52 protein-coding genes and 1 pseudogene (2 of these 53 only partly in view) are annotated in these 56499 nt (G+C 62.3%); 22 read left to right on the top strand and 31 right to left on the bottom strand.

Going from position 1 to position 56499, the window contains the following annotated elements; all coding sequences use genetic code 11:
* The 7 genes from ABVN20_RS29465 to ABVN20_RS29435 form a co-directional block, all read left to right on the top strand.
* Positions 1-298, top strand: the end of a protein-coding gene (locus ABVN20_RS29465; RefSeq protein ID WP_368559307.1) for a DMT family transporter. It extends 734 nt beyond the left edge of the window; the window shows 298 of its 1032 coding nt (coding positions 735-1032); its start codon lies off the left edge, out of view; it ends in the stop codon at positions 296-298.
* A 254-nt stretch (positions 299-552) separates the two neighbouring features.
* The gene (locus ABVN20_RS29460) at positions 553-3471 is read left to right on the top strand and encodes a monovalent cation/H+ antiporter subunit A (RefSeq protein ID WP_368559306.1); all 2919 of its coding nucleotides are present in this window, start codon (positions 553-555) and stop codon (positions 3469-3471) included.
* Positions 3471-3815, top strand: coding sequence for a Na+/H+ antiporter subunit C (locus tag ABVN20_RS29455; protein ID WP_007986256.1), 345 nt, complete (start codon positions 3471-3473; stop codon positions 3813-3815). Before ABVN20_RS29460 ends, ABVN20_RS29455 begins: the two co-directional genes overlap by 1 nt.
* On the top strand, positions 3812-5497 hold the full coding sequence (locus tag ABVN20_RS29450) for a monovalent cation/H+ antiporter subunit D (RefSeq protein ID WP_368559305.1): 1686 nt from the start codon (positions 3812-3814) through the stop codon (positions 5495-5497). Before ABVN20_RS29455 ends, ABVN20_RS29450 begins: the two co-directional genes overlap by 4 nt.
* The gene (locus tag ABVN20_RS29445; protein ID WP_368559303.1) at positions 5494-5982 is read left to right on the top strand and encodes a Na+/H+ antiporter subunit E; all 489 of its coding nucleotides are present in this window, start codon (positions 5494-5496) and stop codon (positions 5980-5982) included. The genes ABVN20_RS29450 and ABVN20_RS29445 overlap by 4 nt, the downstream gene beginning before the upstream one ends.
* Complete coding sequence (locus ABVN20_RS29440) at positions 5979-6257, top strand: K+/H+ antiporter subunit F (protein ID WP_368559301.1); 279 nt, start codon at positions 5979-5981, stop codon at positions 6255-6257. The genes ABVN20_RS29445 and ABVN20_RS29440 overlap by 4 nt, the downstream gene beginning before the upstream one ends.
* Positions 6254-6616 carry a Na+/H+ antiporter subunit G gene (locus ABVN20_RS29435; protein ID WP_368559299.1) on the top strand — a complete coding sequence of 121 codons (363 nt, stop codon included), beginning with the start codon at positions 6254-6256 and terminating at the stop codon, positions 6614-6616. Before ABVN20_RS29440 ends, ABVN20_RS29435 begins: the two co-directional genes overlap by 4 nt.
* 708 nt (positions 6617-7324) lie before the next feature.
* Here the strand turns inward: ABVN20_RS29435 and ABVN20_RS29430 are convergent.
* From ABVN20_RS29430 to ABVN20_RS29415, 4 genes are all read right to left on the bottom strand, one after another.
* Positions 7325-7762: a DUF3995 domain-containing protein gene (locus ABVN20_RS29430; protein WP_368559298.1), complete on the bottom strand. Its 438-nt coding sequence runs from the start codon at positions 7760-7762 to the stop codon at positions 7325-7327.
* Between the two features lie 208 nt (positions 7763-7970).
* Positions 7971-8996, bottom strand: coding sequence for an ABC transporter substrate-binding protein (locus tag ABVN20_RS29425; RefSeq protein ID WP_368559297.1), 1026 nt, complete (start codon positions 8994-8996; stop codon positions 7971-7973).
* Between the two features lie 117 nt (positions 8997-9113).
* Entirely contained in the window at positions 9114-9311 is a 198-nt protein-coding gene (locus tag ABVN20_RS29420; RefSeq protein WP_368559296.1) for a hypothetical protein, read from the bottom strand.
* Positions 9308-9757: a hypothetical protein gene (locus ABVN20_RS29415; RefSeq protein ID WP_368559295.1), complete on the bottom strand. Its 450-nt coding sequence runs from the start codon at positions 9755-9757 to the stop codon at positions 9308-9310. Before ABVN20_RS29415 ends, ABVN20_RS29420 begins: the two co-directional genes overlap by 4 nt.
* A gap of 433 nt (positions 9758-10190) precedes the next feature.
* Here ABVN20_RS29415 and ABVN20_RS29410 point away from each other — a divergent pair, with 433 nt between their 5' ends.
* Together ABVN20_RS29410 and ABVN20_RS29405 are read left to right on the top strand one after the other, a co-directional pair.
* Positions 10191-10427 (top strand): hypothetical protein, encoded by a 237-nt coding sequence (locus ABVN20_RS29410; protein WP_368559294.1) that lies wholly within the window; start codon positions 10191-10193, stop codon positions 10425-10427.
* A 107-nt stretch (positions 10428-10534) separates the two neighbouring features.
* Positions 10535-10774, top strand: coding sequence for a DUF2789 domain-containing protein (locus tag ABVN20_RS29405; RefSeq protein WP_368559293.1), 240 nt, complete (start codon positions 10535-10537; stop codon positions 10772-10774).
* A gap of 194 nt (positions 10775-10968) precedes the next feature.
* On the opposite strand, the gene ABVN20_RS29400 is transcribed toward ABVN20_RS29405, so the two are convergent.
* From ABVN20_RS29400 to ABVN20_RS29385, 4 genes are all read right to left on the bottom strand, one after another.
* Positions 10969-12573 (bottom strand): methyl-accepting chemotaxis protein, encoded by a 1605-nt coding sequence (locus ABVN20_RS29400; RefSeq protein WP_368559292.1) that lies wholly within the window; start codon positions 12571-12573, stop codon positions 10969-10971.
* Positions 12574-12774: 201 nt separating this feature from the next.
* On the bottom strand, positions 12775-13179 hold the full coding sequence (locus tag ABVN20_RS29395; RefSeq protein ID WP_224536388.1) for a TraR/DksA family transcriptional regulator: 405 nt from the start codon (positions 13177-13179) through the stop codon (positions 12775-12777).
* 492 nt (positions 13180-13671) lie between these two features.
* A complete protein-coding gene (locus tag ABVN20_RS29390) occupies positions 13672-14601 on the bottom strand; it encodes a hypothetical protein (protein WP_368559290.1) in 930 nt (309 codons plus the stop codon).
* 180 nt (positions 14602-14781) lie between these two features.
* Positions 14782-15090, bottom strand: coding sequence for a hypothetical protein (locus ABVN20_RS29385; protein ID WP_368559436.1), 309 nt, complete (start codon positions 15088-15090; stop codon positions 14782-14784).
* 172 nt (positions 15091-15262) lie between these two features.
* Here ABVN20_RS29385 and ABVN20_RS29380 point away from each other — a divergent pair, with 172 nt between their 5' ends.
* A complete protein-coding gene (locus tag ABVN20_RS29380; RefSeq protein WP_368559289.1) occupies positions 15263-15946 on the top strand; it encodes a response regulator transcription factor in 684 nt (227 codons plus the stop codon).
* Positions 15924-17318, top strand: a complete 1395-nt coding sequence (locus tag ABVN20_RS29375; RefSeq protein WP_368559288.1) for a sensor histidine kinase — start codon at positions 15924-15926, stop codon at positions 17316-17318. The genes ABVN20_RS29380 and ABVN20_RS29375 overlap by 23 nt, the downstream gene beginning before the upstream one ends.
* 521 nt (positions 17319-17839) lie before the next feature.
* On the opposite strand, the gene ABVN20_RS29370 is transcribed toward ABVN20_RS29375, so the two are convergent.
* Genes ABVN20_RS29370 through ABVN20_RS29360 form a run of 3 tightly spaced genes read right to left on the bottom strand, consistent with a single transcriptional unit; the run spans position 17840 to position 20092 of the window.
* Positions 17840-18250 carry an SRPBCC family protein gene (locus tag ABVN20_RS29370; RefSeq protein WP_368559286.1) on the bottom strand — a complete coding sequence of 137 codons (411 nt, stop codon included), beginning with the start codon at positions 18248-18250 and terminating at the stop codon, positions 17840-17842.
* Between the two features lie 25 nt (positions 18251-18275).
* On the bottom strand, positions 18276-19073 hold the full coding sequence (locus ABVN20_RS29365; protein ID WP_368559285.1) for an SDR family NAD(P)-dependent oxidoreductase: 798 nt from the start codon (positions 19071-19073) through the stop codon (positions 18276-18278).
* 2 nt (positions 19074-19075) lie between these two features.
* Positions 19076-20092, bottom strand: a complete 1017-nt coding sequence (locus ABVN20_RS29360; RefSeq protein WP_368559283.1) for an aldo/keto reductase — start codon at positions 20090-20092, stop codon at positions 19076-19078.
* A 117-nt stretch (positions 20093-20209) separates the two neighbouring features.
* Between ABVN20_RS29360 and ABVN20_RS29355 the strand changes: the two genes are divergently transcribed.
* Entirely contained in the window at positions 20210-21130 is a 921-nt protein-coding gene (locus ABVN20_RS29355; RefSeq protein WP_368559282.1) for a LysR substrate-binding domain-containing protein, read from the top strand.
* A gap of 70 nt (positions 21131-21200) precedes the next feature.
* Positions 21201-22112, top strand: a complete 912-nt coding sequence (locus ABVN20_RS29350; RefSeq protein WP_368559281.1) for a LysR substrate-binding domain-containing protein — start codon at positions 21201-21203, stop codon at positions 22110-22112.
* Here ABVN20_RS29350 and ABVN20_RS29345 read toward each other — a convergent pair.
* From ABVN20_RS29345 to ABVN20_RS29330, 4 genes are all read right to left on the bottom strand, one after another.
* On the bottom strand, positions 22042-22635 hold the full coding sequence (locus ABVN20_RS29345; protein WP_368559280.1) for a DinB family protein: 594 nt from the start codon (positions 22633-22635) through the stop codon (positions 22042-22044). The genes ABVN20_RS29350 and ABVN20_RS29345 overlap by 71 nt on opposite strands.
* A gap of 118 nt (positions 22636-22753) precedes the next feature.
* On the bottom strand, positions 22754-25510 hold the full coding sequence (locus ABVN20_RS29340; RefSeq protein WP_368559279.1) for an RHS repeat-associated core domain-containing protein: 2757 nt from the start codon (positions 25508-25510) through the stop codon (positions 22754-22756).
* Positions 25511-25746: 236 nt separating this feature from the next.
* Positions 25747-28611, bottom strand: a complete 2865-nt coding sequence (locus ABVN20_RS29335; protein WP_368559278.1) for an RHS repeat-associated core domain-containing protein — start codon at positions 28609-28611, stop codon at positions 25747-25749.
* A gap of 54 nt (positions 28612-28665) precedes the next feature.
* The gene (locus tag ABVN20_RS29330; protein ID WP_368559277.1) at positions 28666-29454 is read right to left on the bottom strand and encodes an SDR family oxidoreductase; all 789 of its coding nucleotides are present in this window, start codon (positions 29452-29454) and stop codon (positions 28666-28668) included.
* A 251-nt stretch (positions 29455-29705) separates the two neighbouring features.
* On the opposite strand from ABVN20_RS29330, the gene ABVN20_RS29325 reads away from it, so the two are divergent.
* A complete protein-coding gene (locus tag ABVN20_RS29325; protein ID WP_368559276.1) occupies positions 29706-30023 on the top strand; it encodes a DUF2388 domain-containing protein in 318 nt (105 codons plus the stop codon).
* 77 nt (positions 30024-30100) lie between these two features.
* Here the strand turns inward: ABVN20_RS29325 and ABVN20_RS29320 are convergent, their stop codons facing one another.
* Together ABVN20_RS29320 and ABVN20_RS29315 are read right to left on the bottom strand one after the other, a co-directional pair.
* A complete protein-coding gene (locus ABVN20_RS29320) occupies positions 30101-31009 on the bottom strand; it encodes a pyridoxal-phosphate dependent enzyme (RefSeq protein WP_368559275.1) in 909 nt (302 codons plus the stop codon).
* A gap of 212 nt (positions 31010-31221) precedes the next feature.
* On the bottom strand, positions 31222-32013 hold the full coding sequence (locus ABVN20_RS29315) for an SDR family NAD(P)-dependent oxidoreductase (protein ID WP_368559274.1): 792 nt from the start codon (positions 32011-32013) through the stop codon (positions 31222-31224).
* A gap of 123 nt (positions 32014-32136) precedes the next feature.
* Between ABVN20_RS29315 and ABVN20_RS29310 the strand changes: the two genes are divergently transcribed.
* Positions 32137-33078 (top strand): GlxA family transcriptional regulator, encoded by a 942-nt coding sequence (locus ABVN20_RS29310; RefSeq protein WP_368559273.1) that lies wholly within the window; start codon positions 32137-32139, stop codon positions 33076-33078.
* Positions 33079-33348: 270 nt separating this feature from the next.
* Here the strand turns inward: ABVN20_RS29310 and ABVN20_RS29305 are convergent, their stop codons facing one another.
* The 7 genes from ABVN20_RS29305 to ABVN20_RS29275 form a co-directional block, all read right to left on the bottom strand.
* Complete coding sequence (locus ABVN20_RS29305) at positions 33349-34011, bottom strand: HAD-IA family hydrolase (RefSeq protein ID WP_368559272.1); 663 nt, start codon at positions 34009-34011, stop codon at positions 33349-33351.
* Positions 34012-34075: 64 nt separating this feature from the next.
* Positions 34076-34486 carry a response regulator gene (locus ABVN20_RS29300; protein ID WP_368559271.1) on the bottom strand — a complete coding sequence of 137 codons (411 nt, stop codon included), beginning with the start codon at positions 34484-34486 and terminating at the stop codon, positions 34076-34078.
* A 113-nt stretch (positions 34487-34599) separates the two neighbouring features.
* The gene (locus ABVN20_RS29295; protein ID WP_368559270.1) at positions 34600-36207 is read right to left on the bottom strand and encodes a GMC family oxidoreductase; all 1608 of its coding nucleotides are present in this window, start codon (positions 36205-36207) and stop codon (positions 34600-34602) included.
* A gap of 190 nt (positions 36208-36397) precedes the next feature.
* Positions 36398-37615, bottom strand: a complete 1218-nt coding sequence (locus ABVN20_RS29290; RefSeq protein WP_368559269.1) for a mandelate racemase/muconate lactonizing enzyme family protein — start codon at positions 37613-37615, stop codon at positions 36398-36400.
* Position 37616: 1 nt separating this feature from the next.
* Entirely contained in the window at positions 37617-38936 is a 1320-nt protein-coding gene (locus tag ABVN20_RS29285) for a nitrate/nitrite transporter (RefSeq protein WP_368559268.1), read from the bottom strand.
* A gap of 82 nt (positions 38937-39018) precedes the next feature.
* A complete protein-coding gene (gene aldA / locus ABVN20_RS29280; RefSeq protein ID WP_368559267.1) occupies positions 39019-40443 on the bottom strand; it encodes an aldehyde dehydrogenase in 1425 nt (474 codons plus the stop codon).
* Between the two features lie 206 nt (positions 40444-40649).
* A complete protein-coding gene (locus ABVN20_RS29275; protein WP_368559266.1) occupies positions 40650-41600 on the bottom strand; it encodes a LysR substrate-binding domain-containing protein in 951 nt (316 codons plus the stop codon).
* Between the two features lie 361 nt (positions 41601-41961).
* Here ABVN20_RS29275 and ABVN20_RS29270 point away from each other — a divergent pair, with 361 nt between their 5' ends.
* The 6 genes from ABVN20_RS29270 (at position 41962) to ABVN20_RS29245 (ending at position 49424) form a co-directional block, all read left to right on the top strand.
* A complete protein-coding gene (locus ABVN20_RS29270; RefSeq protein WP_368559265.1) occupies positions 41962-43605 on the top strand; it encodes an ABC transporter substrate-binding protein in 1644 nt (547 codons plus the stop codon).
* A gap of 75 nt (positions 43606-43680) precedes the next feature.
* The gene (locus ABVN20_RS29265) at positions 43681-44634 is read left to right on the top strand and encodes an ABC transporter permease (protein WP_368559264.1); all 954 of its coding nucleotides are present in this window, start codon (positions 43681-43683) and stop codon (positions 44632-44634) included.
* Entirely contained in the window at positions 44631-45467 is an 837-nt protein-coding gene (locus ABVN20_RS29260) for an ABC transporter permease (protein WP_368559263.1), read from the top strand. Before ABVN20_RS29265 ends, ABVN20_RS29260 begins: the two co-directional genes overlap by 4 nt.
* A 2-nt stretch (positions 45468-45469) precedes the next feature.
* Complete coding sequence (locus tag ABVN20_RS29255) at positions 45470-47119, top strand: dipeptide ABC transporter ATP-binding protein (RefSeq protein ID WP_368559262.1); 1650 nt, start codon at positions 45470-45472, stop codon at positions 47117-47119.
* A 99-nt stretch (positions 47120-47218) separates the two neighbouring features.
* Positions 47219-48397, top strand: coding sequence for a hypothetical protein (locus ABVN20_RS29250; protein WP_368559261.1), 1179 nt, complete (start codon positions 47219-47221; stop codon positions 48395-48397).
* Between the two features lie 151 nt (positions 48398-48548).
* Positions 48549-49424, top strand: a complete 876-nt coding sequence (locus tag ABVN20_RS29245) for a LysR substrate-binding domain-containing protein (RefSeq protein WP_368559260.1) — start codon at positions 48549-48551, stop codon at positions 49422-49424.
* A gap of 92 nt (positions 49425-49516) precedes the next feature.
* On the opposite strand, the pseudogene ABVN20_RS29240 reads toward ABVN20_RS29245, so the two are convergent.
* The 6 genes and pseudogenes from ABVN20_RS29240 to ABVN20_RS29215 all read right to left on the bottom strand — a co-directional run.
* Positions 49517-49606 (bottom strand): annotated as a pseudogene (locus ABVN20_RS29240) (metal ABC transporter ATP-binding protein); the annotation flags it as partial.
* Positions 49607-49625: 19 nt separating this feature from the next.
* On the bottom strand, positions 49626-50990 hold the full coding sequence (locus ABVN20_RS29235) for an MFS transporter (RefSeq protein WP_368559259.1): 1365 nt from the start codon (positions 50988-50990) through the stop codon (positions 49626-49628).
* Between the two features lie 182 nt (positions 50991-51172).
* Positions 51173-52606 (bottom strand): NAD-dependent succinate-semialdehyde dehydrogenase, encoded by a 1434-nt coding sequence (locus ABVN20_RS29230; RefSeq protein ID WP_368559258.1) that lies wholly within the window; start codon positions 52604-52606, stop codon positions 51173-51175.
* Positions 52603-53637 carry an aldo/keto reductase gene (locus ABVN20_RS29225; protein ID WP_368559257.1) on the bottom strand — a complete coding sequence of 345 codons (1035 nt, stop codon included), beginning with the start codon at positions 53635-53637 and terminating at the stop codon, positions 52603-52605. Before ABVN20_RS29225 ends, ABVN20_RS29230 begins: the two co-directional genes overlap by 4 nt.
* Positions 53638-53647: 10 nt before the next feature.
* On the bottom strand, positions 53648-54160 hold the full coding sequence (gene fae / locus ABVN20_RS29220) for a formaldehyde-activating enzyme (RefSeq protein WP_368559256.1): 513 nt from the start codon (positions 54158-54160) through the stop codon (positions 53648-53650).
* A 278-nt stretch (positions 54161-54438) separates the two neighbouring features.
* Positions 54439-54705: a pentapeptide MXKDX repeat protein gene (locus ABVN20_RS29215; RefSeq protein WP_368559255.1), complete on the bottom strand. Its 267-nt coding sequence runs from the start codon at positions 54703-54705 to the stop codon at positions 54439-54441.
* 386 nt (positions 54706-55091) lie between these two features.
* Between ABVN20_RS29215 and ABVN20_RS29210 the strand changes: the two genes are divergently transcribed.
* The gene (locus tag ABVN20_RS29210; protein ID WP_368559254.1) at positions 55092-56027 is read left to right on the top strand and encodes a class I SAM-dependent methyltransferase; all 936 of its coding nucleotides are present in this window, start codon (positions 55092-55094) and stop codon (positions 56025-56027) included.
* Positions 56028-56137: 110 nt separating this feature from the next.
* Here ABVN20_RS29210 and ABVN20_RS29205 read toward each other — a convergent pair whose 3' ends face one another.
* Positions 56138-56499: the 3' portion of a GNAT family N-acetyltransferase gene (locus ABVN20_RS29205; protein ID WP_368559253.1), read on the bottom strand. 319 nt of this gene lie beyond the right edge of the window; 362 of the gene's 681 nt are visible here — the last part of the coding sequence; its start codon lies off the right edge, out of view; its stop codon occupies positions 56138-56140.

Here is a 56499-nt window from a genome sequence, read left to right as displayed (position 1 = left end):
CTTCTCCTGGTTCCTGCTGGGCAGCGCCCTCGGGCTGGGCGCCGCCAGCGCGGCTATCCAGGTGGCGATGAACTGGGCGCAGAAGAGCGTCTCGCCGACCCGGGCCACGCTCATCTATGCCGGCGAACCGGTATGGGCCGGGATCGTCGGGCGCATCGCCGGGGAGCGGTTGCCGGCGATTGCACTGCTGGGGGCGGGGTTGATTGTGGCGGCGGTGATTGTCAGTGAACTGAAGACCAAGGGGAAAGCTGGGGTGGTGGATGAGGTTGAGCCGGGGGTGAACCCTCAGGATCTTTAACGCCTGATAGTCAGCCATCGCGAGCAGGCTCGCTCCCACATTGGATTTCCCACATTGGGTTTCCAGTGTTCACAAAACCCCTGTGGGAGCGAGCCTGCTCGCGATGAGGCCAGACCTGCCCCACACATCCCCCCTGAAACAATGCGAACCCTGACTTTTCCTACTACTTTGTAGGATTCTGCCACAGCTTGGCGTTTGGCGATCCGGGAACTGGCACGTATGATGCTTCACAAATCTCCGCAGATTAGAAGCCTATGTCCCTGATAGTTCTACTGCTTCTGCCCTTTGTCGGCAGTTGTCTGGCAGCCGTGCTGCCGCACAACGCGCGTAATACCGAATCGTTGCTCGCGGGCCTCGTGGCCCTGGTCGGCACGATCCAGGTCGCGCTCCTGTACCCGCAGATCGCCGACGGCGGGGTCATTCGCGAAGAATTCCTCTGGTTGCCCAGCCTGGGCCTGAACTTCGTCCTGCGCATGGACGGGTTCGCCTGGCTGTTCTCGATGCTGGTGCTGGGCATCGGCACGCTGGTGTCGCTGTACGCCCGTTACTACATGTCGCCGCAAGACCCGGTGCCGCGTTTCTTCGCCTTTTTCCTGGCGTTCATGGGCGCCATGCTCGGCCTGGTGATCTCCGGCAACCTGATTCAGATCGTGTTCTTCTGGGAGCTGACCAGCCTCTTCTCGTTCCTGTTGATCGGCTACTGGCACCACCGCGCTGATGCCCGGCGCGGCGCCTACATGGCGTTGATGGTCACCGGTGCCGGAGGTTTGTGCCTGCTGGCGGGGGTGATGCTGCTCGGCCATGTCGTCGGCAGCTATGACTTGGACAAGGTCCTGGCCGCCGGCGATCTGATTCGTGCCCATGCCCTCTACCCCATCTTGCTTCCCCTGATCCTCATCGGCGCCCTGAGCAAAAGCGCGCAGTTCCCCTTCCACTTCTGGCTGCCCCACGCCATGGCGGCGCCCACGCCGGTCTCGGCCTACCTGCACTCGGCGACCATGGTCAAGGCCGGGGTGTTCCTGCTGGCACGGCTGTGGCCATCGCTGTCGGGCAGTGAAGAATGGTTCTACATCGTCAGCGGGGCCGGCGCCGCCACCCTGCTGCTCGGCGCCTACTGCGCGATGTTCCAGAACGACCTCAAGGGCCTGCTGGCCTACTCGACCATCAGCCACCTGGGCCTGATCACCCTGCTGCTGGGCCTCAACAGCCCGCTGGCCGCCGTGGCCGCAGTGTTCCACATTCTCAACCACGCCACCTTCAAGGCCTCGCTGTTCATGGCCGCCGGCATCGTCGACCACGAAAGCGGCACCCGCGACATCCGCAAGCTCAGCGGCCTGTTCCGCCTGATCCCGTTCACCGCCACCCTGGCCATGGTCGCCAGCGCCTCGATGGCCGGCGTGCCGCTGCTCAACGGCTTCCTGTCCAAGGAAATGTTCTTCGCCGAAACCGTGTTCATCAACGCCACCGCCTGGGTCGAGATGACACTGCCGATCGTGGCCACCATCGCCGGGATGTTCAGCGTCGCCTACTCGCTGCGCTTCACCGTCGATGTGTTCTTCGGCCCCACCGCCACCGACCTGCCGCACACCCCGCACGAGCCGCCGCGCTGGATGCGTGCGCCGGTGGAACTGCTGGTGTTCACCTGCCTGATCGTGGGGATCTTCCCGGCCCAGGTGGTCGGCTCGATCCTCGCGGCCGCCGCCCTGCCGGTGGTCGGCGGCACCCTGCCCGAATACAGTCTGGCGATCTGGCACGGCCTGAACGCGCCGATGATCATGAGCCTGATCGCCATGTCCGGCGGTGTGGTGCTGTACCTGCTGCTGCGTAACCAGTTCCGCCACGGGCGCTTCAAATACCCGCCGATTGTGGGCCGGTTCAACGGCAAGCGCCTGTTCGAGCGCAGCCTGGTGGTGATGATGCGCCTGGCCCGCCGCCTGGAACGACGGATCAGCACCAAGCGCCTGCAAAGCCAATTGTTCCTGATGGTGCTCGCCGCCGTGCTGGCCGGGCTGATCCCGATGCTGCACAGCCACCTGAGCTGGGGCGACCGGCCGAAGATTCCCGGCTCCATCGTCTTCGTCACCCTGTGGCTACTGGCGATCGCCTGTGCCCTGGGCGCGGCGTGGCAGGCCAAGTATCACCGGCTGGCGGCCCTGACCATGGTCAGCGTCTGCGGGCTGATGACCTGCATCACCTTCGTCTGGTTCTCTGCCCCGGACCTGGCCCTTACGCAACTGGTGGTCGAAGTGGTGACCACGGTGCTGATCCTGCTGGGCCTGCGCTGGCTGCCGCGCCGGATCGAAGAGGTGTCGCCGCTGCCGAGCAGCCTGCGCAATGCGCGCATCCGCCGTCTGCGCGACCTGTTGCTGTCGATCGTCGTCGGTGGCGGCATGGCGCTGCTGTCCTACGCGATGCTGACCCGGCAGACGCCCAACGATATCTCGTCGTTCTACCTCAGCCGCGCCCTGCCCGAAGGCGGCGGCAGCAACGTGGTCAACGTCATGCTGGTGGACTTCCGTGGCTTCGATACCCTGGGTGAGATCACCGTGCTGGTGGCCGTGGCACTGACCGTGTTCGCCCTGCTGCGCCGCTTCCGCCCGCCGAAGGAAAGCCTGCAATTGCCGACCCAGCAACGCCTGCTGGCACCCGACGTGGTCACCGACCTGGTCAACCCGCGCCAGGCCAGCGACACCGCGCTGGGCTTCATGATGGTGCCGGCGGTGCTGGTGCGCCTGCTGCTGCCGATTGCCTTCGTGGTGTCGATCTACCTGTTCATGCGCGGCCACAACCAACCCGGCGGCGGCTTCGTCGCGGGGCTGGTGATGTCGGTGGCGTTCATCCTGCAATACATGGTCGCCGGCACCCAGTGGGTCGAGGCGCAAATGAGCCTGCGGCCACTGCGCTGGATGGGCACCGGGCTGCTGTTCGCCACGGTCACGGGCCTGGGCGCGATGGCGGTGGGTTACCCGTTCCTGACCACCCACACCTGGCACTTCTCGCTGCCGCTGCTGGGTGACCTGCACCTGGCCAGCGCGTTGTTCTTCGACATAGGCGTGTACTCGGTGGTGGTCGGCTCGACCCTGTTGATCCTCACCGCCCTCGCCCACCAATCGGTCCGCGGCCACAAGACCGCGGCCCTGCCCAGATCCGTCGCCAGCAAAGGAGCCGTCTGATGGAAGAAGTCATCGCAATCGCCATCGGCGTCCTGGCCGCGTCCGGCGTCTGGCTGATCCTGCGGCCGCGGACGTTTCAGGTGGTGATGGGCCTGTGCCTGCTGTCCTACGGGGTCAACCTGTTCATCTTCAGCATGGGCAGCCTGTTCATCGGCAAGGAACCGATCATCAAGGACGGCGTGCCCCAGGACCTGCTGCACTACACCGACCCGTTGCCCCAGGCGCTGGTCCTCACCGCCATCGTCATCAGCTTCGCCATGACCGCGCTGTTCCTCGTGGTGCTGCTGGCGTCGCGCGGCCTGACCGGCACCGACCATGTGGATGGCCGGGAGCCTAAAGAATGAATGTGATGACGCACCTGATCGCCGCGCCGATCCTGCTGCCGCTGCTGACGGCGGCGATCATGCTGATGCTGGGGGAAAAACACCGGCCATTGAAGGCACGCATCAACCTGTTCTCCAGCCTGTTGGGCCTGGGCATTTCCGTGCTGTTGCTGCAATGGACGCAAACCACCGGCGTACCCGGCTCCATCGGCGTGTACCTGCCGGGCAACTGGCAGGCGCCGTTCGGCATCGTGCTGGTGGTCGATCGCCTGTCGGCGCTGATGCTGGTACTGACCGGGATCATCGGCGTCAGCGCGCTGATCTTCGCCCTGGCGCGCTGGGACCGTGCCGGTTCGAGCTTCCACGCGCTGTTCCAGATCCAGTTGATGGGCCTGTATGGCGCCTTCCTGACCGCCGACCTGTTCAACCTGTTCGTGTTCTTCGAGGTGCTGCTGGCCGCTTCCTACGGCCTGCTGCTGCACGGCTCGGGGCGGGCGCGGGTGTCGTCGGGGCTGCATTACATCTCGATCAACCTGCTGGCCTCGTCGCTGTTCCTGATTGGCGCGGCCCTGATCTACGGCGTCACCGGCACCCTGAACATGGCTGACCTGGCGCTGAAGATCCCGCTGGTGCCGGAGGCCGACCGAGGCCTGTTGCATGCAGGCGCAGCGATCCTCGCGGTGGCTTTCCTGGCCAAGGCCGGCATGTGGCCGCTGAACTTCTGGCTGGTGCCGGCCTATTCCTCGGCGAGCGCGCCAGTGGCGGCGATGTTCGCGATCATGACCAAGGTCGGCGTCTACACCCTGCTGCGCCTGTGGACCCTGCTGTTCTCCGGTCAGGCCGGTGCGTCGGCCTACTTCGGTGGCGACTGGCTGATCTACGGCGGCATGGCGAGCATCGTCTGCGCGGGCGTGGCGATCATCGCCGCGCAACGCCTGGAGCGCATGGCCAGCCTGAGCATCCTGGTGTCGGCCGGCATCCTGCTGGCAGCCATCGGCTTTGGCCAACCGAGCCTGATCGCCGCCGCGTTGTTCTACCTGGTCAGCTCGACCCTGGCGTTGAGCGCGCTGTTCTTGCTCGCCGAGTTGATCGAGCGGTCGCGCTCAGCCAATGAAATGCCGCTGGACGACGGCGACGAGCTGATGCCGCGGCCGATGGAATCGCTGCAACCGCCCAAGGGCATCAACCTCGACGACGAGCAGAAAGCCGTGGTCGGCCAGGTGATCCCCTGGACCATGGCGTTCCTGGGCCTGAGCTTCATCGCCTGCGCGCTGCTGATCATCGGCATGCCGCCGCTGTCCGGGTTCATCGGCAAGCTGGGGTTGCTCAGTGCGCTGCTCAATCCGCAGGGCCTGGGCCAGGCCAGTGATGCGCCGGTGTCTGGCGCCGCGTGGGCCTTGCTGGTGTTGCTGATCCTGTCCGGGCTGGCGTCGCTGATCGCGTTCTCGCGCCTCGGCGTGCAGCGCTTCTGGAGCCCCGAGGAACGCCCCTCGCCCCTGCTGCGCCGCTTCGAGTGCATCCCGATCATCGCCCTGCTGGGCCTGAGCATTGCCCTGACCTTCAAGGCTGAACCACTGATGCGCTACACCCAGGCCGCTGCCGAGGCGCTGAACCATCCGCAGCAATACGTGATGGCGGTGCTCGGCACCCGCGCGGTGCCCAGCCCCGAAGCCCAGTCAGCGGTCGCGGAGGTGCAACCATGAGTCGTCTGTTTCCGGCACCCTGGCTGTCGCTGGCGTTGTGGTTGTTGTGGCTGGTGCTGAACCTGTCGATCAGCCCCGGCAACCTGCTGCTGGGCGCGGCCCTGGGGTTCTGCGCGCCGCTGATGATGCGCAAGCTGCGGCCACTGCCGATCCGTATCCGCAAACCCGGGGTGATCCTGCGCCTGTTCCTGATCGTCGGGCGCGACGTGCTGATCTCCAACCTGCTGGTCGCCTGGGGCGTCTTGACCATGGGCCGCCGCGCGCCGCGCTCAGGTTTCATCAAGGTGCCGCTGGACTTGCGCGACGCCAACGGCCTGGCGGCGCTGGCGATGATCTGCACCGTGGTGCCCGGCACCGTCTGGTCGGAACTGGCGCTGGATCGCAGCATCCTGCTGCTGCACGTGTTCGACTTGGATGACGAAGCGCTGTTCATCGAGCATTTCAAGACTACCTACGAGCAGCCCTTGATGGAGATCTTCGAATGAGTGCATTGCTGTCCAATGCGATTCTCTTGAGCCTGTTCCTGTTTTCCCTGGCGATGGTCCTGACCCTGACCCGCCTGTTCAAGGGCCCCTCGGCCCAGGACCGGGTACTGGCGCTGGATTACCTGTACATCACCGCGATGCTGATGATGCTCACCCTGGGAATTCGTTATGCCAGTGACACCTACTTCGAAGCAGCGCTGCTGATCGCACTGTTCGGCTTCGTCGGCTCGTTTGCCCTGGCCAAATTCCTCCTGCGTGGCGAGGTGATCGAATGAACGCTGAACTGTCTCTATGGGTGGAAATCCCAGTGGCGATCCTGCTGGTGCTCAGCGGCGTGTTTGCCCTGATCGGCGCCGTGGGCCTGGTGCGAATGAAAGATTACTTCCAACGCATGCACCCACCGGCCCTGGCCTCAACCCTGGGCGCGTGGTTCGTCGCACTGGCGTCGATCATCTACTTCTCGGCACTCAAATCCGGGCCCGTGCTGCATGCCTGGCTGATTCCAATCCTGCTCGCAATCACCGTACCCGTCACCACCCTGCTGCTGGCGCGGGTGGCACTGTTTCGCAAGCGCATGGCAGGGGATGATGTGCCGGCTGAGGTGAGTAGCCGCAGGACAGAAACCGGGGGTTGAATTCCCGCCGCCCCGATCCCTGTAGGAGCGAGCTCGCTCCTACAGAAACAGAACAGAAACAGAACCGCGATCCCACAGGCGCCACAGATTGCCCCGTCGGCAGGCCGAGTGGAGGTTCTGCGCAGTGGGCAACCCGGCAAGGATGCCGGGTTAGCCGCCCTCGGCCAAGGATGGCCGATGGCGGCGGGCCCACGGAGCAGGACCGGAGCGAGGGAACCCGGAGCGCCAGCGAAGGGCCGTACGTCAGGGGCGGGGCGTTTTGGTTACTTTGGCGCGACAAAGTAACCCGCCGTAAGGGCGGAACCTTAAGCAGCCGTTATCGCAGAAACGGATATGTACACCGGAAGGCCGCCATCGCGAGCAAGCTCGCTCCTACAGAGCCCCAAAGTCACCCGCCGTAAGGGCGGAACCTTGAGCGGCCGTTACCGCAGAAACGGATATGTACACCCGTAAGGCCGCCATCGCGGGCAAGCCCGCTCCCACAGAGTCACCCGCCGTAAGGGCGGAACCTTACGCGGCCGTGGCCGCAGCACCGGATATGTACACCGTAAGACCGCCATCGCGAGCAGGCTCGCTCCCACAGGAACCCCATCGTACCTGTAGGAGCGAGTTTACTCGCGATGGTGGTCAACGATAACGCAGGCAGCCTGATACCCCGCGGTGCCCCGACGTCCATCGCGAGCAAGCTCGCTCCTACAGGGATTGGCCTCAGACCCAGGCCACTGCCAACAGCCCTGAACCCAGCCCCACACACAAGGGCGAATACACCCAGGTATCGAGCCGGGCGAATTTCGAATCCTTGATTTCCTTGAAGAACCCCACCAACTCAGAATCACCGATCGCCCGGGCGAACAGCAGAATGGCGATGGCGCTGATCACCCACTGCAACGACCGATGATGCACCAGCGGCACCCACCAGCCCACCCGCATACACACCAGCAAAGCGATCATCAGCAGAGCGGCGGCCACCAGCAGGGTCACCCAGCCTTGCGGCTTGAAGGCCGGCCGCAAGCGACGGCTGCCCTCCTCCGGAACCTGGGGAACAACGGCCAACATCGCCCACTCGCCACCCAGCCCCCAATACACATGTACCAAACTGATCACTGCAAATATCGTCACCAGCCATTGAGCCAACGCAAGGGTCATGGTTGAAGATCCTTGAAAGAGATTTGGACAGAATCATCCTAGTTGGCATTTTTCGATGTGCATGACCGCTCGGCGCAGGGTTGGATTTTTGGGGGATGTTAAAAGCAAAAGCTCGCGAGCAGGCTCGCTCCCACAGGGGATCTCCAGTGTTGAAGAGATCCTTTGTGGGAGCGAGCCTGCTCGCGAGCTTTTGCTGTGGATCAGCACATCATTGAAGGCCAGCCACCACCTTGTCCGCCACCTCCTTCGGCACCCAGGCCTGCCACACCTCGGGGTGGGCCTTCATGAACTCCTGCGCTGCCTGGCGTGGCGGGGTGTGTTTTTCGCTCATGTCGGCCAGGGCCTTGTTCAACGGGTCGATGGGGAAATCGACCTTGCTGAAGAACTCGGCAATCTGCGGGTACTGTTTCTGGAACGGCGTTGACACGCCAATCGACAGCTTCGAAGCCAGCGAACGGGTGGGTTTCGGATTGGGGTTGTCGGCGTCGGTCAGGGTTTTCCAGGCCTCGGCGTCGAATGGGGGCTCTTCCAGCTGGATCAGCTTGAAGCGTCCGAGTAATGGCGTTGGCGACCAGTAATAGAACAGCACCGGCTTGCCGCGACGGATCGACGAACTGATCTCGGCATCCAGCGCCGCCCCCGAGCCGCTGCGGAAGTTGGTGTAGCTGTCTTCCAGGCCATAGGCCTTGAGCTTCTGTTTGTTCACCACCTCGGACGTCCAGCCGATCGGGCTGTTGAGGAAGCGGCCCTTGCCGGGGGCTTCCGGGTCGCTGAACACGCCTTTGTACTTGGGCAGGTCAGTGACGCTGCGCAGGTCCGGCGCCATGGGCTTGATGCCCTTCGCCGGGTCGCCCTTGATCACGTACTCCGGCACCCACCAGCCTTCGGTCGCGCCCTTGACCGTATCGCCGAGGCTGACCACCTTGCCTTCGGCCTCGGCCTTGACCCATACCGGGCTGCGCCCGGCCCACTCTTCGCCGATGACCTGAATGTCGTTGTTGGCCAGCGCGGTTTCCAGGGTGATGGTAGTGCCCGGCAGCGTATCGGTCGGCAGGCCGTAGCCTTTCTCGACGATGACCCGCAGGATGTCGGTGATCAGGCTGCCGCTCTCCCAGTTCAGATCGGCGAAGTGGATCGGCGCCTGTGCCGCAGATACCGCAGGGGACGAAACCAGACCGCAAGTAGCCGCCACAGTGACCAGGCCAGCAGCCAGTAACCGTCGAAATCCGTTCATGCTTTTGCACCTCGTGCTGTTCACAGCAATAGCAGGATGGCCTGATAAAAGACCGCGAGCCTCAAAGTACTCAGTCAACTGACTGTAGTAGAGGTTCCTGCTTTCGAGGGGGACGGGCTAATTTTCGGAAGTTTCCTGCAAACGTGCCAGCTCTCGCCTGACCATGCTCGCGTACTCCGCCGGGCGCAGCGTGTAGATCTGCGACGCCACCCAACCGAGCCAGGCGCCCTGCAACACGGCCTTCTGCTCGAACAGCCGAAGCGCCTCGGCCTGGGCGTCGGCCAGATGCTGTTCGTGGAACTCGGCGCGGCTCACTCGCTGGCCTTGAACGTCACCAGCTCACCCTTGCGCCACTTGGCGGCCTTGGCCGTCACGGCCTTGAGGGTCTTGGTCAGACCTTCCTGAAGCTGTTGATGGGCGGCAAACACGGTGACCGCGCTGTGACCTTCCCTGAACACGATGCCTTCCCCGTCGGCGGTGGTCACGAAGGCGTAGTCGCCAATGCCATAGACGGTCAGTTTGATTTCGCGAAACCTGATTTCCAGCTTGCCGCCTTCGCGGCTGGGCAGCACCGAAGCGCTGAAATGATCGCCGACCTTGAGCTTCAGGCCGGGCTTGTCATCCACCACCAGCGCCGATTCGGTATCGAGCTCGGCGACGTAGATGCCTTCAGCGTTCTGTTCAGTGATGTAGACGAAACGTGACTGGAACTGTTTAACCAACTTCGCGCGCAGGTCACCCAGCACGAATAAAGCATGCATATCGAGATTACTTACTGCCAAGGACACATCCCCACATTTGAAAATGATGCTGCACACACCAGGACAGCGCACAGCAGAAAAAAGCGGCAATGCCGAAAGTCGTAGCCAAAGGATCCAGGCGAAGTCCGAAAACGAGTAAAGGCTCATTCATCGCGAGCGGTGAAAAGACTAATGGAAGGCCACTCGCGTCGTCTTGCCAGGTATTCATCAGAAGCTGAAGGAAATCGCCCTTCTGATTGAAAGAAAAACGGGATTACTAACCTTAGGGAAAAAACGCTGCAAGAAAAGCACTTTTCCGACATATCGCCTGCAAAAAATTGCTTTAGATAATCGTCAATCACCCATCGGTGACCGTGATTCTAGAGCAGCGACGCTCACCGAGACCAGCCATAACGCCGTACACACGTCGGCAAACCCATGAAAAGGACTTCATATGTGCACCCTGACACACTTCGTAGCGCACACCCGAGACCCATCGACACTGCACTCCGCGCTGTTCCTGCCCCCTGAGTTCCCTGGGGACGAGCCTGCTTCACCGCGATTCCAGGTGGTACTGGCCGGTAATGCCTTCTTCCATATCAAGGAGATTTCGACGGGACACGTCAGAGGTTTCCGCAGTAATCACAATGAAGCCTGTGCGCTCGCCCGGGCACTTGAATCCGACACGTGAGATCCCTGAGCCGGCAGATCGTTTCGAACTCCTGAAGCGCGGCTGCCTCAGATGTCATGCAGCTGCACTTTCCACTTTGCAACCGAGCGATCAGCAAGGAGATAACGATGGACTCACCCACCCATGACCTCACCGGCCTGTTCGATCAACTGGGCCTGGACTCCAGCGAACGAGCCATCGACGGCTTCATCGCCAGCCATTCGCCGCTGCCCGATGATGTCAAACTCATCGACGCCGACTTCTGGACACCGCAGCAAGCCGCTTTCCTCAAGGAACAACTGCGCGTAGACGCCGACTGGGCGCGGGTGGTCGACGAACTCAACCTGCGAATGCATCAAGCCCGGTAATGTGATCTCTGTAGGAGCGAGCATGTCGAGGCGTCGAACCGTCGCGATGGTGGCCCAGGCACCGCAGCGTGTCAGATTACCCGCATCATCGTTGACGACCATCGCGAGCAGGCTCGCTCCCACAGGTGGGATCACACCGTACCCTGTGGGAGCGAGCCTGCTCGCGATGAATGCCCAGGCACCGCGAATTACGATCAACGCGGCCCTTCGGGCTTGTACCCCAGCCGCAACCCGCCCCAATGCCGCCCCTTGACCATGATCGGCACCGAAAGATCATGCATCAGTTCCCCGGTATCGCGGGTGTAGGTCTGCAACAGCACCGCCTGCTGGTGGCTGCCACAGCGAATTCCGGTGCGATCGGCGAACTTGCGTTTGGTGCGGTTCTGCAGGGTGTCGACCTGCACATCCCCCGTCAGCGGCTGGCTGAACACCTTGTTGTGCGTCGGCACGTAACCCTGCTGCGTGCAGGCAATGGCGAACACCAGGCCTTCATGGCGCGGCAACAGCGGTTCCTGGATCGCCGGCAATACCTGGTCGGTGTAGCGGTCGAAACGGGTCTGGTATTTGGCCGGGCTGGTGTTGGCGATCGCCTGGTAGTTGCGGTCGAACAAATCGTCCAGGCTGACACGCCCGGCGTCGATGTCGGCTTCGAACTGTGCTGCGATCTGACTGGCGCCTTCGCGGGCCAGGTCATAAATCCGCTGGTGATAGTCATCCAGTCCTACTTCGGAAAGGCGTTCGCTGATGGTCTCGGCCTGGCCTTCCATCTGCACCGCCGCCTGCGCCAGGCGCTGGGTCTGTTGATCGCTGACCGCCAGGTCGCTGCGCATTTGTTCGATGGCGTGGAACAGGCTGTCGAGTTGCTCGCGATTGGTTTCGGCGCCCTTGGCGATGTCGCCGACCTGACTTTCGACCCCGGCCGCCAGCCGTGCGATGTTCTCCAGGTGCTGCCCGGTGTGCTCGACCTGCTCGACCCCGGTGTCGAGGTCGCTGGACAACTGGCGAATCTGTTCCACCACCTGCGCGGTGCGCTGCTGGATGTCGGCGACCATCTCGCCGACTTCGCCGGTGGCCGTGGCCGTACGTGCCGCCAGGCCGCGGACCTCGTCGGCGACCACGGCAAACCCGCGCCCATGCTCGCCGGCCCGCGCCGCTTCGATGGCGGCGTTGAGGGCCAGCAGGTTGGTCTGGCTGGCGATGGACTGAATCACCAGCGTGACCCGCTGGATATCGTCGCTGCGCAGGCTCAAGGCCTCGATCAGCTCACGGCTGTTGCTGGCGCGCTGGCTGAGCTGATGCATGCGGCTGATCGACTCGATCAGCTCGGTGCGCCCGGCGGCGCTGCTCTGATGAGCTTCGCTGGCGGCACTGAGCGCGGCGCGACTCAAGGTCGAGGTGGCTTGCTCGGTGGCGATCATCACCTCGGCGTTGCTGACGATCTGCGCCGCAGAGCCCAACTGCGATTGCAGTTTGTCTGCCAGTTGTCGCACCGAGTAGGCCACGCCCGCCGCTGACAGGGCATTGTGGCTGGTGGTGTAGGAAAGGTCGCGAGTCAGCTCGGCCATCGCCCCAGCATGATCGACGGGCGCCGCCTCAGGCGCGGCGCGCGTACGCAGGCGCGGCAGCCAGATAACCAGCACGGCCAGCGGCAGGCCAAGGTAGAGCGACCAGCCACCCAGCGCCATGCCGCCCATCAACAGCATCAGGGCGATGCTTTGCAGGGTGGGTGTCAGCCAGAGGTTTTTCGGCAAACGTGCGGGCGCCTGCCCTGCCCGGACCACAGATCCATCGTGCGTCATCTTCGTCACCCCACACTTCTAATTGTTGTCCCCGCATTAAACGCCACTACAAGGCCATTATCCATGGTCCCTTAGTCGGGGGGCGTTGCGGCGGATCTCCAGCAGAAGTGGCCGAGGTTTTCGACAGGCGAAAAAAAGCATCGCGGGCCAGCCTTGCTCCTTCAGGAGTCGGGCTGCCCCGCGATGCGTGGCGCTACGAAATCAGGCCTGACGCTGGTGCTTGTCGATCTGTTCGTGACGCTCTTGAGCTTCGATGCAGTACTTGGTGGTCGGGCTGATCAGCAGGCGTTTCAGGCCGATGGCCTCGCCGCTGTCGTCGCACCAGCCGAAGCTGTCTTCTTTGATGCGTTCCAGCGCCTGTTCCAACTGAGGCAGCATGCGCTGGTCGCGATCAATCGCGTTCACCAGCCAGGTACGCTCTTCTTCGACGGAAGCCGCGTCTGCCGGATCGGCCGGGGAATCCAGGCTCTCGATGGCGATGCGGTTCTGCTCGATGCGCTCATGGGTTTCGACTTTCATGTTCTGCAACAGCTCAGAGAAAAAAGCATGTTGCTCGGCATTCATGTAGTCATCCGCCGGCATGGCCAGCAACTTGTCCTTTGTCATTGATATCTCTATAAAAAAACGTGCATTAAGGCGAATCAGGGAGCGTTGCGCGCGAACCGGTCGGCCAGCGCAACGGCGCCATTCATTCCAAGCGCCACCCGGCACTCAATTTACGAGGGGCGGCAGTCTAAGGCCGACTCGAGGCGCCAGCAACACAAAAGTCCACGAATTTGTCCGACAAAGCCCTGAAAATGCGCTGCGTCAGTCTTTGCGCCGGCTATCGGAGTGCGTTTATAACAAGAAATTCAACGCGGCGGCGGTATATAGAAGACAAACGGCCGAGACAGCAGACGTTATCGGCCGCTGCCCGCTATAGATGAGCCCGCGCCTGGCCAGTCATCTATAAACGAAAACACCGCTTCTGCTCAAGGCCGAAGCGGTGCCGGGTCGAACCCGCAGGGATCAGTGCACAAACAGCGCGATCAGGATGATGATCGGGATCGGTACACCAAGAAAGAACAACAGTAGTGAGCGCATGAGGTTTCTCCCGGGTTAGCGAACAGGGGCGGTGGTGACGTAGGTGTCGGTTTCCAGGTACACCACGGCATCCCGACGACGACCGCCGAAGGTGGCGGCGAGACTGGCGAAGAACGCACCGATCAGCAGTGCAATGAACATCCACAGCGACGTCCAGGCCGCGACTTTGGCAGCGGTGTCCGCGGCTTCCTGCGCAGCTTGCTTGGCGTCGGCCACGGCTTTCTGGGTGCGGGCGTAGACTTCATCGACCCGGCGCTCGGCATCGGCCTGGGTCAGGTTGGTGCGCTGGGCCACCAGTTGCGCCAGGTAGGTACGGTCTTCGGCGGACAGTTGGCCATCGCTCAAAGAGCGTACGAAGATGCGCGTCACGGTGCCCCGCGCGGCGTCATCACTGACGGCGGCCGGACGGTCATCGCGAAACAGGCTGTCAACGAAATAGCCATATTGGTCGCTGTCGGTGTTGGCGGCAGCGGTGCCGGCAGCTTGCGTCGCAACGCTGGCGGCGCCACCCACGGCATTGGCGCCGGCCTGCACGCCACTGCTGACGACGCCACTCACCGAACCGACCACCAGCGTAGCCGTTACCAATGTGGCGACGCACCAGGCGAGAAAACCGTGGGCGGTGTCGCGGAAATAGACCTCGTCACCGTGCATGTTCGCCCACTTAACCCGCAAGCGACCGGCGATGTAGCCGCCCATCCCCGAAGCGAGGATTTGAGTGACGGCCAGCCAGATGATCGTGGAAATGCCCAGCCCCTTGGCACTGACGCCTTCGTGGGCCCAAGGTGAAACGGCGGAAAAGCCCAGCCCGACACCGAGCAACACCAGGATCAGCGACAACGCCGCCGCTGCAGCGGCCCCGGCGAATATCGCCCCCCAGGAAACACCCGACAGGCTGCTCGACTCTTCGCCGGCAGGATAGAAACCAGCAGAGGATCTATTCATTATGATGTCGCTCCAGGCAGGAAAAATGGTGTTACAACTCTTCATCCGAAGAATTGCAGTCACCGTGCCAGTCGTCGACTTTGAATAAGTTCAGGATTTTCAATCAGTTATAAAGTTTGAACTTCTCGATCCGTTGCAATTTGCAAGGAGCGGCCGCTTGCGGCGGGTTTTCTGCATTGCCTACTTGCGCTTGTAGCTCTTGTTACCGCTGGGCGTCAGGCAATACACCCCACCCCGTGGACCCGTGCAGAAAGTACCGCTGCTACATGCGCAGCCGTCCGTGGTTTGCAACAGGGTTTGCGGGCGAGCCTGGGTTCTACCGCCATAGATCGCAGAACAGTCTTTCTTCGAGGCGCTGATGGAGCCGTCATTGCACAGGAACAACTCGCCTTCGCAGCGATCGACACCGCCCTTCTTTCCCGAACACGGTGTATTGCCCGACCAGGCGCTGGCACTGAACAAGCACATTAACAACAGCACAATCGGCATCCCGCCACGGCGAACAAATCTACTCACGCCTTAACTCCTGTCAGATTCATGGCCAGATGATATCAACGTTCCAGCTTGCCCCGGCAACCACATGAAAGTTAATTTAAAAAGTCACCGACATTTCTTGGCAAAATGCCCACACTTGCCTTGAACTGACTATCAGGTCCGCCTTATGACCCGCATCTTGACCATCGAAGACGACGCCGTGACCGCCCGGGAAATTGTCGCCGAATTGAGCAGCCACGGCCTTGAGGTGGATTGGGTCGACAACGGTCGCGAGGGCCTGGAGCGTGCGGTGAGCGGCAACTACGACCTGATCACCCTCGATCGCATGCTGCCCGAGCTCGATGGCCTGGCGATTGTCACCACGCTGCGCACCATGGGGGTGGCGACGCCTATCCTGATGATCAGCGCGCTGTCGGATGTCGATGAGCGCGTGCGCGGCTTGCGTGCCGGTGGCGACGACTACCTGACCAAGCCATTCGCCACCGACGAGATGGCCGCCCGGGTCGAGGTGCTGCTGCGTCGGCAGAACACCGTGACGGCCCAGGCCACCACCCTGCGCGTGGCGGACCTGGAGCTGAACCTGATCAGCCACGAGGCCAGCCGCGACGGGCAGTTGCTGACCCTGTTGCCCACCGAGTACAAGTTGCTGGAGTTCCTGATGCGCAACACCGGGCAGATCCTGTCGCGGATGATGATTTTCGAGGAAGTCTGGGGTTACCACTTCGACCCCGGCACCAACCTGATCGACGTGCACATCGGCCGCCTGCGCAAGAAAATCGACCCGCCTGGCAATGTCCCACTGATTCGGACCGTACGAGGCTCGGGTTATGTCATTGCCGAACCCGTCTAAGGGCTGGCGGTCTTCGAGCAGTCGCCTGCTTGCGCTCTACAGTTCGTTGTTCGTGCTCTGGAGCGGCATTCTCATGGGGGTCATGTACTTCGAGGTATCGGCGTACCTGGACAACCTGGCCAAGCACTCGCTGATGCAACGCCAGCACTTGTTCGCCCGGTTTTCCGGTGAACAATTGGTGGATGCCCTCGCCGTCAGCATGGCCTTCGACATTCGCGGCCTCGATGCCTATGGCCTGTTCGACGCCAACCATCGCTACTTGAGCGGCGCCCTGCGCCATATCCCCGAGGGCCTGCCGCTGGATGGCGGCATTCACATGCTCAGCGAATGCGCCGACTCCGACGACCCGACCCTGCCCAGCGACAGCTGCGACGCGGTGGCCACCCGCACCCGTGATGGCTGGTGGCTGATCCTGGTACGCGACAACGGCTCGCTGTTCGCCGTGACCCGGATCATCCTGCACGCACTGTTCTGGGGAGTGACCCTGACCATCGTGCCCGGCATCGCCGGCTGGCACCTGCTGCGCCGTCGTCCGTTGCAGCGTATCCGCGGGATCCAGGCCAGTGCCGAGGCCATTGTCGCCGGCGACCTGACCCGTCGCCTGCCACTGTCCAATCGCCGCGACGAACTGGACATGCTCGCCGCCATCGTCAACGTCATGCTCGAACGCATCGAGCATTTGATGAACGAGGTCAAAGGCGTGTGCGACAACATCGCCCATGACCTGCGCACACCGCTGACCCGCCTGCGCGCGCAGTTGTACCGCATGCAGCAACAGGCCGGCGAAGGCTCGCCGCAGGCCATGCAGCTGGATTCCGTGCTGGCTGAAGCGGACACGCTGATGGCGCGTTTTCGGGGTTTGCTGCGGATTTCCGAGCTGGAGGATCGTCAGCGCCGCTCCGGGTTCGTCCAGCTCGACCCGGTGAATCTGTTGCAGGAGCTGCACGATTTCTACCTGCCACTGGCCGAGGAAGGCGAACTGAATTTCAGCCTGCAATTGCCTGAGCATCTGCCGTTGTTGAATGGTGACCGGGCGTTGTTGTTCGAGGCCGTGGCCAATCTGCTCAGCAACTCGATCAAGTTCACACCGCCCGGTGGCCAGGTGATTTTGCGTGGGGTCAATGAGCAAGGGCATACCCGCATCGAAGTGCTCGACTCCGGTCCGGGCATTCCATTGGCTGAACGCGAGGCGGTGTTCCAGCGTTTCTATCGCGCAGAAGGCGGCAACCCGCAAAGCGGCTTCGGCCTGGGGCTGTCGATCGTCGCCGCGATTGTCAGCCTGCATGGCTTCGCCCTGGAAGTCGGCGACAGCGAACTGGGCGGCGCCCGGCTGGTGCTCGATTGCCGGCAGGATCTGATCCCGCATACCTGACAATGCAAAACCTGTAGGAGCGAGCTTGCTCGCGATGGCGGTGGGTCAGGTAACAGAGATGTGGCTGATGTACCGCCATCGCGAGCAAGCTCGCTCCTACAGGGGTCGGCAGTGTTCATATGATTTGTGTTCGATGCAGATCCTTTGTGGGAGCGGGCTTGCCCGCGATGGCGGTGAGTCAGGCAACAAGGATGTGGCTGATGTACCGCTATCGCGAGCATGCTCGCTCCTACAGGGTTCGTCATCGTTCACGTGATTTGTGTTCGACGCGGATCCTTTGTGGGAGCGGGCTTGCTCGCGATGGCGGTGGGTCAGTCAGCCAGGTGTGACTGATGTACCGCATCGCGAGCAAGCTCGCTCCTACAGGGGTCGGTGTTGTTCGTATGATTTGCGTTTGGCGCAAACCTTGTGGGAGCGAGCCTGCTCGCGATGGCGGTGTGTCAGGCAACAAGGATGTGACTGATCTACCGCTATCGCGAGCAGGCTCGCTCCCACAGTTGGCGATGTGTTCCAGGGAGTACTCAGGCCGGGTAATTGGCCCGCAGGGCTTGCAGGCCGCCTTCGTACACTCCGGTAAACAGCGCGGTCACTTCCTCGTCGCTCACCCCCACTGGTTCGAACCGTCCGGACCAGGTCACCCGGGCGCCCTGCCCTTGGGCTTCGACCTTGATTGTCGCCAGGTAATCGCGTGCCGGAAACGGTGCTTCCAGGATCGAATAGCTGTAGGTCATGCCGGCGTTATCGAACGTTTGCAGCCGCTCGACCACCACCGCGCCATCCACCGTTTGCAGGTGGCGCACACGCCCGCCGTCGCTCGCTTCGCTTTTGACAATGAACGGCAGCCAGTCCGGCAGTGCGTTGAAGCCGCCGATCAATTGCCAGACCTGCTCGGCCGAAGCCGGGATGTCGATGGTTGCTGATGCTGTTGCCATGTACTGCTTCTCCCGTGAGTAAAATTCAGATGGCCAGGCTGTCGACCACGCCGCCGTCGACGCGCAGTGCTGCGCCCGTGGTGGCCGAGGACAGCGGCGAGGCCAGGTAGGCCACCAGGTTGGCGACTTCCTCGACATCCGCCACGCGCTGGATGATCGAGGTCGGCCGCGCCCGGCGCACGAAGGCGTCGGCTTCTTCACGCACACTGCGTCCCGATTGGGCCGTGGCGTCCTTGAGCATTTCTTCCACGCCATCGGTCAGCGTCGGCCCCGGCAGTACCGCGTTCACCGTCACCCCCGTACCCGCCAGGCGTTTGGCCAGGCCATGGGACACGGCGAGGTTGGCGCTTTTGGTCACGCCGTAGTTGAGCATGTCGGCCGGAATCGCGATACCGGATTCCGAAGACAGGAAGATCACTCGCCCCCAGCCCTTCTCGACCATGCCCGGCACATAATGGCGGGACAGGCGCACCCCGGAAATCACGTTGATCTCGTAGAAACGCGTCCACTCGCTGTCCGGCGTATCGAAGAAATCCACTTCCTTGAAGATGCCCAGGTTATTCACCAGGATGTCCGCCCGTGGTTCGGCGGCGAACAATTGCTCGGCGCCTTCGGCGGTGCCCAGGTCCGCGGTCAGGCCACGCAGTTGCGCGCCCGGTACGCTCTGGCGAATGCTTGCCAGTGCCTGGTCGACCTTGGCCTTGTCGCGACCGATCACCACCACCGTCGCGCCGGACTCGGCCAGTGCCTTGCTGATGCCCAGACCAATGCCGGCCGTGCTGCCGCTGACAATGGCGAGTTTTCCTGTCAAGTCGATCTTCATGCTCAAACTCCTGCAATGGGTAATGGAGCGCGCTCGGACACCAGTTGCGCCTCGCGCATGGCTTGCCAGAACGCCGCTGGAATGACCGCCGACAAGGCCGCCACATCTTCGGCGATCCGGCCGGGACGGCTGGAACCTGGAATCACCGCCGCCACGGCCGGGTTCGCCAGGGAGAACTGCAAGGCCGCCGCCTTGATATCCACGCCGTGGGCCGCGGCAATGCGTTTGATCTGCTCGACCCTGGCGACGATCGCCGGGCTGGCCTGCTGGTACTCGAAGTGCGAGCCACCGGCGAGGATGCCCGAGCTGTAGGGCCCACCGACCACGATCTCGACATTCTGCGCCAATGCCGCGTCCATCAGGCGCTGCAAGGCGCGATCATGGTCGAGCAGCGTGTAGCGCCCTGCCAGCAGGAAGCCGTCCGGTTGTGCCTCGCTCAAGTCCAGGGTCAGTTCACACGGCTCGACCTTGTTCACGCCCAGACCCCAGCCCTTGATCACGCCTTCTTCGCGCAGACGGGTGAGCACCTTGAAGGCACCGGTGCGGGCCTGATTGAAGTACTCCAGCCACTGATCGCCGTAGAAGTCCTGGGCGATGTCGTGCACCCAGACGATGTCGAGGCGGTCGGTCTGCAAGCGCTTGAGGCTGTCTTCGATCGAGCGCAGGGTGGCATCGGCGCTGTAGTCATTGACGATCCTGTTCGGGCGGCCGTGTTCGAACACCCCGCTCTTCTCGCCCAGGTCACGGGCGGCAGCGTCTTCGACTTCATCGAGAATCACCCGGCCGACCTTGCTGCTGAGCACATAGTCGTCACGGTTGTAACGGGCCAATGCGGCACCCAGGCGAATCTCCGACAGGCCCGAGCCGTAGAACGGCGCCGTATCGAAGTAACGCACACCCGCATCCCAGGCCGCCTGCACGGTGGCCTGCGCCTCTTCTTCAGGAATAGCGCGGAACATGTTGCCCAATGGCGCGGTACCGAAACCCAGCGCGCCGGGCAGTTTATCTTTCAAGCTCATGAAGGCTTCCTCTTGAGGTCAGTGGTCGGTTCAAGCGACCGATGGAGCCATCCTAGGTTGTCGAAATCGGACCGTCCAAGACATAATTGGCAGCACTTGAGTCCCTTGAGGTCTGACATGATCGACATTCGCCAATTGCGTTATTTCGTCGCCGTCGCCGAAGAAGAACACGTCGGCCGCGCCGCCGAGCGCCTGCACATTTCCCAGTCGCCGCTAAGCCGGCAGATCGCCCAGCTCGAAGAACACCTGGGCCTGACCCTGTTCGAACGCAGCCAGCAGCGCATCCGCCTGACCCGCGACGGCCAGACGTTCCTCGCCGAAACCCGCGCCCTGCTGACCCACGCCAATCGCCTGGAATCCCTGGGCAAACGCCTGGGTCGCGGTGAAGAAGGCGGCCTGTGCATCGGCTACAGCGAAAACGCCATGCACGCCGGCGTGCTGCCCAATGCCCTGCGCGTGTTGCGGGTCGAGCGGCCGAACGTGCATGTGGCGCTGTACAACCTGAGTTCGGCAGAACAACTCGAAGGCCTGCGACAGCGTAGTCTCGATATCGCCCTGGTCAGTGAACCGCCCGTCGCCGACGATCCGGACCTGCTGGCCTTCCAGGTGCTGGACGACCCGATGTTGCTGGCCTTGCCTGAACATCATCCCCTGGCCCGCCAGCCGACCCTGACCCCGGCCGACCTGGCCGATCAGGAGTGGATCGGCGTGCAACACCGCCAGCACTGCGCCAGCCGCGAGGACTTCATCAGCGCCTGTATCCGCGCCGGCTTCACCCCGGACATCCGCATGGAAGCCACCGAACCGTTCACCGCGTTGGGCCTGGTGGCCTCGGGGCTGGGCATCGCCATGATCCAGAAAGGCCTGAGCCGCAATGCACCGCCCGGCGTGGTGCTGCGCGAAGTGCCGTGGATCAGCTTCACCACACCACTGTGGGCGGCGTGGCACCGGATCAACCTGCGACCGCTGGTGGAGGCGTTCCGCAAGGTGCTCACCGATCCCGCGCCCGCCGCCGTGACGCTGGCTGCCACCGGCTGAGTGAGGGCGGCCGGCAGGCCCGGGGTTTGCTGCTTTACTGAGAGGATCCTGAACCCTGCGAGCACCCGCCATGAATCGAAACGACCTGCGCCGCGTGGACATGAACCTGCTGGTGATTTTCGAAGCCCTGATGTTCGAAAGAAACCTGACCCGGGCCGGGGAAAAACTGTTTCTCGGCCAGCCCGCCGTCAGTGCCTCGCTGGCCAAGTTGCGCGACCTGTTCGATGACCCACTGCTGGTGCGCAATGGCCGGGTGCTGGAGCCCACGCAGCGTGCCCTGGCGATTCTCAAGGAGTTGCAACCGGCGATGGACACCATCTCCGGCGCGGTCAGCCGGGCCAAGGACTTCGACCCCTCCACCAGCCGCGACGTGTTTCGCATCGGCCTGTCGGACGACGCCGAATTCGGTCTGTTTCCGCCGTTGCTCAAGCAGATCCGCGAAGAAGCGCAGAACGTTGTAGTGGTGGTACGGCGAGTGAATTTCCTGTTGATGTCGTCGATGCTCGCCAGTGGCGAGATCTCCGTCGGCATCAGCTACACCACGGAGTTACCGGCCAACGCCAAGCGCAAGAAACTGCGCGATTTGAGCGTGAAGATCCTGCGCGGCGACAGCCGTCCCGGCCCGCTCACGCTGGATGACTACTGCGATCGACCCCACGCGCTGGTGTCGTTCTCCGGCGACCTGACCGGTGCCATCGACAACGACCTGGCGCGCATCGGTCGCTCGCGGCGCGTGGTCCTGGCGGTGCCGCAGTTCGCCGGCCTGCGCGCCCTGCTGGCCGGCACCGACCTGCTCGCCACCGTGCCCGACTACGCCGCCGACGCGCTGATCGAAGGCAGCAGCCAGTTGCGCGCCGACGACCCGCCGTTCGACATCGTGCTGTCCGAGCTGTCGATGGTCTGGAACGGCGTCAACGATAACGATCCGGCAGAACGTTGGTTGCGCTCGAGAATTGCGCAACACATGTCGGCTGAGTGGTAGCGACGCTGACCGCATTGAAGCCCGGATCGGTTTCCCGCAGGTAAATCGGCAGATCGGTCATCGGCGGCATGGCCGGAATGCCAAAATAGATCTGGATGATCCAGCCGCGGTGATAACTGGCGTGATTGACCACGTGCATCAGCATCGCGCCGGCACTCATCTTGCCGCTGTCACCCGAAACGAAGGTGAACTCGACGGTCTTGTCCAGCGAGTCCTCGGTCTGCCGCTCGCTCCATTGGCAATACCAGTCATCAATGTCCTGCTGCGCCCTGTGCAGATCGCCGAGTTCAGGATGCAGCAAGTCATGGGACGTCTTGAAACCGTGCCCGCGGCCTTCGAGATGAGCTTTCCAGATGCAATCCACGACGTAGATGTGATTGAGGATGCCGATGATGTTGGGGAACACCGACACCCGCTCCTTGTTGACCTCGCCCGGCGGCAAGGCTGCCAGACTGTCGAAGAGCCGCTGGTTGGCCCAGCGTTTGTAGTCGGCGAGCATTCGGGCGGTGCGCAGGTTGATCATCTGAGGTCTCCCACTGCGATGGGGTGCACTGCTTAGTTTAGTGGGTGTGGCGATGGGTGGTGTGGGGGGCGATTATCGGTAGGTTTCGGCCCATGCCGAGTCTGTTGGCATTGCCTAACTAACTGCTCCCATGTTTTTTTTGGTAATGCAGCTTCATATCAAATTTTTTCCTGTAAGCCTTGCTACAAGCAGGACAGGCAAATCGTTTGATTCCCGCGTGAAAGTCAAGATGGGACCGTAGATCATCTTTCTTCTTATAGCTTTTCGGACATTGATCGCACTTATAAGGATGTTCGCCTTCATGAGTGAGCAGATGTGCTTTCAAACTGGACTTGTATGAAAAAAATTTATTGCAGCGAGTGCAGTTAAAACGATAAGGATCTTTATGAGTTCGTTCGTGATCAACCAAGGTATATTCTTGCGAAAAAGTTACGCCGCAAAACTGGCACAAAAATCTAACTGCATCATGGATTTTGTGGTGCTTCCGCAAATTCAGTCTGGTCTTGAATTTGTCGCCGCAGTCCTCACAGACGAAGTACTTTTGCCCTACCGATATTACGATAGTTTCGTTGTTCTCGTTAGTCGATGGGTTTGAGGGTCCGGGAATTTGTGCAGCGGTATTCTCGGTAGACTGAGACGACTCGGAAAACGCCCGGGTCCAAGCTAATGTCAAGATATCACCGGATTGGCTCGCGATAAGCCCAGTTCGCTCAAGCGACTCGGCAAGTTCGCGCTCCAGAGGTGTTTCAATCCTTGCGTCGCTGTCTATCGTTTCTAACAACTGGTCCAGCGAGTCCATCGGCTGCACTTGGGGAGACCGCGTCGCGACGGGTTGTTCACTTTGAACCGGCTGCTCAACGACGTCCTGGGCGACTCCACCATCTGAATCGGCCCCTTCCAGGTAACGTTCCAGAAAATCTGCCATTTCGTTTTGCTCTTCCTCTGTCAACTTCCCATCCCCGTCGAAATACCGCACCGGTGAGTTGCGTACGAAACGGAACAGATTCAAGCCATCCACTTCCCCGGCCGGATCAGGGTTGATCCAGCGCAGTAGCCAGGGTGCGTAGTAGCGGAAACCGTAATAAATCAATCCGGTGGCATCGCGCTGTTTGCCCGAGTAGCCGCGTGTTTTGTACGACGCTTTGGCACCTTGATGGGTGATCCACCACGCTCGCTCACCGTACGGTCGATAACCTTCGTCACTGATCAAAGCGCCCTGTTCGTCCAGTTCCAGCAGGCCGGAGCGCAGGTGATCGTTCACGCTGTAGACCAGGTAATCGTTGTCGATACCCACTGGCGGACTACCGACCCAATGCTCAAGCCGCACGCTGTTACGCCCCGCCTCGACTTCGAGTACGTGACGTTCTTCGCCATTGACTGTGAGATGAATTTCCAGTCCTGGCAGGTAACGCACCTCGGCGATCAGGTTGCGACCGGAGGCCAGCGACCGGCGCACTTTGCGCAGGCGTTTGCCGCCACCACCGTACCGGTAGAGTTCGGTGTCGTCTTCGCTGTCGTCGCGGGTGACTGGGGACACTTCGCTGAGCTGGTTGCGGGTGTCCCAGGTCAATGTTTGTCCGCGTAGCAGGTTTCTCTGGTTGCCGTTGCCGTCGAAGGCTTGAGCGAAGTCTGGCGGGGGATCACCGTCGTTGAGGACGATGCTGCGGTTGCTGAACTCGTCTACGGCCCAGCGGCGGGTGAATGGCTGGACACCGAGATGACGCAGTTCAAGGGTATTGCCGCCCATGTCGTAGTCATATTCTTCGCTGTAATTGACCTGCGCGTGGGGATCGTTGGCGGCGTGGTAGACCTCACGGCCGGTGGCAGCGATGAGTCGGTAGAGGCTGTCATAGGTGTAGGTGTTGACCGGATCGACTTGTTGATTTTTGAAGTAGGTGACGGTTTTCGACTGATCTTCGATCCGCAGCGGATTTCCTACTGCATCGTATTCGTAATGCAAATCCTGCAACAACGGTTGGCTGGGAAGCCCGGCGCTCAGGCGTTCGAGGCGCGCATCCTCGGGACGAAATATCGCACGGGTAATCACGCCATTACCGGCCCGCTCCTGCTCGACCAGGCCTCCGGCGTTGTAGTGAATTTCACTGACAAGGGTCACTTCGGCGGCGCCCGGCTGCTGCAAGTGCACCGCACTGATCTGGCCCGCGCAGGTCAGACTGAAGCGTCGGCGGTTGTGCTTGGCGTCGGTCTGCGTTGCCACCCCGCCCAGAGCATCATAGGTCAAACGGCTGTCGAGACCTGGCCCGTTCTCCAGCAAATCATCGCGTGCATTGACTTCCTCAGGCCAGTTGACCGGATCGAACGACTCCAGAAAGTGACTGGTCTCCAGCAACGGCAAGCCATGCAGATCGAAATCAGGCATGTGCCGCGTGGTGGCAGGGTCATCGTGGCGGATCAACTGGCCGCACTGATTGCGGGTACTGCCGTCGGGTTTACCGTACTGGAAACGCTCGACGACCCGTGCTGGCTCGCCGTGAATCTGCTCGGTGATCGCGACGGGACGCAGCAAGTCGTCGTACGTACTTTGCTGACTGCTACGACTGTCCCAACGCTGCACCAGTTGCCCCGCCTCCCCCACCAGCGCCACGACCCATCCTGCATCGGCACGGATGGTCAGCCGCTCAACCGCCGATAACCCATGAATGGACGTCAGATTGGGAACCTGCCCGAGGACCGAAAACCGCGGATCAAAATGCGCCACATCACGCCCCAGCGTATCAAGCACCTGCCGGGTGATGTGCGCTTGAGGCGCCTCATCCTCGTCCGTCCGACAGTAAGTCACCGAGCGCACTCCTAACCCTCGCTGATCAATGACCGCAAGACCGGGCGTATGGGCATCCACACTGATTCTGTTCATGTAGATGTGAATATCACGTTCAGCGTGAGGCGCCTACTGACACAAATGACAGGGCTTGCTTTCGACACAACCCCTCGACCGTGTTGAATACGCTGCCACGATTTCACATTTGTTTGACCGTGGCGGCAATACGACCAGAATGGCAAACGCCCCTGATCGGATCGGTACTTTGATAATCGACGAACATTCGGATGATGGAGCAACAAAAAATCAACTGAAAATTATGTAGCCGAACATCAGGCACCTCGATGAATTCTTTTTTGGTGTTTAATTAAATTAGCCTTTCGGGTAAAGCTCGCATTACAGTCTGTGCAAACAAAGGACTTTACACCGGAATGGCCAAGAAAATGCCTTTGCCGATTGATTGCGTTAGAGAAAGCGGCAGGGCAAAAAGCACATTTGAATGGTCTTTCTCCGGTATGAGTATTGATATGATTTTGCAAATGTAATGCTGTAAAAAAAAGTTTTCCGCAAAACGAACAACGGTGTCGAAAATCTTTCATATGCACTCGCTGCACATGTTCGTTCAATCTATCTGGCCGATCAAAAACTTCGTCACAATTGCTGCACGAAAATACTTTCCCAGAGTGTTTTGATAAGTGTCTATTCAGACTACTTGTTGTAGAAAAAGATTTATCACAAAAATCACATGTAGCTCTGCTTAGGGTTACTGATTTTCTTGGGCGGCCCCTGCCAGTTTTCGCACGCTTAGTTGGACGCGCGCGAGTGTCAGCCTGCGCCACAAACGATCTGTTAGCGTCGCGAGAGGTTGATGGCTGCGGTGAAATAGCTGTGGGTGTCGACCGTGCATCATGCTGATGATCTGACGATGGAACGCGTGTAGCCGCTACCGTAGGTTCCTCCATCAGGTTTAGATAGTCCGGGTCGAGAAGATCAGCCCCCGGCGCAATAGTCGCTACCGCGTGTGCCACCATCTGGCTCAGATAGACGGGGTCAAAGGGATTAGCTGGCACCGGATTCGGTACTGGAGCGGTCGGCGCAGAAGATGAAACTGCCGGCTCGGAAGATGAGGCCATCGGTTCGGGAGACGGTGGCGTGCCCGGCGCGTCCTCGTGAGCCGGTGATTCGATGTCACGAAAAATGTCTGGATCATCCAGCACGTCCTGAATCAAAAGTTGGAAATTGTCATCATCTTCGCTTTCATCGTCTGTCAGCCTGCCGTCTCCATCAAAATAACGTACCGGCGAATTGTGCACGAAACGGAACAGATTCAACCCGTCCACTTCCCCGGCCGGGTCTGGGTTGATCCAGCGCAGTAGCCAAGGCGCGTAGTAGCGGAAACCGTAGTAAATCAATCCGGTGGCATCGCGCTGTTTGCCTGAGTAGCCGCGTGTTTTGTACGAAGCCTTGGTGCCTTGATGGGTGATCCACCACGCTCGCTCACCGTATGGTCGATAACCTTCGTCACTGATCAAAGCGCCCTGTTCGTCCAGTTCCAGCAGGCTGGAGCGCAGGTGATCGCTCACGCTGTAGACCAGGTAATCGTTGTCGATACCCACTGGCGGACTACCGATCCAGTGCTCAAGTCGTACGCTGTTGCGGCCCGCCTCGACTTCGAGCACGTGACGTTCTTCGCCGTTGGGCGTGAGATGAATTTCCAGTCCTGGCAGGTAACGCACCTCGGCGATCAGGTTACGACCGGATGCCAGCGAACGGCGCACTTTGCGCAGGCGTTTGCCACCGCCGCCGTAGCGGTAGAGTTCGATGTCGTCTTCGCCGTCATCGCGAGTGACCGGCGAGACTTCGCTGAGCTGGTTGCGGGTGTCCCAGGCCAGTGTTTGCCCGCGCAGCAAATGCCGCTGGTTACCGTTGCCATCGAAGGCTTGGACAAAATCTGGCGGGGGATCACCGTCGTTGAGGACGATGCTGCGGTTGCTCAATTCGTCTACTGTCCAGCGCCGTGTGAAGGGCTGCGTGCCGAGATGGCGCAGTTCAAGGGTGTTGCCGCCCGCGTCGTAGTCGTATTCCTCGCTGTAATTGATTAGCGCGTTGGGATCGTTGGCGGCGTGGAAAACCTCACGGCCGGTGGCAGCGACGAGTCGGTAAAGGCTGTCGTAGGTGTACGTGCTAACCGGATCGACCTGCTGGTTTTTGAAGTAGGTTACGGATTTCGACCGATCTTCGATCCGCAGCGGATTACCCACCGCGTCGTATTCGTAATGCAAATCCTGCAATAACGGTTGGCCGGGGAGCCCGGCGCTCAGGCGTTCGAGGCGGGCATCCTCGGGTCTAAATTCTGCACGGGTAATCACCCCATTCCCGGCCCGCTCCTGCTCGACCAGGCCTCCGGCGTTGTAGTGGATGTCACTGACAAGAGTGACTGCGGCGGCGCCCGTCGGCTGCATGTGCACCGCACTGATCTGCCCCGCGCAGGTCAGGCTGAAGCGTCGGCGATTAAGCTTGGCGTCAGTCTGCGTTGCCACTTCGCCCAGGGCGTCATAGGTCCAACGACTGTCGAGACCTGGCCCGCTCTCCAGCAAATCATCGCGTGCATTGACTTCCTCAGGCCAGTTGACCGGATCGAACGACTCCAGAAAGTGACTGGCCTCCAGCAACGGCAAGCCATGCAGATCGAAATCAGGCATGTGCCGCGTGGTGGCAGGGTCATCATGGCGGATCAACTGACCGCACTGGTTGCGCGAATTACCATTGGATGTGCCGTACTCGAAGCGCTCAACGACCCGTGCTGATTCTCCGTGAATCTGCTCGGTTATCGCGATAGGACGCAGCAAGTCGTCGTACGTACTTTGCTGGCTGCTGCGACTGTCCCAACGCTGCACCAGTTGCCCCGCCTCGCCCATCAGGGCCACGACCCATCCAGCATCGGCACGGCTGGTCAACCGCTCAACCGCCGACAACCCATGAATGGACGTCAAATTGGGGATCTGTCCATTCACCGAAAACCGCGGATCAAAATGTGCGACATCACGCCCCAGCGTATCGAACACCTGCCGGGTGATGCGAACTTGCGCAGATTCATCCTCGCCCGCCCGGCAGTAAGCCACCGCCCGCACCCCCAACCCTCGCGGATCAATGACCCCGAGACCAGGCGTATGGGCATCCACGCTGACTGTGTTCATGTCGCGTTGAATATCACGTTGAGCGTGATGCGCCTACTGACACAAATGACAGGTTCAAAACGTTCCCGGGTAGCTGCCGCCGTCGAGCAACAGGTTCTGCCCGGTGATGAAGCCGGCATGGGCGCTACAGAGGAATGCGCAATAGGCGCCGAATTCATCAGGCTGGCCGAAGCGTTGCGCGGGCACATTGCGCCGGCGCTGCTGGCTGATTTGCTCGAGGCTGGCGCCATTGGCATCGGCGGCGGCGCTCAAGGTCTTGTGCAGGCGTTCGGTTTCGAACGGGCCGGGCAACAGGTTGTTGATGGTGACGTTATTGCCGGCCAGACGTGACTGGCGGGCGAGCCCGGCGATGAAGCCGGTGAGGCCGCTGCGGGCGCCGTTGGACAGGCCCAGCACGTCGATCGGCGCCTTCACTGCGCCGGAGGTGATGTTGACCACTCGTCCGAAACCGCGCTCGGCCATGCCATCGACGCAGGCCTTGATCAGCTCGATGGGGGTGAGCATGTTGGCGTCCAGCGCCTTCAACCAGTCTTCGCGCTGCCAGTCGCGGAAGTCGCCGGGCGGTGGGCCGCCGGCGTTGTTGACCAGGATGTCGACCCGTGGACAGGCCGCCAGCACCTGATCGCGCACGGCAGGTTCGCTGATATCACCGGCCACGGTGCGCACGGCGATGTCAGGGGCCAGCGTGCGGATTTGTGCGGCGGCGGCTTGCAGGGTTTCCTCGCCCCGGGCGTTGATCACCAGGTTGACGCCCTCTTTCGCCAGCGCCTTCGCGCAGGCCAGGCCCAAGCCTTTGCTGGCGGCGCAGACGATTGCCCAGCGTCCGGAAATGCCCAAATCCATGAGTGTGCTCCTAAGGTTTGAATGCCTGAATTTACCACCGGGGCGCTTGTTGCGGGGAGTCAGGTTTTGTCGTGTCATCGTTCAAGACCCTCGCGAGCAGGCTCGCTCGCACAGGTTTGACGCATGCCCGCAATAGCGACGGACCAGACAAACCGACCGGGTCCGAAGGAACTCTCGGCAACCACCGGGCATCCTAGATTATGTGGTACTTCCCTTATGCAGTACGTTCCACGCTTTCGGAGGACACCGTCATGCGCCGTCTGATCATTCTCTCTTCCCTTGTGTTGTGCTTACCCTTTGGCTCGGCTTTCGCGAAAGTGGATGCGGGCGATGTCGCCACATCGGCCGGGGTTTCCGCTTCGCTGTACTCGACCTTCAAGGACCATAAACTGATGATCCCCGCCCGGGACGACGCGTCCAGCTTCGTGGCCAGTGGCGGTGCGATTCGTGGTGTGTACCTGGAGTCGGTCATGCAGCAGATTCGCCAGGACAATCCCGGCCTCAATGCCAGCGATGAAGACCTGGCCCGGGCCATCCTCATCCAGGACGGCACGGCTGCCGGACAATAACGCCTGGTCAATCGCGGTGGGGCTTGTGACACCTGGATAGCATTTGCGGCCCAGCTTCGCTTCTGTGCCGCCAGCGGTCAACGAGCCCAGCCGGCCACCAGTTGTGCGCTGATGCTGACGCCGCCGCACACCACAATCACTACGTCGTGCGCATCGGCGATGGCCGGGTGGTCCAGGTAGGCGATGGCCAGCGAGACCCCGCACGCTGGCTCGACCAACTGCCGCATATCACTGGCATAGCGCACCACGCCCATGATCGCTTCGTCATCGCCGAGCACCACGCAGCGATGAGGAAAGTCGAGGATGTGCTGCACCGGCCACGCCGCCACCTGCGCTGCGCCCAACGACGTTGCCACCGTGTCGATGCGCGGGAGCCTGACCGGGTGCCCGGCCTTGATCGCGGCCGAGAAAGAGGCCGCTCCCAGGGTTTCACAGGCGACGATGCGGCAATCCATGCGGTCATGGCGAATCAGCCCCGTGAGCAAACCGGCGAGCAGTCCGCCACCGCCGACGGAGGTCACCAGCGCATCGACCTGCGGGCAGTCTTCGAGGATTTCATCGACCATCGTGCTGTGGCCCTCCCACAACACCGGGTGGTCGAAGGCCGGCACGTATTCGGTGGCGGCGTCCTGGCAAAGCTCCTTGGCTCGCAGGTTGGCGTCATCCCAGACCTTGCCGTGGACAATCACTTCGGCACCGGTGGCGCGAATTCGCGTGCGGGTGGTTTCCGGGGTGGTGTGCGGCACGACGATGCAGGCCTGCAACCCCAGGCGGGCCGCCGCCACCGCTGTGGCGAAACCGGCATTGCCGCCCGACGGGCACACCACCTTGCGCTTGCCCGCCGCCTTGGCCTGGCTGCACAACAGGCCCATGCCGCGCAGCTTGAATGAACCGCTGGGTTGCAGGTTTTCCAGCTTTAGCCAGATCCGCCGGGTGGCCGTGGACAGGATCGGGTGCTGGATCAGGGGTGTGCGGATGTGCAGCATGGTGAGGCTCCAGAAGCACCTCATCCAAGTCTAGTTCAACCTGATACGACGCTGATCGAACTGTGGGAATCTAACTGTGGGAGCGGGCTTGCTCGCGAAAGCGGTGTGTCAGTCGAAACATCCTTTGCTGACACACCGCATTCGCGAGCAAGTCGAATCGTCGCACCGCCGCCCCCACAGGGGTTCGGTGTCAGCCCAAAACTCTGCGTGTTTCAGCGATACCGAGGTGCCGCCGTCGAATGCCCGAACAACCCCGACAACTTCCGGCGCTGCGCCTCGTAAAGGTCCCACTCCTGCCCTTCATGCAAGCCGGGAATGGTCACCACCTCGCCACTGGCGAACCCGGCCAGCGCGGCGTCGACCATGTCTTCGGCGGACATGACGATTTCCTGCGGCAGGTTTTCCACCGGGTTGCCCGCCTCGCTCCAGAAATCAGTGGCGGTGGCGCTTGGCAGCACGGCCTGAACGCGAATGCCCTTGTCGGCCAGCTCATGCTGCATGGATTGGCTCAGGCTCAGCACGAATGCCTTGGTGCCACCGTACACGCCGTTGAGGATTTCCGGAGCGATCGCGACGATCGAGGCGATGTTGATCACCGCTCCCGTGCCACGGGCGACGAACCCCGGCACCACCGCGTAGGCCAGGCGCATCAGCGCGGTGACGTTGAGGGTGATCATGTCCTCCATGTCATCCACCGGGCTTCCCAGCAATGGCATGACGCCGCCCACCCCGGCATTGTTGACCAGCAAGGTGATGCTGGCGTCGGTGCGCAAGATGTCTTCGACCCGGCGCAGGTCGGTGGGATCTTTCAGATCGGCGGCGACCACTTCCACGGCGCGCCCGGTTTCATCGCTCAGGCGCTCGGCCAGGGCGTTCAGTCGGGCGCGGCTGCGGGCGACCAGGATCAGATCGTAGCCCTGACGGGCGAGACGGTCGGCGTACACTGCACCAATGCCGGAAGAAGCGCCGGTGATCAGGGCGGTACCTTTGGTTGAAAGCGTCATGGTCAATTTCCTTCACGGTAAGGCGATCGTTCGCCGGATGTGAACGTTATAAAACCAATGACGCTCGTCTCAAATGACGTTTAAAGTACGTTTTTCGGACATGACTGTTTTGAGGACACCGAGATGATCTCCGTGGCGTTCGTGGTATTTGACGGTTTCCAGTCCATGGCGCTGGCGGCGATGCCGGTATTCGAATACGCCAACTTCAGCGCCGGCGAAACGCTGTACGACGTGAGCGTCGTGTCCGAGGATGGCCGCGTGCTGCGCGCCTCCGGCGGGTTGAGCGTCGGCACCCAGGCATTCGATGAGCGCGTGTTCGACACGGTGATCGTGGTCGGTGGCGACGCCATTCTCCAGCAGGCGCCCGAGGGTGTTCTGAATTACCTGCGCGCCAGCGTGAAAACCGCCCGGCGCACCGCATCCATCTGCTCCGGCGCTTTCGTGCTGGCCCAGGCCGGGCTGCTCGACGGACGGCGGGCGACCACGCACTGGGCCTATGCGCGGGAATTGCAGGTGCGGTTTCCGTCGATCAAAGTCGAGGAAGACCGCATCTACGTGGTGGATGGCGCGATCTGGACGTCGGCCGGCATGACCGCTGGCATCGACCTGGCGCTGGCCATGGTCGAGAAGGACCACGGCGCCGAACTGGCCCGCTCGGTGGCGCAGAAGCTGGTGATGTACCACCGCCGCGCCGGCGGCCAGTCCCAGCATTCGGCGTTGCTGGCGCTGGAGGCGAAATCCGACCGTATACAGACCGTGCTCGGCTATGCCCGCGAACATCTGGACCAGGCGTTGTCAGTGGAGCAACTGGCGGACGTGGCGCGGCTGAGCCCACGCCAGTTCAGCCGCGCGTTCCGCGCCGAAACCGGCCAGTCGCCCGCCAAGGCCATCGAGAACCTGCGCCTGGAAGCGGCGCGGCAGATGCTGGAACGCGGGCGCCTGACCCTCGACCAGATTGCCTCGGAAACCGGTTTCAGCGATCGAAGGCGCATGCGCGAGGCGTTCCTCCGGGCCTTCGGCCAACCCCCGCAAGTCATCCGCCGCAGCGCCCGCCTCCCCCTGTAGGAGCGAGCTTGCTCGCGATGGCAGCAGGCCAGCCACCACCAATGTGTTTGACCCACCGCATCGCGAGCAGGCTCGCTCCCACAGGGGATTGTCGGATGTTCACAAAATGCGGGGTGTCAGGGACATTGGGGGGTGTTGTTCACAAAACACCGACATGCCCGGAACATTGTGGGAGCGAGCCTGCTCGCGATAGCGGTGTATCAGTCAGCATCAATGTGCCAGATCTATCGCCATCGCGAGTAAGCCCGCTCCCACAGCGTGCAATGGGATTCAGCGGGCAATGGCGGTCAGCACCAGCCGCCCCGTGTCATCCCGCTGCACACCCACCCCCTCATAGCTCGCCATGGTCGCATGCGCCGTTTCCAGCGGGTGTTCATGGGTCGAGGTGATGATCAGCAAATCGGCCCCTGCCGCTTCGGCGGCCTGTATCCCCACCGTCGCATCTTCGAAGATCAGGCATTCGGTCACCGCAACACCCAGGCGCTGCGCCGCCAGGCGATAGCCTGCCGGGTCGGGCTTGCCGGCGCTGACGTCTTCTGCCGTGACCATCACCAAAGGTTCGGGAATGCCGGCAGCCGCCATGCGCCGCAACGCCAGGGCTCTGGGGGCGGACGTGACGATGGCCCACTGCTCGGCGGGCAGGGATTTGAGGAAATCAGCCGCGCTGGCCACTTCGACGATCCCTTCGACATCCTCGATTTCCGCCTGGGTGATCCACGCCGCTTCAGCCTCGGCGTCGATGCCGGGCAGGCCCTGGCGGTTGATGGTGTCGATGGCGCGGGCACCGTGGATGGTCGGCAGGAACGTGGCGACATCGACCCCATGGCGCTGGGCCCAGACGGTCCAGATGCGCTCGGCGGCGGCGATGGAATTGAGGACGGTGCCGTCCATGTCGAACAGAAAGGCGTGGTAAGGCGTATTGAAGACTGGCAAGGATGAACTTCCTCAAGGCCGGGCAATGGATACCCGGCAATGTAGCACTTGCCCGGGGTGCCACTCACCTTCTGAGCGGTTTGGACTTCAAGGCGCCCTCGACGCAGTCGAGCATCTGCCCCAGCGCCCAGGGTTTCTTGATGAACGAAACATCGTGGCGCACCCCAGAGGACTCCGGGGTCTCGTAGCCGGACATGATCATGATCGGCTTCTCGGGCCAGCGGTCGCCGAACTGATTGGCCAGGTCCGCGCCGTTGAGCGTGCCCGGCATGGTGATGTCGGTCAGCAGCAAGGCCACCCGGTTCGCGTGCTGTTCCAGGTAGCCGGCCGCGTCGTCGGCGCTGATCTGCGGTTCGACCGCAAAACCTTCCTCCTGAAGAATTTCGCAGAGAAACTCCAGAATCAACGGATCGTCCTCGACGACCAGAATCAACCCGTCCGGAAGGTTCTCGTTCGCCTTCGATACTGGACTCATGATTTTGCCACTCCCTGAATACCTGATGATTTCGCGGGCTCGAAACCGCTGCTTACAAGTATGAGCAACGGGCTTCGCGGAAATTCATTTTTGATCCAGGGCGAGGTGAAAAATCAAGCGTCCTGCAAAATCAGGTCGGCGCCCTTCTCCGCCACCATCAGCACCGCGGCATGGGTATTACCCGACGTGACGTTGGGGAAAATCGACGCATCGACAATCCGCAGCCCTTGCAGGCCGTGCACTTTCAGGCGCTTGTCGACCACCGAACGCTGCTCGTCGGCGCCCATCGCGCAGGAACCGCACAGGTGGTAGATCGAACCGCTGTTCTCGCGGAAATACTGCAACATCTGCTCGTCGGTCTCGACCACCGGCCCTGGCAGCACTTCCTCCACGGTGATGCCCTTGAGCGCCGGCGCCTGCATGATCTTGCGCATCAGGCGGCTGCCCTGGATCACTTCGTCGATGTCCTTTTGCGTGCTCAGGTAGTTCGGGTCGATCAGCGCTGCGTCGCGCGGGTTTTTCGAGGCGATCTCGATGTGCCCGCGGCTGGTCGGCCGGCACGGGTTGAAGCACAACAGGAAGCCGGAGTACGGCTCGGGCTTGAGGCTGGCCTTGTTGTTCTTCGGAATCTGGTACGACAGCGGGTTGAAGTACAGCTGCAGGTTGGGATGACTCTGCTGCTCGTTGCCGCGGAAGAAGCCGCCGGCCTGATTGACACTCATCGCCAGCGCGCCCTTGCGGGTGAACAGGTACTTGAGGCCGAGCTTGAACTGGCCGAACAGCGAGCCCAGCTCGTCGTTGAGCGTGGGGATGTTGGCCTTGTAGTAATAGCTGGCGCACAAATGGTCTTGCAGGTTCTGCCCCACCGCCGGCAGGTGCTTGACCATCGGGATGCTGTGTTTGGCCAGCAGCGCCTGGTCGGCGACACCGGACAGTTGCAGGATTTTCGGCGTGTCGACGGCACCGGCGCACAGGATCACTTCCTTTTTCGCGCTGAAGGTGCGCACCACGCCGTGCTGGGTGATGCTGATGCCGGTGGCACGCTCGCCGTCGAACAACACGCGGTCCACCAGCGCGTAGTGCTCGACCGACAGGTTCGGCCGGCTCAATGCCGGGTGCAGGTGGGCGAAGCTGCTGGAGCTGCGCTGGCCATTGCGGGTGTTGACGTCGTAGATCCCCGAGCCTTCGAATTTCGGCCCGTTGAAATCATCGCTGCGCGGGTAGCCCAGTTCATCGCAACCTTCGAGGAACACATCGCAGATGGCGTGGGTCTGGCCCTTCATCGGGGTGATGCTGATCGGGCCGCTGCCGCCGTGGTATTCGCTGTCGCCCAGCGGATGGTTTTCCAGCTTGCGAAAGTACGGCAGGACATCCTTGAAGCCCCAGCCGTCGTTGCCGTTGGCTGCCCAGTCGTCGAAGTCATGGGCCTGGCCACGCACGTAGATCATCGCGTTGATCGAGCCCGAACCGCCCTGCACCTTGCCGCGCGGGGCGTAGATGGCGCGGTTGTTCAGTTGTTTCTGTGGCTGGCTGTAGTACATCCAGTTGAAGGTCGGGTTGTAATACATTTTGGCGAAGCCGACCGGAATCTTGAACCACGGCGAACTGTCCTTGCCGCCCGCTTCCAGCAGCAGCACCGTGTGTTTGCCGGATGCCGACAGGCGATTGGCCAGGACGCAGCCTGCGGCGCCAGCGCCAGCGATGATGTAGTCGTATGTCATGCACGGTTACCGCGTAAGTCGTTGTACAGATGAACCGGAAGCGACCCTGCACCGCCCCTGTAGGAGCGAGCTTGCTCGCGATGGCGGAGTGTCAGTCGACACATTCGTTACTGATGGTCCGCTATCGCGAGCAAGCTCGCTCCTACAGGGGGCTTGTGTGGATGCCTGATCTCCGGTGAAAAAAATCCCTTCAGCCCTTGGCCGGCGAAGTGTCCTTGACGTCCGCCGGGGTCGGCGCCATTTGCAGGTGCAGGCGCTCGCCGGTGTACGGCGAATGCCGGCGCACCACGTCCATGTTCAGCTCCACGCCCAGGCCCGGCTCGGTGGACGGGATGATGTAGCCGTCCTCCCACTGCAATGGCTTGGTCAGGACTTCGGCATGGAAGCCGCCCCAGGTCATGATGCTTTCCTGGATCAGGAAGTTCGGCGTGCAGGTGGCCAGCTGGAAGCTCGCGGCGGCACCAATCGGCCCGTTGTACAGGTGCGGGGCGATCTGTGCGTAATACGCCTCGGCCATGCTGGCGATTTTCTTGGCTTCCAGCAGGCCACCGCAGCGGGCGACGTTCATTTGCAGGATCGACGCACCGCCGGCCTGCAACAGCTTGAAGAACTCGTACTTGGTGGTCAGCCGCTCGCCAGTGGCAATCGGGATGCTGGTCTTGGCCGCGACTTGCGCCATGGCATCTTCCTGGCCTGGCGGCACCGGCTCTTCGAACCACAGCGGGTCGTACTTCTCCAGGCGCTTGGCCAGGCGGATCGCCGAGGACGGCACCATCTGCCCGTGGGTGCCGAACAGCAGGTCGCACTTGTCGCCCACCGCTTCGCGGATCTTGCGGCAGAAGGTCTCGCAGCGCTCCAGCACTTCCAGCGAAATCTGGTGCCCGGAATACGCGGTGTACGGCCCGGCCGGGTCGAACTTCACGGCGGTGAAGCCCTTGTTCATGTTCTCGATGGCGCACTCGGCGGCCAGGTCCGGGTCGTCGTAGTCGTACTCGCCCTTGCTGTTGACCGGGTAGAGGTAGGTGTAGGAACGCAGGCGCTCGTTGACCTTGCCGCCGAGCAGCTCGTAGACCGGCTTGTTCGCGGCCTTGCCGATGATGTCCCAGCAGGCCATTTCCAGGCCGCTGACCACGCCCATCATGGTCAGGTCCGGGCGCTGGGTGAAGCCGCTCGAATAGGCCTGGCGGAAGAAGCGCTCGATGTGGTGCGGGTCCTGGTTGAGCAGGTAGCGCTCGAACACGTCTTCGATGATCGGCAGCATGGCCTTGGGGCCGAAGGTCGCGGCGTAGATTTCGCCGACGCCTTCAATGCCGCAAGCGGTCTTCAGTTTGACGAACAGCCAGTACATGCCGCCGATGTGCGGTGGCGGAACAGCGACGATATGGGTTTCGAGGGCGACGATTTTCATCTCAGGCACCTGCCTTGTTCAAGTTTGGACGGTTGACGCGAGCGCGCAGTGCCAGGGCCGCGAGGGTCCCGACCAGGCCGACGCTGGCGATGTAGCCGAAATACAGTTGGTAACCCAGGGCACCGGGGTAATGTTCGGTGAGGTAACCGTTGATCAACGGGATGAAGGTGTCCGGCAGGTAACCCACCACCGAGACGATGCCGATGGCCAGGCCGGTGATGCGCAGCGGGATGGCGCAGGTGTCGAGGATCGCCCAGTACAGGCCGCGAATGGCATAGGTCATCAGGCCGATGAAGATCACTGTGGCGATCAGCAGGCCCATGCTGCCCAGCGCCGGGAACACGATCAGGCCGACCATCGCCAGAGTCGCGAGGAACAGCGCGACCACCAGCACCGAGATGTTGGAGAACTTGTCACCCAGCCAGCCGCCGCCGATACCACCGATGGGGCGCATCCACAGTTTGATGGTGGTGATGGTGCCGGCCATGACTGCGGTCATGCCGCCGCCCTGCAGGTAATCGGAGAAGCTGTAGGTGGCCCAGAAGATGTGATAACCGCAGAACACGATGGCGGTGACCAGCCACAGCTCGGGGATTTTCACCAGGGTGGCGAGGTCGGCGAGCAGGTTGAACTTGCCCTGCTCCACCGGCGCGGTGTCCTGCATCGACTTGGGGTCCTTGATCAGCACCAGCACGCAGCCGATGGCGATGCAGGTGAAGGCGTACAGGTAGACCACATGGCGGAAACCTTCGGCCGTCGACTCGCCACGGGTTTCGGTGGCGTAGGCGAACAGCGCCAGGGCGACGGTGGCCAGCAGCGCCTCGACCAGGCCGCGGCCGCCATCGAGAATACCGAAGAACCTCCCCTGCTCGGAGTGGTGGGCGATCATCTTCACGCGCTTGAGCACCGAGGCCCAGAACGTCAGGCCGGTGGTCAGGCCCCAGCAACCGAAGATGATCATGAGGCTGGTCATCGACGGCGCCGTGGAGTACCACAGGCCCAGGGCGCCGGTGGCCACCAGCGAGAAGAAAATCAGGAAACGCGGGGCGATGCGGTCGGCCAGCCAGCCGCTCGGCAGGTAGGACAACAGGAAGATCGTGCCGAGCATCGAGTACAGGTAACCCAGCTCGCTGTGGTTGATCTGGAACACTTCGAGCATGGTGGTCTGATAGACCTGGCGCAGGTACAGGATCGGGTAGATTGCGCCAGCGGCCAGGACCAGCAGCATCAGTTGCAGGTAACGACTTCCCTTGTCGCTGTGGCTTTTGGAACCGGCGTTCGAACCCTGAACAGCGGCAGCGGTGGAGGCATGCTTGGACATCTGGGGAACCTCAGGGCACCCGGCGTCCGGGTGCCCCTGATAATTGTTTTTATGGGTGCAGCGTGTAACGTTCAGCGGCGGATCAGTACTTCATGACCACCAGGCGGGTCTGGGTGAATTCGAGCATGCCGTGCTTGCCGTCATCGCCGCCCAACCCCGAGCGTTTCCAGCCGGCGTGGAAGCCCTGGTACGGGTCCGCCGGGGTGCGATTGACGTACAGCTCGCCGGCCTCGATGGCGTTGGCGACCTTCATCGTGGTGCGGTAGTTCTCGGTGTACAGCACCGAGGACAGGCCGAACTGATGGTCGTTGGCCATGGCCAGCGCTTCGTCGATGTCGCGGTACTTGAGCACCGGCAACACCGGGCCGAAGATTTCTTCCTGGATGATTTCCATGTCCTGGCGGCAGCCGCTGAGCAGCGTTGGCGGATAGAAATGACCGTTGCCCGGCGGGATGAAACCACCCGTTTCCAGTACAGCACCGTCGGCGACGGCGCGCTCGACCATGGCGTGAATGTTCTGCTGCGAGCTGGCATTGACCAGCGGCCCCATCAGGCTGGCATCGCTGGCACGGTCGCCGAACTTCACCGCGCTGATTTTCTGTTTCAGCAGGCCGAGGAATTGCTCGTAGACGCTTTCCTGCACATAGACCCGCTCCACCGCCGTGCACAGCTGGCCACAGTGGGTGGTCTTGGAGGCGACGATGGCGCTTGCGGCGGCTTCCAGGTCGGCATCGGCCTCGATGATCGCCGGGGTCTTGCCGCCCAGCTCCAGCGACGGCTTGGCGATGTTGGCCTTGCAGTATTCGAGCACGATGCGTCCGGCGTTGACGCTGCCGGTCAGGGTGATCAGGCCGACAGCCGGGTGCGTGCACACCGTGGCGGCGGTGCCGTGGTCCATGGTCAGGATGTTCACCACCCCGGCCGGCAGACCGGCCTGCTGCACGGCCTTGGCGATTTCGAACGCCGAGGTCGGGGTGTTGTTGCTCGGGCGCACCACCACCGTGTTGCCGGCGATCAGCGCCGGGGCGATCTTGCGCAGCAGGGTGTAGACCGGGTAGTTGAACGGGATCAGGCAGGCGACCACGCCAATCGGCTCGCGGTGCAGCAGCAGGCTTTCGTTGGGAGTGTCGCTGGGGATGATCTCGCCTTCGATCCGCCGCGCCCACTCGGCGTGGTAGCGGGTGATCTGCGCGGCGTAACGGGCTTCGTTGCTGGCATCGGCAACGCTCTTGCCGGATTCAGCGGCCAGGGCGGCGCCGATGTCTTCGGCGCAGGCGTCCAGGGCATCAGCGAAGGCGCGCAGGTGTTCGGCGCGTTCGATGCTGGTCAGCTTGCCCCAGGTTTTCTGTGCGGCGCTGGCGGCTTCGACCGCAGCCGTGGCTTCATCGGCCGAGGCTGCCGAGACGTGGCCCACCAGCGCTTCGGTCGCCGGGTTGTAGACCGCGATCAGCGCATCGCTGGCCGGTTCGATGAAGTGGCCGTTAACAAAATTTCGCTCGAGTCGCATGTGAATCGCCCATCGTTGTTTTTATCCAGTGGGGGCAGTTTTGGCATCCGACGGGGTTTGAACAAACGATTTATTGAGCGGGGTAACATGCGAAAAATGCAGGTTACCCATTTAGCCACACCTGTAGGAGCGAGCTTGCTCGCGATGGCGGTGGGTCAGTCGAGATTTTTTTAGCTGATACAGTGCTATCGCGAGCAAGCTCGCTCCTACAGGAAGGCGGTGCTGGGGGTGGTGGCGGTTGAAGGCTCCAGTTGCCTCTGCGCCAGCCAGATTTCTTCCTGCAGCCATTGGCTGAACACCTGCAATTGCGGCATCTGGGTTTGCTCGGGGCGGGTCACCAGCCAGTAGGATTGATGGCCGTCGACGTGCACGTTGAGCACCTGGGTCAACTGCCCGCTGGCCAGTTCGTGGGTGACCATGTGCCAGTCGGCGATGGTGATGCCCAGGCCATCGGTGGCCGCGCGGATCGCCAGGTCGAGCAGGTCGAACTCGTAACCGCCCTGGGTATCGACGCCGGTGATCTTCGCCGCGTCCAGCCAGTGCTTCCAGGTCAGGTAGCGCTGGTCTTCCCGGGCAAGCACGTGCAGCAGGGTCAGGCGATTGAGGTCGATGCCCTCCTCGTTCCACTCCCGCGCGTAAAGGGACGGCGCGCACACCGCGATGTGCCGTTCCTGGATCAGCAGTGAACTGTCCAGGCCATCCCATTCGCCGTTGCCAAAACGAATGGCGCAATCGAGCGTGCTGGTTTCCGCCAGGCTGTCCTGCAAGCGGGTGGTGATGCTCAGTTCGAGGTCCGGGTGCTGCTCGCGCAGGCGACTCAGGCGCGGCATCAACCAGCGGTGGGTGAAGGTCGGCGGCGCGTTGATGTGCAGGCGATTGGAATGGGTTTTCTGCTGGATGCTGCGCACCGTCAACTCGATCTTGTCGAACGACTGGTGCAAGGCCCGCAGCAACACCCGCCCGGCGCTGGTCAGGTCGAGGTGATGATGACGCCGCTCCAGCAGGTTCTCCCCCAGCTGTTCTTCGAGCTGGCGCACCTGGCGGCTGACCGCGCTCTGGGTGACGTTGAGCAACTCGGCGGCCCGGGTGAAGCTGCCGGTGCTGCCGGCCACTTCGAAGGCCTTGAGCGCATTGAGCGCGGGCATTTTGCGTTTCATGAAAAAGGCACTCGTGGAAGGCTGAGCAGGTGTAAAGCATCCCACGTCTTGTAGGAGATTTCCTGAGTAACGTGCATTTTTGTGTTGTGTCGGACAATCCTTGCTCCAGGTTCATGACTACCCATGTGGGAGCGAGCCTGCTCGCGATGACGCTGTAACAATCAACATTTCCACACCTGACACACCGCTATCGCGAGCAGGCTCGCTCCCACAACGATGGTCTAGATCAACTGTCGGCATAGCCACCTGCCAGTAACATGCGTTTATCGAAGGTTTGCCCGCTGAAATTATCGTTTGTCGATTTTGCGGGCGTTGCCAAGACTGCGGCCATCTCTAATAAAAACAACATGAGAGCTACCCCATGTCCCATCTCGACGAGTTGCAAACCCTGGATGGCGCTGCGCCGCACCCGGCGGTCGACCAGCTGTGCACCCAAGTCAGAAGCGGCGAGATCAATCGTCGACAATTCCTGCGTACCGCTACCCTTTTGGGCATCACCGTCGCCAGCGCCAGCACCTTCGTCGGCTCGGCCTTGCTGGGCGATTCGGTGTTCGCCGCCGATGACCAGCCGCCACGCCAGGGCGGCAGCCTGCGTTTTGCCTGCGCCATCCAGGAAATCCAGGACCCGATGCTGATCACCTGGATCGAAGCCTCGAACCTGCTGCGCAACTCTTTGGAATTCCTCACCTGGGTCGATGCCGACAACATCACCCACCCGTACCTGGCCGAGAGCTGGAGCCCGTCCGAAGACCTCAAGACCTGGACCTTCAACCTGCGCCAGGGCGTGAAGTGGAGCAACGGCGATGAGTTCAGCGCCGACGACGTCGAGCACAACATCAATCGCTGGATCGCCGCCGATTCCAAGTCGGTCAACCGCACCGCGTTCCAGGACGTCGCTGCCTTCGAGAAAACCGGCCCGTACCAGTTCCGCCTGGTGCTCAAGCGCCCGATCCTGGCCGTGCCGGAAATGCTCAGCGCCTTCACCTGCACCCTGGTACACCGCAGCTTCAAGGCCGGTGATGACTGGACGAAAAACCCGATCGGCACCGGCCCGTTCAAACTGGTGTCGTTCGCGGTGAACAAGCAGGCCACCTTCGCCAAGCGCGCCGATTACTGGCGCAAGCCGGCCAACCTCGACGAGCTGCGCTACGTCGACATGGGCACCGACATTTCCACTCACCTGGCCGCCCTGCAAGCCGGCCAGGTCGACGTGCTGTACCGCATCACCGTCGCCGAACTGGACCTGGCCAAGCGCCTGCCGGGTGCGCAATTGCTCAGCTGCAAATCGGCGCAGACCGTGGTCATGCGCATGGCCTGCGACCAGAAGCCGTTCAGCGATGTGCGCCTGCGCAAGGCCGTGGTGATGTGCGCCGACAACGCGCAGATGCTCAAGATCGCCTATCGCGGCATGGGCACCCTGGGCGAAGACCACCACGTGGCCCCGTCCCACCCCGAATACGCACCGCTGCCCAAACGCGAGCGGGACGTGGCCGGGGCGAAAAAACTGCTGGCCGAAGCCGGCTACCCCAACGGTATCGACATCGACCTGATCGTCGGCAACACCCAGGGCCGCTACGAGCAGGACTGCGCGCAGATCCTGCAACAGAACTGCCTGGAAGCCGGCATCCGCATCAACCTCAAGGTGATCCCGGCCACCCAGTACTGGCCGATCTGGGACAAGGCCGCGTTCAGCCTGACCTACTGGGCCCACCGCCCGTTGGGCGTGATGTCCCTGGAGCTGGCCTACCGCACAGGCGCCGCCTGGAACGAAAGCCACTACAGCGACCCGGCGTTCGATGCCGCGCTGGACAAGGCCATGGGCATCATCGACCCGAAACAACGCGCCGTGGCCATGCAGGACGTCGAGCGCATCCTGCAGGACGGCGCGGTGATGGTACAGCCGTTCTGGGGTGACAAGTTCACCGCCACCAGCAAGAAGGTCCAGGGCTTCAAGGTCCACCCTTCGGACTTCTACCCCATGGACGAGGTCTGGCTGAGCGCCTGACACGCAGCCGCACACGCGCTCGCCCACCCTCGGGGTGCGGCGGGCCGGCCTCTTGACCTGCTGGAGCCTGCATCCATGGCTGACTTTCTGTTGCGCAAACTGGCGGCGTTGATCGCGACCCTGTTATCGGTGTCGCTGATCGTGTTCGTCGCCCTGGAATTGAACATCGAGGACGTGGCGATCAACGTCCTCGGCCCCTACTCCGCCGCCGACCAGCGCGCCGCGTGGCTGGTGGAACATGGCTATGACCAGCCGTTCCTGTGGCGCTACCTGGTGTGGTTGAAGGACTTCGTCAGCGGCGACTGGGGCACCTCGGTGCACTTTCGCGAACCGGTGATCAACCTGCTGCTGCCCAACCTTGGGCAAACCCTGATTCTCGCCGGGCTGGCGTTGCTGGTGATGGTGCCGGTGGCCCTGACCCTCGGCGTGCTGGCCGGCATTCGCCAGGGCTCGATGATCGATCGCCTGGTGTCGTTCCTGTCGATCGTCACCACCTCGATTCCGGATTTCGCCAGTGCGGTGTTCGTCTCGGCGATCTTCGTGTTCTGGCTCAACTGGCTGCCGGGCGTGAGCAGCATGAGCGACGGATTCAGTGGTGCCGAACTGGCCCTGCCGCTGATGGTGCTGTGCCTGTTCGGCATCGGCTACCTGGCGCGCATCACCCGCGCCTCGATGGTGGAAGTGATGCAGGCGCCGTACATCCGCACCGCGCGCCTGAAAGGGGCATCGACCGCGCGCATCGTGCTGCGCCACGCCCTGCGCAATGTGCTGATCGCCCCGATCACTGTGATCATGCTGTACATCCCCTGGCTGCTGTCGAACGTGATCGTGGTCGAGGTGTTCTTTGCCTACAAGGGCTTCGGCTCGCTGCTGTACACCGCGTCACTGAACCACGACGTCTACCTGATCGAAGCCTGCGCGATGATCAGCGGCGCGGTGGTCGGCGCGACCAAGATCTTTTCCGACCTGGCCTACACCTGGCTCAACCCGCGCATCACCTTGCGCAGTCTTGGCGGAGGTGGCCAATGAGCTTCCTGCACTCGTTCAAACATCCCCTGGCGTTGCTCGGCCTGATCCTCGTGGGCGGCTGGGTGCTGGTCGCCGCGTTCGCGCCGTGGCTGGCGCCGCATGATCCGCTGGCCAGCTTCAGCCCGCTGCTCACCCCCATGACAGCGGACCCCGACGGCCAGAGCTTCCTGTTGGGCACCGACATGATTGGCCGCGACATTCTCTCGCGGCTGATCTGGGGCACGCGCACCGTGCTGTTCTGGTCGATCCTCGCCACGCTGACCGCGTTCGCCGTGGGCATCGCCATGGGCCTGTGCGCCGGTTACTTCGGTGGCAAGGTCGACGCCTTGCTGTCCTATGTGGCCGACACCGTGCTGTCGTTCCCGGTGCTGGTGCTGTACATCGTGATCATCATCGCCCTCGGCGCCTCGGCGCTGAACATCCTGATTGCGGTGACCTTCACCAGCGCCCCGGCGATCTTCCGCATCATGCGCGCCCTGACCATCGACATCCGCTCGCGCGACTACGTGCTCAGCGCCATCACCCAGGGCGAAGGTTCGCTGCGCATCATGCTGGTGGAAATCCTGCCCAACTGCGGCGGCCCGCTGATCGTCGATTTCTGCCTGCGCATCGGCTACACCGCGATCATGATCGGCGCCCTGGGCTTTCTCGGCCTGGGCCTGCCGCCACCGATCCCGGACTGGGGCGGCATGATCAACGAAGGCCGCAGCATGGCCATCGCCTTTCCGCACCTGGTGATCTTCCCGTGCATTGCCATCTCCACCCTGATGCTGGGCCTCAGCCTGTTGGCCGACGGCCTGGACGAACACGCCCAGAAAGGCACAAGGAGCTGAGCATGAGCGACCTGAACAATCTGCAACAAGTGCTGCGTGTGGAGAACCTGTCCATCGAGCTGCCGGCCGGCGCCGACCGCAGCCACGCCGTGCGCGGCATCAATTTCGAGGTGCGCAAGGGCGAGATCCTCTGCGTGATCGGCGAGTCCGGTTCGGGCAAGTCGGTGCTGTCGGCGGCGATCATGGGCGACTACGCCAAGGGCCTGCGCCACAGCGAAGGGGTGATCGACTTCCTTGGCGATGACATCTGCCGCCTGCCGCAGGAGGCCTTGCGCCAACTGCGCGGCAACCGCATCGCGATGATTTTCCAGGAGCCCATGGCGGCGCTGAACCCGGCGATCCGCATCGGCCAGCAGGTCGAGGAAATTTTCGACATTCACGCCCCGCAGATGAGCGCCGAGGAACGCCGCGAACGCATGCTCGCCCTGCTCGACTCGACCCACCTGCCCGACCCGCCCCGGATCGCCAACAGCTATCCGCATCAACTGTCCGGCGGCCAGTGCCAGCGGGTGGTGATCGCCATGGCCCTGGCAATGAACCCGGACCTGCTGATCGCCGACGAGCCGACCACGGCGCTGGATGTGACCACCCAGGCGCAAGTGCTCAAGCTGGTGCGCGAACTGCGCGGACGCGGCCAGCACGGCATCCTGTTCATCACCCACGACTTTGGCGTGGTGGCGGAAATTGCCGATCGCATCGCGGTGATGGAAGGCGGCCGCCTGGTGGAAATCGGTGAGCGCGACCAGGTGCTCAACGCCCCGGCGCACCCTTACACACGCAAGCTGATCGCCGCGGTGCCGGCGCTGCACCCGGAACTGCATGCGCCCTGCGCCGACGGCGAGCTGGCGTTGCGCATCGAACATCTGAACAAGACCTACAACGTTGGCGGGCGCTCGGTGGCGGCACTGCGCAACGTGTCGCTGCAACTGCCGCGGGGCAAGACCCTGGCGATCGTCGGCGAGTCCGGCTCGGGCAAGAGCACCCTGGTCAAGGCGGCGATCCGCCTGGTGGACAGCGACAGCGGTCATGTCTGGGTCGGCGACACCGACTTCCTGGCCCTGCGCGGTTCGGCGCTGGCGGCCAACCGGCGGCGCATTCAGATGATCTTCCAGGACCCGTACGGCTCGCTCAATCCACGGCACCGGGTCGGCGACATCATCGCCCGCGCTGCGCAGTTGCGCGGGTTGTCGGCCAAGGATGCCTGGGCCGAGGCAGGCGATCTGCTGGAGCAGGTCGGGCTCAAGCGCGACGCGCTCAAACGCAAGCCGCGGCAGTTTTCCGGAGGCCAGCGCCAGCGCATCGGCATCGCCCGGGCCCTGGCGATGCGCCCGGAGGTGCTGATCGCCGACGAAAGCGTGTCGGCCCTGGACGTCTCGGTGCAGAAACAGGTGCTGGAGCTGCTGGCCGACCTGCAGCAGAAACTCAACCTGAGCATCCTGTTCATCACCCACGACTTGCGGGTCGCGGCGCAGATCAGCGATGCCATCGCGGTGATGCGCCAGGGTGAAGTGGTCGAGTACGGCAGTGCCGAACAGGTGCTGTTGCGCCCGCAGAACCACTACACCCAGACGCTGCTGGCGGCCGCCCCTGGCGCCTCGGCGATACCCGCCTTTGTGGACGAAGGCCCGGCGTTGAGGTTGATCAGACCCTAGATCGCCCGGCCGTAAAAACCCTTTCCCCCGTGCTGCAGCGTTGGCTGCGGTCGGGATTGCTGTTGCCAATAAAAATCAAAAAATATCGGGAGTAAGACTGTGCGCACCACCCCTCGAGCTATCCGTTCCATCGTTCTGCTGCCTGTCCTGGGCGCCCTCGCGGCGCCGGCCATGGCGGTCCAGGTCACCGACAACCTCGACCTTGGCGGCGCCATCCGTGCCCGCTGGGACCACGACCCGGATCGTGACATCGAGGAGTTCGGCCTGGACACGGTGTTCCTGAGTGCCAAATACAATTCCGATACCTGGATCGGCGAAGCCCAGTACCGTTTCTACGGCAAGGCCTACCCCTACCAGTACACCAAGCACCACGACGCGATCCAGTTCGCCAAGTTCGCCTGGGTCGGTTACAAGTTCAACCCCGACCAGCAGGTGCAAGTGGGCCTGAACACCGTGCCGTTCGGCTTGCAACCGTACTTTGGCAGCACCTTCTACGAAACCCTGGGCAACGTCATTGGCCTGGAAGACGTGCAACAGGTCGGCGCCAAGTACATCCAGCAAAGCGGCGACTGGAACGTGCAGGCCGGTTACTACCTGCACCCGGCCTGGCAGGGCAAGGGCACCAGCAACGGCGTGACCTACTCCAGCGTGGTCTCCGAAGCCGACAGCTACGTGGCCGACGGCAGCGACAACCAGGAACGCAACACCGTGGTGCTGCGCGTGGCCAAATCGTTCGACCTCGGTTCGTGGAAATCCGAGGTCGGCGTCTCCGGCCTGACCTCGACCCTGGAAAACCGCGACACCGACAACGATGGCCGCCGCAATGCCGCCGCCGTGCACTACCTGGGCAAGAACGGCCCGTGGGGCGTGCAGTTGCAGGCCGCACGTCAGCAGATGTCGCCACGCAACCCCGGCACCGACGAACTGGTGACCCTGGGCGGTTACGACGGCACCTACAACGTCGCCAGTCGCGGCAACCTGTACGTCGCCGACCTGAGCTACGACATCGCCGGCAAGTACCTGTTCGACCAGCTCAGCGGCATCAAGCTGTACGCCAACTACAGCGCCTTCGACAAATCCGCCAGCGACTTCAAGACCTCCGAACGGGTGATCCTCGGCACGTCGTTTTCGCTGAGCAAATTGTGGATCGCCACCGAGTGGCTGATCGGCAAGAACGATCCGTACATTGGCGGCAGCAGCTACACCCAGAGTTTGGGGGCCGGGGGGACGGATCATTGGGAGAATCAGTTGTATATGAACATTGGGTATTACTTCTGATCACGGGTGTCCTTGCGGGCGCCATCGCGGGCAAGCCCGCTCCTACAGGGATGGCGTCGGCACAAACAACGCTTGCATCAACCGATGACAAATAGTCAGATAGGGCCTTCAGAAATTTCGTACGTACCATCGGGTACGGAGCCCTTCTTTCATGCGTCAACTGCCCTCGCTCAACATGCTGCGCGTCTTCGAAGAGGTCGCGCGGCATCGCAGTTTCAGCCAGGCGGCGCTCGGTTTGAACGTGACCCAGGGCGCGGTCAGTCGGCAGATCAAGCAACTGGAAGACTACCTGGGCGTGACGCTGTTCATCCGCACTCCCCAGGGCCTGACCCTGACCGAAACCGGCAGCGCCCTCTCCGCCCAATTGAGTGATGCCTTCGACCATGTCGAGCGTGCCCTGCAAGCGGTGCGCGTGCCCAACCTGCGCCAGCGCCTGCGCATCGTCGCCCCGCCGACCTGGGGCACCCGCTGGTTGTCGGCGCACCTGCGCGCCTTCGTCCAGCGCTATCCCGACATCAGCCTGAGCGTGACCAACCAGCTGGGCGCCGACAGCCTGGCGGAAATCGACTGCCACATCCGCTTCGGTCAGCAAGCCGCCAGCCATTGCCACAGCCAGTTGCTGGTGATGGAACGGCACATCGCAGTGGCCAGCCCGGAGTTGTTCAACGGCGACCAGCCACCGGACCTGCGGCGCTTTCCCCTGCTGCACATCCTGCACGAAGGCAAACGCCTGAAGGTCTGGGAAAACTGGCTGGCGGCCATGGGCCGCGACGATGTCGACGCCGGGCCGGGCCTGGAATTCAGCACCCTGGACCAGGTGATCCACACGGCCCTGGCCGGCGGTGGGTTGGCGGTGATCGACCGACAGATGATCGAGAAGGAACTGGCCAACGGCAGCCTGCTGCCGATCACCCCGGTGGAGGTGATCGGGCCTTATGGCTATTGGCTGGATGTGGCGAATGACAAGTGGGGGTTGTCGAAGGTGCGGTTGTTTACGCAGTGGTTGGAGTTGGTCAGCAACCCCTGAGCGTGCTGCACACCTCCCCCCTGTAGGAGCGGGCTTGCCCGCGATGGCGGTGTATCAGCCAGCATTGATGTCGACTGACACACCACCTTCCCCTGTGGGAGCGGGCTTGCTCGCGAAAGCGGTGTGTCAGCCAGCATTGATGTCGACTGATACACCGCTTTCGCGAGCAAGCCCGCTCCCACAGGGGGTCATCGTGGTTCTTTAGACCGACGCAGCCGCCTTAACCGCCAATGGCGCCCCGCCCTCCACCGGGCTATGCGCTTTGCACGCCTGGCTCAGGGTCAGCGATTTGGTTTCCGGCGCCCAGGCCCAGGACAGCAGCGCGCCGATGGCCAGGATGCCGGCCAGGATGCCCATGGTCGGGCTCAGGCCGATCCCCGCCACACTCACCGGCAGCAGGAAGGTGCTGACCGCCGAGCCCAGGCGACTCACCGCCGTGGCCAGGCCGATGCCGCTGGCGCGCACTTCGGTGGGGAAGCTCTCGGCCGGGAAGACGCCCACCAGGTTACTCACCGCCGACAGCACCAGGGTGAACACACCGAACACCAGCACCATCAGCATCGCCGTGCTGCTCGGCAACACCGCCAGCAGGAACAGCGCGACCGCGAGGATGATGAACGAGTTGATCAAAAAGCCGCGACGGCTGAACTTGATCGTGCACCAGATACCGATCAGCGCGCCGAGGATCAGCAGCATATTGAGCATCAGCTCGGTGCCGAAACCTTCGGCCAGGCCCATCTTCTGAAGGATCGACGGCAGGAAGGTGTAGATGGCGAAGTACGGCATGACGATGCACACGAAGAACAGGCAGTTGAACGCCGTGCGCTTGCGGTACTCGGGGCTGAACAGCACGGCGTAGCCGGAGCGGGTTTCCGCCGATGGGGTTTCATCGAGCTCGACGTTGTCGCCCAGGAATTTCTTGACGATGGCGCGGGCCTCGGCAATGCGCCCCTGGTTGACCAGCCAGCGTGGCGATTCCGGGGTGCCGATGCGGGCGATCAGAATCAGCGCTGCGGGGATCGCCGACGACGCCAGCATCCAGCGCCAGGCATCGTCGCCCAGGCTGAGCATGGCGGTGCCGACGAAGGTCGCGGCGACATAGCCGAAGGTCCAGATCACGCTGAACGAACCGAGCAACACGCCGCGGTGTTTCTTCGGCGCGAACTCGGCCAGCATGGCGTGGCCGACACTGAAGTCACCGCCCAGGCCGATGCCGATCAGCACCCGGCAGAGGAACAGCGTCAGCGCCGATTCGACATAGAACTGCATCACCGAAGCGAGGGTGATCAGCACGAAGCTGACCAGGAAGATTTTCTGGCGGCCGACCTTGTCGGAAATCCAGCCGAAGAACAGGCTGCCGAGGAACAGGCCGATCAGGGCCGAAGCGCCGATCAGGCCCTGCCAGAATGCGTCCAGTTGCATCTGCGGGCTCAGCAGGGTGAAAGCGATACCGATCAGGCCGAGGATGTAGCCGTCGGTGAAGTGCGCGCCGAACGTCAGGCCGGCAATCTTGATGTGGAAACGGCCAATGGGCAGGTCGTCGATTTTTACGGGTTGTACGGACATTTTCGTCTCCATTTGTTGTTATTGACGGAGAAATGAAACCGGTAGTGCTGATGAAATGGCGGACCATTTTGCTGGTTTCCTGTAGGAGCGAGCTTGCTCGCGATAGCGCAGTGTCAGTTGCATGAAGGTTGACTGACCACTGCGATCGCGAGCAAGCTCGCTCCTACAGGGGGCGCTGAGCCTTAGAGTCCACCCATCAACAGGTATTTGATTTCCAGGTAGTCTTCCAGACCGTATTTGGAGCCCTCGCGACCCAGGCCCGATTCCTTGATGCCGCCGAACGGGGCGACTTCCGTGGAGATGATCCCTTCGTTGATGCCGACCATGCCGGCCTCCAGGCCTTCGGCCATGCGCCAGACGCGGCCGATGTCGCGGCTGTAGAAGTATGCCGACAGGCCGTAAGGCGTGTCGTTGGCCCGTTGCAGCACTTCGGCTTCGTCCTTGAAGCGGAAGCACGCGGCCACCGGGCCAAAGGTTTCGTCCTGGGCGATCAGCATGTCGCTGCTGGCTTCGGCCAAAATGGTCGGCTCGTAGAACGTGCCGCCCAAGGCGTGACGGCGACCGCCGCACAGGACCGTGGCGCCCTTCTCCAGCGCATCGCTGACATGCAACTCGACCTTGGCCAGGGCCGCGGTGTTGATCAGCGGGCCCTGCTCGGTGTCGCCGTCCAGCGCACTGCCGACACGCATGGCCGCTACGGCCTCGGCCAGCTTGCCGGTGAACGCTTCGTACACGCCGTCCTGGATGAAGAAGCGGTTGACGCACACGCAGGTTTGCCCGGTGTTGCGGAATTTCGAGGCCATCGCGCCTTTGACCGCCGCGTCGATGTCGGCGTCATCGAAGACAATGAACGGGGCGTTGCCGCCCAGCTCCAGCGAGATCTTCTTCAGGGTGTCGGCGGCCTGACGCATCAGCAGTTTGCCGGTGCGGGTGGAGCCGGTGAACGACAGTTTGCGCACGATGCTGGAGGCTTGCAGCGCACCGCCAATGGCCACGGCGTCGCCGGACACGATGTTGAACACCCCTGCCGGAATGCCCGCCTGCTCGGCCAGCACCGCCAGGGCGAAGGCCGACAGCGGCGTCTCTTCCGACGGCTTGAGAATCATGGTGCAACCGGCGGCCAGCGCCGGGCCGACCTTGCGGGTGACCATCGCCAGCGGGAAGTTCCACGGGGTGATCGCCGCCACCACGCCAATCGCTTCCTTGACCACGACTATGCGTGCATCGGCCTTGTGGCTGGGGATCACATCGCCGTAGGCGCGCTTGGCTTCTTCGGCGAACCACTCCAGGAAGCTCGCGGCGTACACCACTTCGCCCATGGCTTCGGCCAATGGCTTGCCCTGTTCGCGGCTGAGCAGCGTGGCCAGGTCCTTCTGGTTGCTGAGCATCAGCTCGCCCCAGCGCTTGAGCTTCTGGCTGCGTTCCTTGGCGGTCAATTTGCGCCACGCCGGCAAGGCGCGGTTGGCGGCGTCGATCGCGCGGTTGGTGTCCTCGGCGCCGGCCTTTTGCACCTCGACGATCAGCTCGCCGTTGGCCGGGTTCAGCACCGGGTACGTCGCCCCACCGCTGGACCATTTACCATCGATGAAATTGCCGTTTCGAATCAGCGCGCTCATGCCACGGCCTCGGTCAGGTTGAAGCGGTCCACACCCGGGCGGGCGGTGCGCAGGATACGTTTGCCGGCGGTGTAATCGTTGATCACGTCGCACGGCGTGTAGTTGCGTTCCAGTTCGTGCAGCTCTTCGGCGTCGAGCTTGGTCTCCAGGGCCGCCAGGGCGCTGTCGAACTGCTCGGTGGTATCGGCGCCGACCAGCATGCAATCCACACCCGGATGATTGGCGACCCAGGCCTGGGCGATCTGCGCGTTGGACACTCCACGGGCACGGGCCACGCGTTGTACCGAATGGGCGATCTCGAACGAGGCTTCGTCGCTGTACATCTGCTGGGTGAAGAAGTCGGTCTGGTTGCGGGTCGACTGCACGTCACCAGTCAGCAGGCCACGGGCCAGCGGGCTGAACACCGAGACACCCAGGCCCTGGTCGCGGCAGAACGGAATCATCTCGCGCTCTTCTTCGCGGTAGGCGCAGTTCAGTTGCAGCTGCATGTTGATCGGCTTGACCCAGCCATTGCGCTCGCAGGCCATGAGGATCTTCGCCAGTTGCCCGGTGAGCATGGTCGACACGCCGATGTAGCGGGCCTTGCCGGAACGCACGATGTCGTTCATGGCGCTCATGGTCTCTTCGACCGGGGTGTTGACGTCGAAGTAATGCAGCATGAAGACGTCGACGTAGTCCATGTCCAGGCGCTTCAACGAGGCGTCGATGCTGTCCATGATGTGCTTGCGCGAATGACCGCTGGCGTTGATGCCCGAGCGGGTGCCGTAGCCGACCTTGGTGGTGATCACCAGGTCTTCGCGACGGGCCAGGCGCTTGACGATGCGCCCCACCACTTCTTCGCCGACGCCGGCAGAATAGAAGTCCGCGAGGTCGATGAAGTTGACGCCGTTATCCAGCGCGTGTTTGACGATCGGCTCGCTTTTCTTCTCATCGAAGATCCACGGCTTCCAGTCCGGGGTACCCATGTTCATGGTGCCCAGGCACAGGCGGGAGACTTCGAGGCCGGAGTTGCCCAAACGAATGTATTGCATGGCGCGGACCTCAGGCTTTTGGCGTGTAGAAAGGGTTGCTGATGTGCGCGACCACATCCTTGAGCTGCGCGGTTTCCGGCTTGCCGGTCAGGGCGGCGCGGATCGCGGTGCGGCAGGCGTTGTAGTTGTTCAGGTACACCGCATCGAGGTCGTCGCAGGACGGGTTGACCCAGTTGGCGGTGACGATGGCCCACTCGTCCTCGGCTTCCGGCGGCAGGGTGCCGTCGAGCAGCGCTTCGAGGACCGCCTTGGCGATACCGGCCTGGGACGCGCCCCAGGTGGCATTGCCGTGCAGGTCGCTGCTGATCGCGGCCTTGTTGACGTAGAGGGTCATCGGCTTGACCGGGATGTTCGGCTGGGCGATCACCATGAACGGGCAATGGCCCTGGCTTGGCGAGGCCAGGCTGTTGGCGAAGGCCTGCCCGGCCGGACCGTTGCGCGGGCCGATCAGGATGTTGATGTGGGCGGCGTTCACGCCAGGGCCTTCGAAGCCTTCACCGATGTACAGGTCGAGTTCTTTCATGGGGTCGTTACTCTTCAATGATTTCGAGTGGGTCGATACGCACGCAAACCAGAGTGGTCGCGTGGCGAAGGGTTGAAGAGCGCAGGACGGGCAAACGAGGATCAGTCATGGGTGCAAACGCTCTTTGTTTTTGTTGATGAGCTGTGTTTGCGATTTTTTAACACTGGGGGTTGGCGGGGTTGTAACCATATAAAATCATGGGGGTATGAGTTAAGGTCATACCCCTGTAGGAGCGAGCAAGCTCGCTCCTACAGGTTTGGAGTTGTGGACGGCAGGGTTTACTGCGACATGCCGTCCTTCTTCATCGCATCCTTGGACATCGCGTCTTTCTTCATGCTGTCCTTGCTCATGCTGTCTTTTTTCATCGAGTCCTTGGACATGGCATCTTTGGACATGCCGTCTTTTTTCATTGCATCCTTGGACATCGCATCTTTGCTCATCGAGTCTTTGCTCATGCTGTTATTGCTCATGGCATCGGCAGCAAAAACGCTGGCAGCGCCCATGGCCAGGCACATGGACAGGACGACGGTGGTCAGTTTTTTCATGATGTAACTCCTTGCATTGAGTGAACGAGCGAAAAGTCCAGACTCCCGTCAGCTGCCACCGAACCCGTTGTGGCCCTGGGTGCAGCAGTTGACTGCGACATGTCCGGCTCCAGAGGGTGGTTCGTTGGAGCCGAGTATGGCGAGGCAGTGATCGCCAAATCCTCACGGAGAGTTAACTTAATTGTGATGATTGGCTTGGATTTTTGGATCACCCACCAACCCTGTGGGAGCGGGCTTGCTCGCGAATGCGGTGTGTCATCAAACATTTCTATATCTGATCCACCGCATTCGCGAGCAAGCCCGCTCCCACAAGGGGGATGTGTGGTGGCCCGACGAAGGGGCAACTATGGTTAAATGCCGCCCCCGCAATTGGCCGACCCGAATCAATGAACTCTCAAGCCCTCACCACTCTCCATGAGCATCTGCTGACCGCCCTGGCCACCGCCCCTGCGGAAACCCGGCGGCTGTTCCACGGTCGCGGGCGCTGCTGGCCGGGGTTGGAGCAGGTGACCGTCGACTGGTTGCAGGGCGTGGTGCTGGTGTCGCTGTTCAAGGAGCCTGAGGCGGCGCAGCTCGAAGAATTGAAGCAGCGGCTGCTGGAGCTGACCGGCTCAGCGCAGTGGCAACAAGCGGGCGCGCATACCCTGGCGCTACAGCACCGTTACCTCCTGCAAAGCACCACCGAGTGGCTGGTTGGGGACGTGATCGAGGACATGACCATCACCGAGGGCGGCCTGCGTTATCGCGTCGACCTGGGCCGCAAGCAGAACACCGGGCTGTTCCTCGACATGCGCTACGGCCGCGACTGGGTGCGCGCCAACGCCCAGGGCAAGCGGGTGTTGAACCTGTTTGCCTACACCTGCGGGTTTTCCGTGGCGGCCGTCGAGGGTGGCGCCGAGCATGTGGTCAACCTCGACATGTCCAGCCCGGCGCTGAACCGTGGCCGCGACAACCATCGCCTCAACGGCCATGACATGAGCCGCGTGAGTTTCCTCGGCCACGACCTGTTCAAATCCTGGGGCAAGGTGATCGGCAAGGGCCCGTACGACCTGGTGATCATCGACCCGCCGTCGTTCCAGAAAGGCAGCTTCCTGCTGACCAAGGATTACCAGCGCGTGCTGCGCCGTCTGCCGGAACTGCTCACGCCCCAGGGCAGCGTGCTGGCCTGCATGAACGACCCGGCCTTCGGTGCCGATTTCCTCATCGACGGTGTGATGCGTGAAGCGCCTGGCCTGCAGTTCGAACAACGCCTGGACAACCCGCCGGAGTTTCCCGATGCAGACGTCGAGTGCGGGTTGAAGGCGTTGGTGTTTCGTCGCTAACACCCTCCCCCTGTAGGAGCGAGCTTGCTCGCGATGACGGTGGGTCAGTCGATATTTTTTTGCCTGATATACCGCTATCGCGAGCAAGCTCGCTCCTACAGGGGGATGGGTCAGACCAGGCGTTCGCGCACGTATTCGTTGGCCTTGTGGGTCATCTGGTCCAGGTGGCGGTCGCGCTGTTTTTCGGCGTCGATCATTGCGCGCTTGCCATGGCGTTGCAGCAGGTAGGTGTGAATCTGCCGCACTTCCAGCGAGCTGTAGATCGATGAGGTGTCGAGCAGCCCTACCCGCCCTGCGGAGCGGTAGTCGCGGGTGTTCATCAGCACCTGGGTGCCGCGGGCGCCGAGCATTTGAAAACCCATCGACTCGAACCACGGCACCTTGGCCACCGCGCAAGTCAGCTCGGCGTGCGGGTAGCGCGCGACCATCTCGCGCAGCAGTTTGCGCGCCACGCCCTGGCGGCGATGGTTGG

The sequence above is a fragment of the Pseudomonas sp. MYb118 genome, from assembly GCF_040947875.1.
Lineage (GTDB): Bacteria > Pseudomonadota > Gammaproteobacteria > Pseudomonadales > Pseudomonadaceae > Aquipseudomonas.
This window is presented reverse-complemented; position numbering and strand designations above follow the sequence as displayed.

Coding starts and splice junctions, on each gene's coding strand:
- ABVN20_RS29435 (WP_368559299.1), top strand. CDS start 6,254: ATGAACGCTGAACTGTCTCTATGGGTGGAAATCCCAGTGGCGATCCTG.
- ABVN20_RS29380 (WP_368559289.1), top strand. CDS start 15,263: ATGACCCGCATCTTGACCATCGAAGACGACGCCGTGACCGCCCGGGAA.
- ABVN20_RS29455 (WP_007986256.1), top strand. CDS start 3,471: ATGGAAGAAGTCATCGCAATCGCCATCGGCGTCCTGGCCGCGTCCGGC.
- ABVN20_RS29335 (WP_368559278.1), bottom strand. CDS start 28,611: ATGAACACAGTCAGCGTGGATGCCCATACGCCTGGTCTCGGGGTCATT.
- ABVN20_RS29210 (WP_368559254.1), top strand. CDS start 55,092: ATGAACTCTCAAGCCCTCACCACTCTCCATGAGCATCTGCTGACCGCC.
- ABVN20_RS29325 (WP_368559276.1), top strand. CDS start 29,706: ATGCGCCGTCTGATCATTCTCTCTTCCCTTGTGTTGTGCTTACCCTTT.
- ABVN20_RS29290 (WP_368559269.1), bottom strand. CDS start 37,615: ATGAAAATCGTCGCCCTCGAAACCCATATCGTCGCTGTTCCGCCACCG.
- ABVN20_RS29360 (WP_368559283.1), bottom strand. CDS start 20,092: ATGAGCTTGAAAGATAAACTGCCCGGCGCGCTGGGTTTCGGTACCGCG.
- ABVN20_RS29225 (WP_368559257.1), bottom strand. CDS start 53,637: ATGCAATACATTCGTTTGGGCAACTCCGGCCTCGAAGTCTCCCGCCTG.
- ABVN20_RS29355 (WP_368559282.1), top strand. CDS start 20,210: ATGATCGACATTCGCCAATTGCGTTATTTCGTCGCCGTCGCCGAAGAA.
- ABVN20_RS29295 (WP_368559270.1), bottom strand. CDS start 36,207: ATGACATACGACTACATCATCGCTGGCGCTGGCGCCGCAGGCTGCGTC.
- ABVN20_RS29300 (WP_368559271.1), bottom strand. CDS start 34,486: ATGAGTCCAGTATCGAAGGCGAACGAGAACCTTCCGGACGGGTTGATT.
- ABVN20_RS29270 (WP_368559265.1), top strand. CDS start 41,962: ATGTCCCATCTCGACGAGTTGCAAACCCTGGATGGCGCTGCGCCGCAC.
- ABVN20_RS29425 (WP_368559297.1), bottom strand. CDS start 8,996: ATGAACGGATTTCGACGGTTACTGGCTGCTGGCCTGGTCACTGTGGCG.
- ABVN20_RS29320 (WP_368559275.1), bottom strand. CDS start 31,009: ATGCTGCACATCCGCACACCCCTGATCCAGCACCCGATCCTGTCCACG.
- ABVN20_RS29410 (WP_368559294.1), top strand. CDS start 10,191: ATGTGCACCCTGACACACTTCGTAGCGCACACCCGAGACCCATCGACA.
- ABVN20_RS29370 (WP_368559286.1), bottom strand. CDS start 18,250: ATGGCAACAGCATCAGCAACCATCGACATCCCGGCTTCGGCCGAGCAG.
- ABVN20_RS29405 (WP_368559293.1), top strand. CDS start 10,535: ATGGACTCACCCACCCATGACCTCACCGGCCTGTTCGATCAACTGGGC.
- ABVN20_RS29230 (WP_368559258.1), bottom strand. CDS start 52,606: ATGAGCGCGCTGATTCGAAACGGCAATTTCATCGATGGTAAATGGTCC.
- ABVN20_RS29275 (WP_368559266.1), bottom strand. CDS start 41,600: ATGAAACGCAAAATGCCCGCGCTCAATGCGCTCAAGGCCTTCGAAGTG.
- ABVN20_RS29285 (WP_368559268.1), bottom strand. CDS start 38,936: ATGTCCAAGCATGCCTCCACCGCTGCCGCTGTTCAGGGTTCGAACGCC.
- ABVN20_RS29260 (WP_368559263.1), top strand. CDS start 44,631: ATGAGCTTCCTGCACTCGTTCAAACATCCCCTGGCGTTGCTCGGCCTG.
- aldA (WP_368559267.1), bottom strand. CDS start 40,443: ATGCGACTCGAGCGAAATTTTGTTAACGGCCACTTCATCGAACCGGCC.
- ABVN20_RS29245 (WP_368559260.1), top strand. CDS start 48,549: ATGCGTCAACTGCCCTCGCTCAACATGCTGCGCGTCTTCGAAGAGGTC.
- ABVN20_RS29365 (WP_368559285.1), bottom strand. CDS start 19,073: ATGAAGATCGACTTGACAGGAAAACTCGCCATTGTCAGCGGCAGCACG.
- fae (WP_368559256.1), bottom strand. CDS start 54,160: ATGAAAGAACTCGACCTGTACATCGGTGAAGGCTTCGAAGGCCCTGGC.
- ABVN20_RS29395 (WP_224536388.1), bottom strand. CDS start 13,179: ATGACAAAGGACAAGTTGCTGGCCATGCCGGCGGATGACTACATGAAT.
- ABVN20_RS29350 (WP_368559281.1), top strand. CDS start 21,201: ATGAATCGAAACGACCTGCGCCGCGTGGACATGAACCTGCTGGTGATT.
- ABVN20_RS29375 (WP_368559288.1), top strand. CDS start 15,924: ATGTCATTGCCGAACCCGTCTAAGGGCTGGCGGTCTTCGAGCAGTCGC.
- ABVN20_RS29330 (WP_368559277.1), bottom strand. CDS start 29,454: ATGGATTTGGGCATTTCCGGACGCTGGGCAATCGTCTGCGCCGCCAGC.
- ABVN20_RS29235 (WP_368559259.1), bottom strand. CDS start 50,990: ATGTCCGTACAACCCGTAAAAATCGACGACCTGCCCATTGGCCGTTTC.
- ABVN20_RS29315 (WP_368559274.1), bottom strand. CDS start 32,013: ATGACGCTTTCAACCAAAGGTACCGCCCTGATCACCGGCGCTTCTTCC.
- ABVN20_RS29255 (WP_368559262.1), top strand. CDS start 45,470: ATGAGCGACCTGAACAATCTGCAACAAGTGCTGCGTGTGGAGAACCTG.
- ABVN20_RS29415 (WP_368559295.1), bottom strand. CDS start 9,757: ATGCATGCTTTATTCGTGCTGGGTGACCTGCGCGCGAAGTTGGTTAAA.
- ABVN20_RS29440 (WP_368559301.1), top strand. CDS start 5,979: ATGAGTGCATTGCTGTCCAATGCGATTCTCTTGAGCCTGTTCCTGTTT.
- ABVN20_RS29390 (WP_368559290.1), bottom strand. CDS start 14,601: ATGAATAGATCCTCTGCTGGTTTCTATCCTGCCGGCGAAGAGTCGAGC.
- ABVN20_RS29460 (WP_368559306.1), top strand. CDS start 553: ATGTCCCTGATAGTTCTACTGCTTCTGCCCTTTGTCGGCAGTTGTCTG.
- ABVN20_RS29265 (WP_368559264.1), top strand. CDS start 43,681: ATGGCTGACTTTCTGTTGCGCAAACTGGCGGCGTTGATCGCGACCCTG.
- ABVN20_RS29215 (WP_368559255.1), bottom strand. CDS start 54,705: ATGAAAAAACTGACCACCGTCGTCCTGTCCATGTGCCTGGCCATGGGC.
- ABVN20_RS29340 (WP_368559279.1), bottom strand. CDS start 25,510: ATGAACAGAATCAGTGTGGATGCCCATACGCCCGGTCTTGCGGTCATT.
- ABVN20_RS29310 (WP_368559273.1), top strand. CDS start 32,137: ATGATCTCCGTGGCGTTCGTGGTATTTGACGGTTTCCAGTCCATGGCG.
- ABVN20_RS29345 (WP_368559280.1), bottom strand. CDS start 22,635: ATGATCAACCTGCGCACCGCCCGAATGCTCGCCGACTACAAACGCTGG.
- ABVN20_RS29400 (WP_368559292.1), bottom strand. CDS start 12,573: ATGACGCACGATGGATCTGTGGTCCGGGCAGGGCAGGCGCCCGCACGT.
- ABVN20_RS29450 (WP_368559305.1), top strand. CDS start 3,812: ATGAATGTGATGACGCACCTGATCGCCGCGCCGATCCTGCTGCCGCTG.
- ABVN20_RS29385 (WP_368559436.1), bottom strand. CDS start 15,090: ATGCCGATTGTGCTGTTGTTAATGTGCTTGTTCAGTGCCAGCGCCTGG.
- ABVN20_RS29445 (WP_368559303.1), top strand. CDS start 5,494: ATGAGTCGTCTGTTTCCGGCACCCTGGCTGTCGCTGGCGTTGTGGTTG.
- ABVN20_RS29430 (WP_368559298.1), bottom strand. CDS start 7,762: ATGACCCTTGCGTTGGCTCAATGGCTGGTGACGATATTTGCAGTGATC.